The sequence below is a fragment of the Streptomyces sp. NPDC014734 genome, from assembly GCF_043083325.1.
In the GTDB taxonomy this organism is placed as follows: domain Bacteria; phylum Actinomycetota; class Actinomycetes; order Streptomycetales; family Streptomycetaceae; genus Streptomyces.
The window spans coordinates 1-46,376 of record NZ_JBIBYN010000040.1; the positions used below are offsets into that span (position 1 = coordinate 1).

At 70.7% G+C, this 46,376-nt stretch carries 40 protein-coding genes and 2 pseudogenes; 22 read left to right on the plus strand and 20 right to left on the minus strand.

From position 1 onward, the window contains the following. Positions 1-174: 174 nt before the first annotated feature. Entirely contained in the window at positions 175-1,704 is a 1,530-nt protein-coding gene (locus ACF1CT_RS36270; protein ID WP_391788296.1) for a ricin-type beta-trefoil lectin domain protein, read from the minus strand. A 139-nt stretch (positions 1,705-1,843) separates the two neighbouring features. Between ACF1CT_RS36270 and ACF1CT_RS36275 the strand changes: the two genes are divergently transcribed. The 5 genes from ACF1CT_RS36275 to ACF1CT_RS36295 all read left to right on the plus strand — a co-directional run bounded on the left by ACF1CT_RS36275 (position 1,844) and on the right by ACF1CT_RS36295 (position 9,027). Continuing rightward, positions 1,844-3,304: a class II fumarate hydratase gene (locus tag ACF1CT_RS36275; protein ID WP_391788297.1), complete on the plus strand. Its 1,461-nt coding sequence runs from the start codon at positions 1,844-1,846 to the stop codon at positions 3,302-3,304. Positions 3,305-3,710: 406 nt separating this feature from the next. Beyond that, entirely contained in the window at positions 3,711-4,151 is a 441-nt protein-coding gene (locus tag ACF1CT_RS36280) for a hypothetical protein (protein WP_391788298.1), read from the plus strand. A gap of 234 nt (positions 4,152-4,385) precedes the next feature. Then, positions 4,386-5,099 (plus strand): DUF402 domain-containing protein, encoded by a 714-nt coding sequence (locus ACF1CT_RS36285; protein ID WP_391788299.1) that lies wholly within the window; start codon positions 4,386-4,388, stop codon positions 5,097-5,099. 372 nt (positions 5,100-5,471) lie between these two features. Further along, positions 5,472-7,379, plus strand: a complete 1,908-nt coding sequence (locus tag ACF1CT_RS36290) for a SpoIIE family protein phosphatase (RefSeq protein WP_391788300.1) — start codon at positions 5,472-5,474, stop codon at positions 7,377-7,379. Between the two features lie 178 nt (positions 7,380-7,557). Further along, positions 7,558-9,027, plus strand: a complete 1,470-nt coding sequence (locus tag ACF1CT_RS36295; protein ID WP_391788301.1) for a catalase — start codon at positions 7,558-7,560, stop codon at positions 9,025-9,027. Between the two features lie 97 nt (positions 9,028-9,124). On the opposite strand, the gene ACF1CT_RS36300 is transcribed toward ACF1CT_RS36295, so the two are convergent. Beyond that, the gene (locus tag ACF1CT_RS36300) at positions 9,125-11,368 is read right to left on the minus strand and encodes a transglycosylase domain-containing protein (protein ID WP_391788302.1); all 2,244 of its coding nucleotides are present in this window, start codon (positions 11,366-11,368) and stop codon (positions 9,125-9,127) included. Positions 11,369-11,589: 221 nt separating this feature from the next. Between ACF1CT_RS36300 and ACF1CT_RS36305 the strand changes: the two genes are divergently transcribed. The 5 genes from ACF1CT_RS36305 (at position 11,590) to ACF1CT_RS36325 (ending at position 16,545) form a co-directional block, all read left to right on the plus strand. Further along, a complete protein-coding gene (locus ACF1CT_RS36305; protein ID WP_391788303.1) occupies positions 11,590-12,561 on the plus strand; it encodes an SPFH domain-containing protein in 972 nt (323 codons plus the stop codon). After that, the gene (locus ACF1CT_RS36310) at positions 12,558-12,809 is read left to right on the plus strand and encodes a hypothetical protein (protein ID WP_391788304.1); all 252 of its coding nucleotides are present in this window, start codon (positions 12,558-12,560) and stop codon (positions 12,807-12,809) included. Before ACF1CT_RS36305 ends, ACF1CT_RS36310 begins: the two co-directional genes overlap by 4 nt. 132 nt (positions 12,810-12,941) lie before the next feature. Further along, entirely contained in the window at positions 12,942-13,466 is a 525-nt protein-coding gene (locus ACF1CT_RS36315; protein WP_391788305.1) for a PadR family transcriptional regulator, read from the plus strand. Continuing rightward, the gene (locus tag ACF1CT_RS36320; protein ID WP_391788306.1) at positions 13,463-14,149 is read left to right on the plus strand and encodes an ABC transporter ATP-binding protein; all 687 of its coding nucleotides are present in this window, start codon (positions 13,463-13,465) and stop codon (positions 14,147-14,149) included. Before ACF1CT_RS36315 ends, ACF1CT_RS36320 begins: the two co-directional genes overlap by 4 nt. Beyond that, complete coding sequence (locus ACF1CT_RS36325; protein WP_391788307.1) at positions 14,146-16,545, plus strand: FtsX-like permease family protein; 2,400 nt, start codon at positions 14,146-14,148, stop codon at positions 16,543-16,545. Before ACF1CT_RS36320 ends, ACF1CT_RS36325 begins: the two co-directional genes overlap by 4 nt. A 126-nt stretch (positions 16,546-16,671) precedes the next feature. On the opposite strand, the gene ACF1CT_RS36330 is transcribed toward ACF1CT_RS36325, so the two are convergent. Next, positions 16,672-17,604 carry a hydrogen peroxide-inducible genes activator gene (locus ACF1CT_RS36330; RefSeq protein WP_391788308.1) on the minus strand — a complete coding sequence of 311 codons (933 nt, stop codon included), beginning with the start codon at positions 17,602-17,604 and terminating at the stop codon, positions 16,672-16,674. Positions 17,605-17,771: 167 nt separating this feature from the next. On the opposite strand from ACF1CT_RS36330, the gene ACF1CT_RS36335 reads away from it, so the two are divergent. Together ACF1CT_RS36335 and ACF1CT_RS36340 are read left to right on the plus strand one after the other, a co-directional pair. Beyond that, positions 17,772-18,326 carry a peroxiredoxin gene (locus ACF1CT_RS36335; RefSeq protein ID WP_391788309.1) on the plus strand — a complete coding sequence of 185 codons (555 nt, stop codon included), beginning with the start codon at positions 17,772-17,774 and terminating at the stop codon, positions 18,324-18,326. Positions 18,327-18,338: 12 nt separating this feature from the next. Next, positions 18,339-18,872 (plus strand): alkyl hydroperoxide reductase, encoded by a 534-nt coding sequence (locus ACF1CT_RS36340; RefSeq protein WP_391788310.1) that lies wholly within the window; start codon positions 18,339-18,341, stop codon positions 18,870-18,872. 131 nt (positions 18,873-19,003) lie between these two features. Here ACF1CT_RS36340 and ACF1CT_RS36345 read toward each other — a convergent pair whose 3' ends face one another. The 4 genes from ACF1CT_RS36345 to ACF1CT_RS36360 form a co-directional block, all read right to left on the minus strand. Beyond that, positions 19,004-20,431 (minus strand): AI-2E family transporter, encoded by a 1,428-nt coding sequence (locus ACF1CT_RS36345; RefSeq protein ID WP_391788311.1) that lies wholly within the window; start codon positions 20,429-20,431, stop codon positions 19,004-19,006. 198 nt (positions 20,432-20,629) lie between these two features. Continuing rightward, the gene (locus ACF1CT_RS36350; protein WP_391788312.1) at positions 20,630-21,334 is read right to left on the minus strand and encodes a lytic transglycosylase domain-containing protein; all 705 of its coding nucleotides are present in this window, start codon (positions 21,332-21,334) and stop codon (positions 20,630-20,632) included. A gap of 392 nt (positions 21,335-21,726) precedes the next feature. Then, positions 21,727-23,049 carry a PhoH family protein gene (locus ACF1CT_RS36355; RefSeq protein ID WP_391788313.1) on the minus strand — a complete coding sequence of 441 codons (1,323 nt, stop codon included), beginning with the start codon at positions 23,047-23,049 and terminating at the stop codon, positions 21,727-21,729. Between the two features lie 395 nt (positions 23,050-23,444). Beyond that, positions 23,445-24,206 carry an isoprenyl transferase gene (locus ACF1CT_RS36360; RefSeq protein WP_391788331.1) on the minus strand — a complete coding sequence of 254 codons (762 nt, stop codon included), beginning with the start codon at positions 24,204-24,206 and terminating at the stop codon, positions 23,445-23,447. 200 nt (positions 24,207-24,406) lie between these two features. On the opposite strand from ACF1CT_RS36360, the gene mgrA reads away from it, so the two are divergent. Further along, a complete protein-coding gene (gene mgrA / locus ACF1CT_RS36365) occupies positions 24,407-25,447 on the plus strand; it encodes an L-glyceraldehyde 3-phosphate reductase (RefSeq protein WP_391788314.1) in 1,041 nt (346 codons plus the stop codon). Between the two features lie 370 nt (positions 25,448-25,817). On the opposite strand, the gene ACF1CT_RS36370 is transcribed toward mgrA, so the two are convergent. From ACF1CT_RS36370 to ACF1CT_RS36410, 9 genes and pseudogenes are all read right to left on the minus strand, one after another. Beyond that, a complete protein-coding gene (locus ACF1CT_RS36370) occupies positions 25,818-26,693 on the minus strand; it encodes an urease accessory protein UreD (RefSeq protein WP_391788315.1) in 876 nt (291 codons plus the stop codon). Continuing rightward, positions 26,690-27,477, minus strand: a pseudogene (gene ureG, locus ACF1CT_RS36375) (urease accessory protein UreG). The gene ACF1CT_RS36370 and the pseudogene ureG overlap by 4 nt, the downstream one beginning before the upstream one ends. Before the next feature lie 104 nt (positions 27,478-27,581). Next, positions 27,582-28,082, minus strand: a pseudogene (locus tag ACF1CT_RS36380) (urease accessory protein UreF); the annotation flags it as partial. Between the two features lie 8 nt (positions 28,083-28,090). Then, the gene (gene ureC / locus ACF1CT_RS36385; protein ID WP_391788316.1) at positions 28,091-29,965 is read right to left on the minus strand and encodes an urease subunit alpha; all 1,875 of its coding nucleotides are present in this window, start codon (positions 29,963-29,965) and stop codon (positions 28,091-28,093) included. Positions 29,966-29,998: 33 nt separating this feature from the next. Beyond that, positions 29,999-30,598, minus strand: a complete 600-nt coding sequence (locus ACF1CT_RS36390) for an urease subunit beta (protein WP_391788317.1) — start codon at positions 30,596-30,598, stop codon at positions 29,999-30,001. Between the two features lie 11 nt (positions 30,599-30,609). Continuing rightward, positions 30,610-30,996 carry an urease subunit gamma gene (gene ureA / locus ACF1CT_RS36395; RefSeq protein WP_391788318.1) on the minus strand — a complete coding sequence of 129 codons (387 nt, stop codon included), beginning with the start codon at positions 30,994-30,996 and terminating at the stop codon, positions 30,610-30,612. Positions 30,997-31,704: 708 nt separating this feature from the next. After that, positions 31,705-32,163: a hypothetical protein gene (locus tag ACF1CT_RS36400; protein ID WP_391788319.1), complete on the minus strand. Its 459-nt coding sequence runs from the start codon at positions 32,161-32,163 to the stop codon at positions 31,705-31,707. Between the two features lie 157 nt (positions 32,164-32,320). Beyond that, positions 32,321-33,187, minus strand: a complete 867-nt coding sequence (locus ACF1CT_RS36405) for a class I SAM-dependent methyltransferase (RefSeq protein ID WP_391788320.1) — start codon at positions 33,185-33,187, stop codon at positions 32,321-32,323. A gap of 168 nt (positions 33,188-33,355) precedes the next feature. Further along, positions 33,356-33,877 (minus strand): prepilin peptidase, encoded by a 522-nt coding sequence (locus ACF1CT_RS36410; RefSeq protein ID WP_391788332.1) that lies wholly within the window; start codon positions 33,875-33,877, stop codon positions 33,356-33,358. A gap of 93 nt (positions 33,878-33,970) precedes the next feature. On the opposite strand from ACF1CT_RS36410, the gene ACF1CT_RS36415 reads away from it, so the two are divergent. Then, complete coding sequence (locus tag ACF1CT_RS36415; protein ID WP_391788333.1) at positions 33,971-34,456, plus strand: pentapeptide repeat-containing protein; 486 nt, start codon at positions 33,971-33,973, stop codon at positions 34,454-34,456. Next, entirely contained in the window at positions 34,453-34,854 is a 402-nt protein-coding gene (locus tag ACF1CT_RS36420) for a DUF192 domain-containing protein (protein WP_391788321.1), read from the plus strand. The genes ACF1CT_RS36415 and ACF1CT_RS36420 overlap by 4 nt, the downstream gene beginning before the upstream one ends. A 206-nt stretch (positions 34,855-35,060) precedes the next feature. Here ACF1CT_RS36420 and ACF1CT_RS36425 read toward each other — a convergent pair whose 3' ends face one another. Then, positions 35,061-35,645: a helix-turn-helix domain-containing protein gene (locus ACF1CT_RS36425; protein ID WP_391788322.1), complete on the minus strand. Its 585-nt coding sequence runs from the start codon at positions 35,643-35,645 to the stop codon at positions 35,061-35,063. Between the two features lie 203 nt (positions 35,646-35,848). Here ACF1CT_RS36425 and ACF1CT_RS36430 point away from each other — a divergent pair, with 203 nt between their 5' ends. The 5 genes from ACF1CT_RS36430 (at position 35,849) to ACF1CT_RS36450 (ending at position 41,931) form a co-directional block, all read left to right on the plus strand. Continuing rightward, positions 35,849-36,997: a Zn-dependent alcohol dehydrogenase gene (locus tag ACF1CT_RS36430; RefSeq protein WP_391788323.1), complete on the plus strand. Its 1,149-nt coding sequence runs from the start codon at positions 35,849-35,851 to the stop codon at positions 36,995-36,997. Further along, complete coding sequence (locus ACF1CT_RS36435; RefSeq protein WP_391788324.1) at positions 36,994-38,424, plus strand: APC family permease; 1,431 nt, start codon at positions 36,994-36,996, stop codon at positions 38,422-38,424. The genes ACF1CT_RS36430 and ACF1CT_RS36435 overlap by 4 nt, the downstream gene beginning before the upstream one ends. A gap of 218 nt (positions 38,425-38,642) precedes the next feature. Beyond that, positions 38,643-40,646: a hypothetical protein gene (locus ACF1CT_RS36440; RefSeq protein WP_391788325.1), complete on the plus strand. Its 2,004-nt coding sequence runs from the start codon at positions 38,643-38,645 to the stop codon at positions 40,644-40,646. Between the two features lie 235 nt (positions 40,647-40,881). After that, entirely contained in the window at positions 40,882-41,448 is a 567-nt protein-coding gene (locus ACF1CT_RS36445; protein ID WP_391788334.1) for a hypothetical protein, read from the plus strand. 33 nt (positions 41,449-41,481) lie between these two features. Beyond that, a complete protein-coding gene (locus ACF1CT_RS36450) occupies positions 41,482-41,931 on the plus strand; it encodes a DUF3592 domain-containing protein (RefSeq protein ID WP_391788326.1) in 450 nt (149 codons plus the stop codon). Between the two features lie 333 nt (positions 41,932-42,264). Here the strand turns inward: ACF1CT_RS36450 and ACF1CT_RS36455 are convergent, their stop codons facing one another. Then, positions 42,265-42,858: a hypothetical protein gene (locus ACF1CT_RS36455; protein WP_391788327.1), complete on the minus strand. Its 594-nt coding sequence runs from the start codon at positions 42,856-42,858 to the stop codon at positions 42,265-42,267. Between the two features lie 229 nt (positions 42,859-43,087). On the opposite strand from ACF1CT_RS36455, the gene ACF1CT_RS36460 reads away from it, so the two are divergent. After that, positions 43,088-43,591: a DinB family protein gene (locus ACF1CT_RS36460; RefSeq protein ID WP_391788328.1), complete on the plus strand. Its 504-nt coding sequence runs from the start codon at positions 43,088-43,090 to the stop codon at positions 43,589-43,591. Positions 43,592-43,758: 167 nt separating this feature from the next. Here the strand turns inward: ACF1CT_RS36460 and ACF1CT_RS36465 are convergent, their stop codons facing one another. After that, entirely contained in the window at positions 43,759-44,628 is an 870-nt protein-coding gene (locus tag ACF1CT_RS36465) for an LLM class F420-dependent oxidoreductase (RefSeq protein ID WP_391788335.1), read from the minus strand. A gap of 280 nt (positions 44,629-44,908) precedes the next feature. Beyond that, entirely contained in the window at positions 44,909-45,613 is a 705-nt protein-coding gene (locus ACF1CT_RS36470) for a TetR/AcrR family transcriptional regulator (protein WP_391788329.1), read from the minus strand. Between the two features lie 49 nt (positions 45,614-45,662). On the opposite strand from ACF1CT_RS36470, the gene ACF1CT_RS36475 reads away from it, so the two are divergent. Next, positions 45,663-46,214 carry a GNAT family N-acetyltransferase gene (locus ACF1CT_RS36475; protein WP_391788330.1) on the plus strand — a complete coding sequence of 184 codons (552 nt, stop codon included), beginning with the start codon at positions 45,663-45,665 and terminating at the stop codon, positions 46,212-46,214. The last annotated feature ends 162 nt before the right edge of the window (positions 46,215-46,376 follow it).

Here is a 46,376-nt window from a genome sequence, read left to right on the forward strand (position 1 = left end):
GGGGGGGGGGGGGGGGGGGGGGGGGGGGGGGGGGGGGGGGGGGGGGGGGGGGGGGGGGGGGGGGGGGGGGTGCCGCCCCCCCCCCCCCCCCCCCCCCGCCCCCGCGGCCGGTGCGGACGCCCCGCGGCGCCGCACCGGCCCCATGTCACCGCGCGAACCGGAAGGGGCGCGGCGTCACGCGAACCGCTGCCCCGCGCCGCCGTCGCAGTTCTGCAGTTTCAGCGCGTCCCGGGCCGCCGCGAGCGTCAGGCACAGTCCGGTCGAGGCGGCCGGGCGCAGGGTGCCCGACTGCCGGACGAACTTCTGGTTGGCCGCGCCGGAGCAGTTGTAGAGGATGAGCGTGGCGCCCGCCTTGTAGTCGGCGCCCGGCACGTCCAGGCACCGGTCGTGGCTCAGCTCCGTGCGCAGGGTCTGCGTGCCGGAGTCGTACCACCATCCCTGGTTGCGTCCGCCGTGGCACTCCCAGCCGCCGACCTTGGTGTCGTTGCGGGTCACCGAGGCCGGGGCGTCCACGCAGGTGCCGGTGGCCTCGTTCTTCAGGGGTTTGAACACGTCGTCCCACGCCACCGGCTGGAGGACCGGCTGCCCGGTGCTCGCCGGGTCGGCGCAGCTCGCCTCGCGCAGGCCCGAGTTGTAGATCTGCGTCAGGCAGGAGGCGAAGGCGCCGTGGCCGCGCTCGTTCGGGTGGAAGGACTGCCGCAGGGAGTTGGAGTCCGGCGGGAAGTGCGACAGGTCGATGTAGAGGCCGCGGGCCCAGGTGTTCTCGCTGCACACCTCGTGGCCGTGGAAGAGCCGGGAGTTGTCCAGGTAGACGGCTCCGGTGTCGGCCGCGACCTTGCGCATGCCGCGCTCGAAGGTGGGGACGGCCACGTTGCGGCCCCAGGCGGCGTCGGTGTCGTACCCGGCGCAGCCGCCGGGCAGTTTGCCGGGGAAGCTCGGGTTGTCGTAGAAGTCCGGTCCGATCGGGCTCGGGTAGCCCATGACCACGAGCTTGTAGTCGCCGTTGCCGTACCCGGCGTCCGACATGACGGTCCGCAGGTCGCGCACCGTCTTCTCGACCTTGGGCACGAGGCCGTCGACGCGCGCCTGCCAGCCACCCTCGTACTTCGGCTGGCAGGTGCCCTGGGAGAGCACCCAGCGCGTGACGCAGTCCGTCATGACCGGGCCGAACTGGAGGTCGTCGTTGGCGCCGGCGACCAGCACGATCATCTTGATGCGGGTGTTGCGGGCCTTGATGGCGAGGTTGTCGCTCTGCACGAGCTCATCGGCGTACTGCTTCGACCCGCCGATCACGATGTTGCCCGTGTACGCGCCGGAGCAGGAGACGTTGTACGTGACGTCCGCCTGGATGCCGGTGCGGTGGATGGCGGAGTCCGGCGAGCGGTGGCACCAGTTGTCGGGGCCGTTGGTGCCCGCCTCGTAGGTGCCGACGCCCTCGCCGGAGATCTCGCTGTCGCCGAGCGAGATCAGACCGGTCTTGCGGTCGGCGAGGGGTCGCTCGGCCGGGTCGCCGTACAGCCGGGTGGCCTCGGCGGCGCGGATGGTCTCCAGTTCGGGCGACAGGGGGGTGGATGCGGTAGTGCTGGTGGCGGAACGGTCCGCCGCTCCGGCCTGTCCTGCCGCGGCGGCCATGCCGCCGAATGCCGCCGCCATGGCCGCGGCGGTCGCGACCGTACGACGGAGTCTGTGCCTGGTGCGCCTCATGGGGCCTCCCGGGTCGCTGCACGGGGTACGGGGGTCGTCCCCCGGGAAAATGCAGCACCACCGGTATTTACTGGTCGGTAGGCAACTTGGGAATAGACAGAACCAGACAAGTGCTCAACTTTTTCAGGAGGTTGAATCCATGGACGACGCACAGGCCCCCGTACCGGACCCCGCGGCCACCGCCCCGACCGGCCCCGCCACGGCCCCCGGGCCCGGCTCCGGCTTCCGGGTCGAGCACGATTCGATGGGCGAGGTGAGGGTGCCCGCGGACGCCAGGTGGCGGGCCCAGACACAGCGCGCGGTGGAGAACTTCCCGGTCTCCGGACAGCGCCTGGAGCGGGCCCACATCGAGGCCCTGGCCCGGATCAAGGCGGCGGCGGCCACGGTCAACGCCGAGTTGGGGGTGCTCGACCCGGACATCGCCCGGGCCGTCCGGGAGGCCGCCGAGGAGGTCGCCGAGGGGCGCTGGGACGCCCACTTCCCGGTCGACGTCTTCCAGACCGGGTCCGGCACCTCGTCCAACATGAACACCAACGAGGTCGTGGCGACCCTCGCCACGGAACGCCTGGGCCGCGAGGTCCATCCGAACGACCACGTCAACGCCTCGCAGTCGTCCAACGACGTCTTCCCGTCCTCCATCCACATCGCCGCCACCGCGGCCGTCACCCAGGACCTCGTCCCGGCGCTGGAGCACCTCGCCGCCGCCCTGGAGCGCAAGGCCGCCGAGTTCGCGACGGTCGTGAAGTCGGGGCGCACCCATCTCATGGACGCCACACCCGTCACCCTGGGACAGGAGTTCGGGGGCTACGCGGCGCAGATCCGGTACGGCGTCGAACGGCTGCGCGCATCCCTTCCCCGCCTCGCCGAGCTGCCGCTGGGCGGCACGGCCGTCGGCACCGGCATCAACACGCCTCCCGGCTTCTCGGCCGCCGTCATCGCCGAGGTCGCCCGCGTCACCGGGCTGCCGCTCACCGAGGCCCGGGACCACTTCGAGGCGCAGGGCGCGCGGGACGGGCTCGTGGAGACGTCCGGCCAGCTCCGCACCATCGCCGTCTCGCTCACCAAGATCTCCAACGACCTGCGCTGGATGGCGTCCGGGCCGCGCACCGGCCTCGCCGAGATCGCCCTGCCCGATCTCCAGCCGGGCTCGTCGATCATGCCGGGGAAGGTGAATCCGGTCGTCCCGGAGGCCGTGCTGATGGTCGCCGCCCAGGTGATGGGGAACGACGCGACGGTCGCCGTCGCGGGCGCGGCGGGAAACTTCGAGCTCAACGTGATGCTTCCGGTCATCGCGAAGAACCTGCTGGAATCGGTCCGGCTGCTGGCCAACGTCTCCCGGCTGCTCGCGGACCGCACGGTCGACGGGATCACCGCGAACGAGGAGCGGGCCAGGGAGTACGCCGAGTCCTCGCCGTCCGTCGTCACCCCGCTGAACAAGTACATCGGGTACGAGGAGGCGGCGAAGGTCGCCAAGAAGTCGCTGGCCGAGCGCCGGACGATCCGCGAGGTGGTGCTGGAGTCGGGCTACGTCGAGCGCGGCGACCTCACGGTGGAGCAGTTGGACGAGGCCCTGGACGTGCTGCGCATGACCCGTCCGTGAGCCGTGCGCCCACGACGGTCCGGAAGGTGACGGCTCACGACGGACGGCGGGCGGCGGGCGGCGGACCGGGAGCTGCGGACGGCGGACCGGGGACGGACGGGACCCGGGGAGAACGCGGAGTGGTGGAGCAACCTCGCTCCTGAGCGGCGAGCCGGCCAGCCGGCCGCCCGTCCGAATTCCATCGGAACGGTGAAGGGCCTCCCGTCGTCCGACGTCCGCGACGAAGAACGACTCCGGCGGACACACCGGATTCTTCGATCACAACTCTCCCGCTTGCGCGATCGGGCGGCCGCTACCGCTGGCCGATACGAAAAGGTGCAGCTTGAACAGGCGTATTTCTCAACCCGGTTTCATTATCGCGATGTGTGTGCTGGCGACGGCATGCTCGGACGGAAAGGAGGCAAGGGTGAGAACACGGGACAGTGACACCGTGAAAGCGGGCGTCGAAAGGGCGTCCAGCCGGATTGCCGAGATCCTCGACGTCAAGGGGAAGGTAGTGAAGACAGGTGCGATGACATCGCACTGCTCGGACTACGGCACCGACGAGGAGGTCTACCGCGCACGTCACCCCTGGAGCATCCACAAGGCCCCCTTTACGGATATGCAGAAGGGCATGGACCGGTTGCGCGTCGAACTTCCGAAAGACGGCTGGCAGATCATCCGGGACGGCGTGGACGGCAGCAGGGCCGGGAGCCCGCAGATCGTGGCGGAGTCCAAGGGGGGCGAATTCGCGGTCGACATACGGTTGCACAGGGCGAGCAAAGTCGGAAACGCCCCGGATCTCCTGGAAGTCACCGTCGAATCGGCCTGCTACCGATCGGAGCAGGGGCTGCCCCGTCATCCGTGAGGGATCAGCGCGCGCCCACCGGGGCGGCTGCCCGCCGCACACCCGCCGGGGGCCGCGGGACAGCCCGCGCGGCCTCGTCGGCGGCGGCGGGCGCCCCGGCCCCTCGTTCCGCCTCTGCCGTCGGCGGTGATCGCGCTGGCGCCGCGTCGCGCCCTCCTCGGCATGGATCCGGAGTCGCACGACGCCGCTTGACGATCCACGCTCCATCACCGGCGAGGTCGTTAGGATCGGCCCATGGCAGGCACGGAGTACGTCGAGCGCGTCGGGCACTGGGCGCCGGGAGAGCACATCCTGTGGCGCTACCGCGGCAACGTCCCCGCGCCGCGGGACGCGGACGGCGGGCCGGACCGCGCCCCGGGTCCGGTCCATATCTGCCGCCCCGTCACCGTCGTCCGGGACACGGACGAACTGCTCGCCGTGTGGGTGGCACCCGGCACGGAGTGCGTGAAGCCGGTGCTGGCGGACGGCACCGACGTGCACGACGAGCCGCTCGCCACCCGCTACACCGCCCCGCGCACCACCGCCCGTTCGACCTGGCTCCACAACGGCGTACTGAAACTCGCCCGTCCGGGTGAACCGTGGTCGGTCTGGCTGTTCTGGGAGACCGGCTGGCACTTCCGCAGCTGGTACGTGAATCTGGAGGAGCCGCGCACCCGCTGGGCGGGCGGCGTCGACTCCGAGGACCACTTTCTCGACATCTCCGTCTACCCGGACCGCAGCTGGGTCTGGCGGGACGAGGACGAGTTCACCCAGGCGCAACGGGTCGGCCTGATGGCCCCGGGGACAGCTCGGCGGGTACGACAGGCCGGTCTGGCCGCCGTCGAGGTGATCCGGGACTGGGGCACGCCGTTCCGCGACGGCTGGGAGGACTGGCGGCCCGATCCGCACTGGCAGGTTCCGGCGCTCCCGGATGACTGGGACCGTACCCCCACCCCCATGACGTCATGAGACCCTTGTCGCACCCCAGGGGGGCAACCGTAGGATCGTCCCCGGAGTGCCCCGCCGATCCAACCGGTCGGTGTGGCACGGGACCTGACCACAAGTCATCGCACGAGCATCACGCACTGCATGAGCTGTACGAACCGCACATCAGTCGCATGAATCGTTTGAGCCACTACGAGGGGGTGGAGACGTGTTCGATGTCGCCCGCCCCGCCACCGGAAACGTTGTCACCGAACTGTTCCGCGGGCATCCGGTTTCGGCCCCTCGTTCGGGGGCATCCGGTGACAGCCGTTGTTTTCGCCGCTCTTGCCGGGGCAAAGTAGCGCCCCACGAGGTGACTGCCTCACACAACCGGCCCGGACGGACGGAACCCCACGCGTGACGGAGCATCCCACCTCCCACGAAGGCCGGCAGCCTCTCGCCGCCCGGTCGCAGGAACGTGCCCGGCCGCGGCAGCAGGACGCCGCGCCGGCCGTCTCCCATGCCGCCGCCGCGATCCCCGGTCCGGCCGCCGCTCCGGGCCCTGCGCTCCCCGGCCCCGCGGGGCTCGACCCACAGGTCGCGGTCCGGCGCGAGGGCGACCGGCTGCGGTTCGTCGGTGCGGCCACCCGGCGGATCGCCCGCGGCATCGATCTCGACGAGATCGTGCTGGGGCTGTGCCGGGCCAGCGTGCCGACGTTCTCCGACGCCATACTGGTCTACCTCCGCGACCCGCTGCCGGTCGGCGACGAGCGGCCGGTCTCCCCCTTCGTGCTCCGGCTGCGCCGCTCGGACCGGCTGCGGCTGCACGAGGAGGAGACCGACTCCCCGTCGGAGATCGATCGCCTGCGGCTGCCGGTCGTCGATCCGCACGGTGATCTGCCGCCCGCGGCCGAGCTGTGCGAGGTCCGCTCCGGCGGTGCGCTGTCCGAGGTGCTGCGCGGCGTGCGCCCGGTCTTCGGCGACTCCGCGGCGGCCCGTGCCGCCCTTCCCGAGCTGCTGGGCGCCAACCGGACGGTGCCGACCGGACACCGCGCGATCCTCGCCCCGCTGCGCGGCCGACGGCGCGTGATCGGCGCCGCCGTCTTCCTGCGCGGACCCGAACGGCCCGCCTTCGAGGCCAACGACCTGCTCGTCGCCGCCCAGCTGGCGACGCACACCGCGCTCGGCATCGACAAGGCCGTGCTGTACGGACGCGAGGCGTACATCGCCGACGAGCTCCAGCGCACCATGCTGCCCGACTCGCTGCCCCAGCCGACCGGTGTACGGCTCGCCTCCCGATACCTCCCGGCCGCCGAGACCGCCCGGGTCGGCGGCGACTGGTACGACGCGATCCCACTGCCCGGCAGCAGGGTCGCCCTGGTGGTCGGCGACGTCATGGGGCACTCCATGACGTCCGCGGCGATCATGGGCCAGCTGCGCACCACCGCCCAGACCCTGGCCGGGCTCGACCTGCCGCCGCAGGAGGTCCTGCACCACCTCGACGAACAGGCGCAGCGGCTCGGCAGCGACCGCATGGCGACCTGCCTGTACGCGGTGTACGACCCGGTCGCGCACCGCATCACCATCGCCAACGCCGGGCACCCGCCGCCCGTCCTGCTCCACCTGGGCGGGCGGGCCGAGGTGCTGCGGGTGCCGCCCGGCGCCCCGATCGGGGTCGGCGGGGTGGACTTCGAGGCGGTCGAGCTGGACGCCCCGGCCGGGGCCACTCTGCTCCTCTACACCGACGGTCTGGTGGAGTCCCGGCTGCGGGACGTGTGGACCGGGATCGAGATGCTGCGCGAGCGCCTCGCCGCCACCGCACGGCTGACCGGACCGGACCATTCGCCGCCGCTGGAGGCGCTGTGCGACGACGTCCTGGACATGCTCGGCCCGGGTGACCGGGACGACGACATCGCCCTGCTCGCCGCCCGGTTCGACGGGATCGCTCCGAGCGACGTCGCCTACTGGCACCTGGAGCCGGAGGAGACCGCCCCGGGGCGGGCCCGCAGGCTGGCCCGGCGGGCGCTGAGCCGCTGGGGGCTGGAGGATCTGTCCGACTCGGTGGAACTGCTGGTCAGCGAGGTGGTGACCAACGCGGTCCGTTACGCGGAGCGACCGGTGACACTGCGGCTGCTGCGCACCGACTTCCTGCGCTGCGAGGTCGGCGACGACGCCCCGCAGCTGCCGCGGCAGCGCCGGGCACGGGACATGGACGAGGGCGGGCGCGGCCTGTTCCTGGTGAACCGGCTGGCCAGGCGGTGGGGGGCGACGCGGCTCTCGACCGGCAAAGTCGTCTGGTTCGAGATTCCGACCCGGGGCCAGTAGGCGGACGGCCGGGCCGACGGCGGTCCGGCCCGCACGGGAAGAGCCCGGAAGGGAAAGCCCGGAAGGGAAGAGCCCTGCACGGACGGTAGCGAAATGTTGCCGACCTCCTGTCGGCGGAGTTGACTTCAGTCGTGAACGAGGCGACCTGAGCGAAACCCCCACCGACGGGAGGACCCTCGTGCCTGAGGAATCGAAGACCAGGAACACCCCCTACACCACGAACAACGCCGGAATCCCGGTGGAGAGCGACGAGCACTCGCTCACTGTCGGGTCCGACGGTCCGATCCTGCTCCAGGACCACTACCTCATCGAGAAGATGGCCCAGTTCAACCGGGAACGGGTCCCCGAGCGGGTGGTCCACGCCAAGGGCTCCGGCGCTTACGGCTTCTTCGAGGTGACCAACGACATCAGTCAGTTCACCAAGGCCGACCTCTTCCAGCCGGGCAAGCGGACCGCCATGCTCGCCCGCTTCTCCACGGTCGCCGGTGAGCAGGGCTCCCCGGACACCTGGCGCGACCCGCGTGGATTCGCTCTGAAGTTCTACACGGAGCATGGCAACTACGACATGGTCGGCAACAACACGCCGGTCTTCTTCGTGCGCGACCCGATGAAGTTCCAGGACTTCATCCGCTCGCAGAAGCGGCGCCCGGACAACGCGGTGCGCGACCACGACATGCAGTGGGACTTCTGGACCCTGTCCCCCGAGTCCGCGCACATGGTGACGTGGCTGATGGGCGACCGGGGCATCCCGAAGACCTACCGCAACATGAACGGCTACAGCTCGCACACCTACATGTGGGTCAACGCGGGCGGCGAGCGGTTCTGGGTGAAGTACCGCTTCAAGACCGACCAGGGCATCGACTTCTACCCGCAGGACGAGGCCGACCGGATGGCCGGCGTCGACGGCGACGTCCACCGCCGCGACCTGTACGAGTCGATCGAGCGCGGCGAGCATCCGAGCTGGACGCTGTACGTCCAGGTCATGCCGTTCGACGACGCGCCCGGCTACCGGTTCAACCCGTTCGACCTCACCAAGGTGTGGCCGCACGGCGACTATCCGGAGATCGAGGTCGGCCGGATGACGCTGAACGAGAACCCGGAGGATTTCTTCGTCCACATCGAGCAGGCGTCCTTCGAGCCGTCGAACCTGGTGCCGGGCATCGGTCCGTCGCCCGACAAGATGCTGCTCGGCCGGCTCTTCTCATACCCGGACACGCACCGGTACCGGATCGGTCCGAACTACGCGCAGCTACCGCCGAACCGCCCGCGGTTCGGCCGGAACTCCTACGCGAAGGACGGCCCCATGCGGTACGAGCCCTCGCGCACGGGCGCGGTCTACGCGCCGAACTCGTACGGCGGTCCGGCCGCGGACACCTCGCGCTACGGCGACCCGGCGGGCTGGGCCACGGCGGGCGAGATGGTGCACGAGGCGTACAAGCTGCACCGCGAGGACGACGACTGGGGCCAGGCGGGCACGCTGGTGCGCAAGGTGCTGGACGACGCGGCGCGCGAGCGCATGGTGTCGAACATTTCCGGCCATTTGCTGGACGGTGTGAGCGCCCCGGTGCTGGAGCGGGCCCTGCAGTACTGGCGCAACGTGGACAAGGACCTCGGCGACCGGGTCGCCAAGAAGGTCAACGGCGGCTGACACCCGCCCGACGGCACGAGGGCGCCACGGAAACGGGCGGGGGCGGTACCGAGAAGGTACCGCCCCCGCCCGTGCCGCTCATCGCCGGTTCTGGCGCTCAGCGCGCCGGCTGGTTGTTGTTGGCGATGTTGTTGCCGTCGCCGGGTCGGCCGGCGCCCGCGCCCTCGCCCGGCACGTCCGGCGACTCGCTCACCGGGGGCACGTCCGGCGACTCGCTCACCGGGGGCACGTCCGGGGACTCGCTCACCGGCGCCTCGGGGGTCCGGATCGGGCTCTCCTTCGGCGGGTTCGGGTCCTGGGTCGGGTCCTGGGTCGGGCTCTCCGTCGTCGAGGGGCTGTTCGACGGCGTCTGCTGCACGGTGGACTCGCCGCGCTCGACGTCCTCCAGGTCGAACTTGGCGTCGGAACCGCCGTTCAGCGCGGCCAGGGTGTAGTCCGCCCAGATCTGCGCCGGGAAGCCGCCACCGTTGGCCCGGCCCGAGTTGGCGGTACCGGTCAGGCTGACCTGGCCGCCGCCGTTGGGGGACTCGCCGAAGAGGGCGACGACCGTGGTGAGCTCGGGGGTGTAGCCCGCGAACAGCGCGGCCTTGTTGTTCTCCGACGTACCCGTCTTGCCCGCGGCGTCGTAGGCCGTGGTGTCGGCCTCGTGGCCGGAGCCGCTGTCCACGACGCCCCGCAGCACCGAGGTCACGGTGTCGGCGGACTTGCGGCTGATCGCCTGGCCGCCGACGCCCTCGACGGGCTCGTAGGTGCGGCTCTGGTGCTTGGCGGCCTTCACGATGAACGGCGTGACCTTCTTGCCGTGGTTGTCGAGCGTGGCGTAGGCGCCCGCCATGTCCCAGGTGGAGGCGTTCATCGTGCCGAGCGTGATGGCGGGGCGCTCGGGGAAGTTCTTGTCCGGCACGCCCAGCGCCAGCGCGGTCTTCTTCACCGTCGCCGGGCCGACGTCGACGACCATCTGCGCGAAGACCGAGTTGATCGACTTGTTCATGGCGGTCTGGACGGTGACGTCGCCGTAGTTGACGTCGTCCTCGTTCTGCGGGTTGAACGGGGTGTCGCTGCCCACGACGGGCCGCTTGCTGGTGCCGTCGTAGCGGGTGTTGACGCCGATCCGGTCGCCGTCCTGGGTCTTCGCCCCGTTCTCCAGCGCGGCGGCGAACACCAGCGGCTTGAAGGTGGAGGCGGGCTGGTAGTCCTGGCGGGTGGCGTTGGAGATGTAGTGCTTGACGTAGTCCACGCCGCCGTACAGCGCGACGACCGCGCCGGTCTTCGCGTCGACGGAGGTGGCGCCCGCCTGGACGGTCGCGTCGACCTTGTTGCCCTTGCGGTCGAGCTTGGACTCCAGACGGCCATCGACCGCCTTCTCCAGCTCCTTCTGGCGCTTCTTGTCGATGTTGAGGGTGAACGTCCAGCCGCCGGCCTGCCGGACCTCCGCCGTGAGGCCCTGCTTGTCGAGTTCCTTGTTGGCGGCCTCGACGAGATACCCCGTCTGGCCCTCCATGCCGGGGGCGGGCTTGGGCTTCATCGGGACGGGGAACTTCTGGTTGTCGCGCTCGGCCTTGTCGAGCCAGTGCATCTCGACCATGTTGTCGAGCGTGTAGTTCCAGCGGTCCTTGACGAGCTTCTTGCCGGTCTCCGAGGCGGTGGCCCAGTCGTACTGGCTGGGCGCCTGGAGCAGCGAGGCCAGGTAGGCGCCCTGGGAGACGTTGAGGTCCTTGGCGTCCACCCCGTAGTAGGCCTGCGCCGCGGCCTGGATGCCGCTCGCGCCGCGACCGTAGAAGGCGGTGTTGATGTACCCGGCGAGGATGTCGCTCTTGCTCTGCTTCTGGTCGACCTTGAGGGAGATCACCAGTTCCTGGAGCTTGCGGCTGATCGTCGGTTCCTGCGTCAGGTAGTAGTTCTTCACGTACTGCTGGGTGATGGTCGAGCCACCCTGCTTGCCCTTGCCGGTGAGCGTGTTGATGATGCCGCGCGTGGTGCCCTTGAGGTCGACGCCCTTGTCCTTGTAGAACGTCTTGTTCTCCGCCGCGACGAAGGTGTGCTGCACCACCTCGGGAACCTCGGCGAGGTTCACGTTCTGGCGGTTGACCCCGTCACCGACCCGGGTCAGCAGCGAGCCGTCGCTGTACTGGTAGACGTTGCTCTGCCGCTCGGCCAGGGCATTGGCCTTCGGGATGTCCACGTAGAGGTAGAGCCCTACGCAGGCGCCCATGACCAGCAGGCAGAGACCGAAGAAGGTCCCCAGCATCTTCCGCCAGGTGAAGAGCCTGCGTATGCCGCCCCTCCCCGGCGCCCGCCGCGCTCCGCGCCGCTGGGCTCTTCGCGCCTCCGCTCGACCCATCGCTGTTCCGCTCCTGTTTCTCCGCCCGACCGGCTCGGTCGGTTCGACTCAGCTAACACCGTCCTTGAGGACGGAATGCAAGCGATGCGGCTTTTTCCGGACGTGACAATCAGCACCCGCTCTCAAGGGAACCGACTCCCGACGGGCTCCCAAGGTTGCGAAATCCGTTAATGTGTAATCACATTGCTAGCAGAGATTGCTTCTTCGAAACGGGGGATCCCATGACCGACCAGGACATCGCGGGCAAGACGGCGGTACCGGCCACCGACCTCGCGCCCGACGCGCCGCAGATGCCCGAACCGCAGGTGAGAGAGGTGACGGCGCACAGCATTCCCGGCGGACTCGGCCTGCTGCTGACCGTGCTCGGGGTGTTCGCCGGCATCGCGCTCGCGATCATCGGCGGCGTCGTCGGCTCGAACGGGAACAACGGGGTGGGCGTCCCGGTGTGCATCCTCGGGGTCCTGCTCGCCATCGCCTCGTTCTTCTGCATGACGGGTGTGAAGATGGTCGCACCGGGCGAGGCCCGGGTGATCCAGCTCTTCGGCCGGTACGTCGGCACGATCCGCACCGACGGACTGCGCTGGATCAACCCGCTCACCAGCAGCCGGAAGATCTCCACCCGGGTGCGCAACCACGAGACCGCGGTCCTGAAGGTCAACGACGCCTACGGCAACCCCATCGAACTCGCCGCGATCGTCGTGTGGAAGGTCGAGGACACCGCGCAGGCACTGTTCGAGGTGGACGACTTCCTGGAGTTCGTCGCCACCCAGACCGAGGCGGCCGTCCGGCACATCGCCATCGAGTACCCGTACGACGCACACGACGAGGCGGGCCTCTCGCTGCGCGGCAACGCCGAGGAGATCACCGAGAAGCTGGCCGTGGAGCTCACCGCCCGGGTGCAGGCCGCCGGTGTGCGCATCATCGAGTCGCGCTTCAGCCACCTCGCGTACGCCCCCGAGATCGCCTCCGCGATGCTCCAGCGCCAGCAGGCCGGGGCGGTCGTCGCGGCCCGGCAGCAGATCGTCGAGGGCGCGGTCGGCATGGTCGAGATGGCGCTGACCCGGATCGCCGAGCAGGACATCGTCGAGCTGGACCCGGAACGGAAGGCCGCCATGGTCAGCAATCTGATGGTGGTGCTGTGCGGTGATCGCGCGGCGCAGCCGGTCCTCAACACGGGCACGCTCTACCAGTGACCGACGAGTCCCCGGCGCGCAGGACCCCGCCGCGGCGCAAGCAGATGCTGCTGCGGCTGGACCCCGCGGTGCACGACGCACTGGCCCGCTGGGCGTCCGACGAACTGCGCAGCGCGAACGCCCAGATCGAGTTCCTGCTGCGCAGGGCGCTGGCGGAGGCGGGCCGCCTGCCCGGCACGGCCCGCCCGATCCCGCGCCGGGGGCGCCCGCCCAAGGCCGCGGACCAGGAGCCCCCGGCACCCGAGTGACCCGGAGCACCCACCCGGCCCGATGGCGGGCCCGGGAGCGGATTCCCCCGCTCCCGGGCCCGCCATCCGCCGTTCCCGCACCCCGCCCCCACGTATACACCGGAGGTATACACACCATGTACAGTGCTCCGCATGTCTATCGGCCACACCCTGCTCGGACTCCTGGAGTCCGGCCCCCGTCACGGGTACGACCTCAAGCGCGCGTTCGACGAGAAGTTCGGACATGACCGCCCGCTCCACTACGGCCAGGTCTACTCGACCATGTCCCGGCTCCTGAGGAACGGCCTCGTCGAGGTCGACGGCGTCGAGAGCGGCAGCGGCCCCGAGCGCAAGCGCTACGCCATCACCGAGGCCGGCATCACCGATGTCGCCGCCTGGCTCGCCGAGCCGGAGAAGCCCGAGCCGTACCTCCAGTCGACGCTCTACACCAAGGTCGTCCTGGCTCTGCTCACCGGCCGCAGCGCGGAGGCCCTGCTGGACACCCAGCGGACCGAGCACCTGCGCCTGATGCGGATCCTCACCGACCGCAAGCGCAAGGGCGACCTCGCCGACCAGCTCATTTGCGACCACGCGCTCTTCCACCTGGAAGCCGATCTGCGCTGGCTGGAACTGACCGCCGCCCGGCTGGACCGGCTCGCCGAGGAGGTCGGCGCATGACCCTCGACGGCTCCCTGCTCAACGCCGACGGCCTGCACAAGACCTACGGCTCCACCCCGGCGCTCGACGGCGCCTCCTTCTCCATCCACCCGGGCGAGGTCGTCGCCGTGATGGGCCCGTCCGGCTCCGGGAAGTCGACCCTGCTGCACTGCCTCGCCGGAATCGTCACCCCCGACCGGGGCACGGTCACCTACGCGGGCCGCGAGCTCTCCGCCATGTCCGACGCCGAGCGCAGCGCCCTGCGCCGCACCGAATTCGGCTTCGTCTTCCAGTTCGGCCAGCTCGTCCCCGAGCTGACCTGCGTGGAGAACGTCGCCCTGCCGCTCCGCCTGAACGGCGTCCGGCGCAAGCAGGCCGAGCACACGGCACGGCACTGGCTGGAGCGCCTGGAGGTCGACGGCGTCGCGGGACAGCGCCCCGGAGAGGTCTCCGGCGGACAGGGTCAGCGCGTCGCGGTGGCCCGCGCGCTCGCCGCCTCGCCCAAGGTGATCTTCGCCGACGAACCGACCGGCGCCCTGGACTCCCTGAACGGCGAGCGGGTCATGCACCTGCTCACCGAGGCGGCCCGGTCCAGCAACGTCGCCGTGGTGCTGGTGACCCATGAGGCCCGGGTCGCCGCGTACTCCGACCGCGACGTCACCGTGCGCGACGGCCGGGCCCTCGACCTGGAGCACACCGCATGACCCTGCTCGACCGCGCGAAGGCCCCGGCCGAAGCCCCGCCCCGGCCCGCCCGCGGCCTCTCCTCCTTCCTGCGGGACCTCGCCCTGGGCATCCGGTTCGCCGCCGCGGGCGGGCGCGAGGGCTGGATCCGCACCCTGCTGACCGCCGTCGGCGTCGGCCTCGGCGTGGCACTGCTGCTCACGGCCGCCTCCGCGCCGCACCTGTCCGAGGAGCGTTCGGCGCGCAGTCAGGCGCGTTCCGAGAACAAGTCCGACGACCCGGACGCACTGGTGAAGAAGTCGGACACCACGGTGATCCGGGTCAACGCGACGACGGAGTACCGCGGCCGGACCGTCGAGGGCCATCTGATGCGCCCGGACGGGGCCCGCCCCGTCCGCCCGCCGGGCGTGGAGCGCTTCCCCGGCGCGGGCGAGATGGTGGTCTCGCCCGCCCTGAAGAAGCTGCTGAACTCCTCGGAGGGCAGCCTGCTCAGGGACCGGCTGCCGTACCGGATCACCGGCACGATCGCCGAACCCGGCCTGATCTCCCCGGGCGAGCTGCTCTTCTACGTGGGCAGCTCCACCCTTACCGTCGACAGCGGCTACCGGATCGCCGGTTACGGCGACCCGTCACCGCCCGAGCCCATGCCGCCGATGCTCGTCGTCCTGGTCATCCTGATCTGTGTCGTCCTGCTGATGCCGGTCGCGACCTTCATCGCGACCTCGGTGCGGTTCGGCGGCGACCGGCGCGACCGCAGGCTCGCCGCGCTGCGTCTGGTCGGCGCGGACATCCGGACGACCCGCCGGATCGCGGCCGGTGAGGCGTTCTTCGGGGCGGTCCTCGGCCTGCTGGCCGGTGTGGCGTTCTTCCTGACGGGGCGGCACTTCATGGGCACCGTCGAGGTGTGGGACCTCAGCGCCTTCCCGGCGGATCTGGTCCCCGACCCCCGGCTCGCGGCGCTGGTCGTGGTCGCGGTGCCGTCGGCGGCGGTGTTCGTCACGCTGCTCGCCATGCGTTCGGTGGTGATCGAACCGCTCGGCGTCGTACGCGGCGGACGCGAGCGCGGGCGGCGGCTCTGGTGGCGGCTGCTGATCCCGGTCGCGGGTCTGGCGGTGCTCCTGCTGACCGGCAAGGTGGAGCCGTACGGCGATGTGAACCCGTATCCGGTCGCGGGCGGCGCCGTGCTGGTGCTGTTCGGGCTCGCGCTGCTGCTGCCCTGGCTGATCGAGGCGTGCGTGAAGCGTCTGCACGGCGGCCCGGTGCCCTGGCAGCTCGCCACCCGGCGGCTCCAGCTCAGCAGCGGCGCGGCCTCCCGCGCGGTCAGCGGCATCACGGTCGCGGTGGCGGGCGCGGTGGCCCTGCAGATGCTGTTCGTCGCGGTGGGGGACGAGTTCAACCGGCTCACCGGCCAGGACGAGCGGCGCGCCCAGTTCTACACGTCCTCCGAGGTCGTCAGCGGTGACGCGGCCACCCGGACCATCGAGAAGTTCCGGGCCACCGAGGGCGTCACGGGCGTCATCGGCCTTGTCGAGTCGTTCGCGGTGAAACCGGGCGCGTACGAGGAGGACGATCTCCAGCCCACCACCGGACTGACCATCGGCGACTGCGCGACCCTGCGCGAGATCGCCCGGATCGAGTCCTGCCGGGACGGCGACGTCTTCGTCGTCCACCCCGAGGGCGACAAGGAGCAGGCGGACTGGATCGACAAGACGGCCCGCAAGGGCAAGACGGTCGAACTCAACTACCTGACGGGGCATCAGCCCGGCGAGAAGTCGATGCCGTGGACCCTGCCCGCCGACACCCCGACCGTCACCGCCCGCCGCGACCCGATGAACGAGGAGCACATGGGCATCATGGCGACGGTCGGCGCGATCGACCCGCGCACCCTGCCGCACGCCACGACCAACGCGCAGATCCGGGTGGACCAGAGCGTGCCGGACGTCTCGGAGTACGTGCGGAACACGGCGGCCGAACTGGACCCGGGGATGCGGATCGCCGCCCTCACCTCGGTGGCCAAGGACCGGCAGTACCTCACCGTGCAGCGGGGTCTCCAGGCCGGGGCGACCGCGACGCTGCTGCTGATCGCCGCCGCGATGCTGGTCTCGCAGCTGGAACAGCTGCGGGAGCGCAAGCGCCTGCTGTCGGTACTGGTGGCCTTCGGCACCCGGCGCTCGACGCTCGGCTGGTCGGTGCTCTGGCAGACCGCCGTCCCGGTGCTCATCGGCCTGGCGGTCGCGGTCGTCGGCGGCCTCGGCCTGGGGGCCGCGATGATCCGCATGGTCGGCAAGAAGGTGACCGACTGGTGGCTGTTCCTGCCGATGGTGGGGGCGGGTGCCGCGCTGATCGTGCTCGTCACCCTGCTGTCGCTGCCGCCGCTGTGGCGCATGATGCGGCCGGACGGCCTGCGCACGGAGTGACGGACGCCCCGACCGTCGGGGGTGAGGTGCCCGGAACGTTCCGGGCACCTCACCCCCTCTCCGGTTCCGGCCCGCTCCTCCCGCCCTGCCTCCGCCCCGCTCCTCCCGTTGCCCCGCTCTCCCCTCCTACGCGCCCGCCGTCACCCGGACCGGCAGCGCCCGCATGGCCTCGCGCAACGCGGCCGCGAACTCCTCGAACTCCTCGTGCCGCGCCGCCCCCGTCCGCATCCCCAGTGCCACCCGCCGCGACGGTGCCGGTTCCTCGAAGTACCCGGTGACCAGCGCGTCGTTGCGGCCGGTCTCGACCGTCACCGCGGTACGCGGCAGCAGCGTCACCCCGAGCCCGCCGGCGACGAGCTGCACCAGCGTGGAAAGCCCGGCCGCGGTCGTGGTCACGGGTGCCCCCCGTGTCCGTCCCGCCTCCCGGCAGATGTCGAGCGCCTGATCGCGCAGGCAGTGCCCCTCGTCGAGCAGCAGCAACGGCAGCTCGCGCAGCGCCTCGCGCGGCAGGTCGGTGCGCCCGCCCAGCCAGTGGTCCCGCTCCATCACCAGCACGAAGTCCTCGTCGAAGAGCGGAAGTTCGGTGACGCCCGGGATGCCGAGCGGCACCGCGAGCAGCAGCAGGTCCAGCCGCCCCGCGGCCAGCCCCTCCAGCAGCGAGGAGGTCTGCTCCTCGTGCACCTGGAGATCGAGTTCGGGGTAGCGGTCGTGGACCAGCCGCAGCACCGTCGGCAGCAGGTACGGGGCGACGGTAGGAATCACGCCGAGCCTGAGGACACCGGTGAACGGCGCCCGCACCGCCTCCGCCTCCTCCATCAGCTCGCCCACGGCCTCCAGCACCGCGCGGGCCCGGACCGCGAGCCGCTCCCCCGCCGGCGAGAGCAGCACCTTGCGCGTCGTACGCTCGATGAGCTGCACGCCCAGCGCCTCCTCCAGCGCCGAGACGGCTCCGGAGAGTGCCGGCTGACTCATGCCGATGGCCGCCGCGGCGTCCCTGAAGTGCAGGTGCTCGGCGACGGCGGCGAAGGCGCGCAGCTGCGACAGGCTGGGCTGTTTCATCCGGTTGGCCTGATTACCCTGGTTGCCCTGTTTCACTGATAGGCACCTCCGATCATCACGACCGATTGTAGCTATTTCCGCGATCAATGCTCTCTGTGCCAAGGTGGGGAACGTCCAACCCTCAGGAAGTCCCCCACAAGGGATTTCCGACGCTGCAAGGAGTACGCGTGCTCACTGTCGGTGACAAGTTCCCCGAGTTCGACCTGACTGCTTGTGTCTCGCTGGAGAAGGGCAAGGAGTTCGAGCAGATCAACCACAAGACCTACGAGGGCAAGTGGAAGGTCGTTTTCGCGTGGCCGAAGGACTTCACCTTCGTGTGCCCCACCGAGATCGCCGCCTTCGGGAAGCTGAACGACGAGTTCGCCGACCGTGACGCCCAGGTCCTCGGCTTCTCCGGTGACTCCGAGTTCGTGCACCACGCCTGGCGCAAGGACCACCCGGACCTGACCGACCTGCCCTTCCCGATGATGGCCGACTCGAAGCACGAGCTCATGCGTGACCTCGGCATCGAGGGCGAGGACGGCTTCGCCCAGCGCGCCGTCTTCATCGTCGACCAGAACAACGAGATCCAGTTCACGATGGTGACCGCCGGTTCCGTGGGCCGTAACCCCAAGGAGGTCCTCCGGGTCCTCGACGCCCTGCAGACCGACGAGCTGTGCCCGTGCAACTGGTCCAAGGGCGAGGACACCCTCGACCCGGTCGCGCTCCTCTCGGGCGAGTGAGCTGACGGCGACATGGCACTCGACGAACTGAAGGCCGCCGTCCCGGGCTTCGCGAAGGACCTGAAGCTGAACCTCGGTTCGGTCATCGGGAACAGCAACCTCCCGCAGCAGCAGCTGTGGGGCACCGTCCTCGCCTGCGCGATCGCCTCGCGCTCGCCGAAGGTGCTGCGCGAGCTGGAGCCGGAGGCGAAGGCCAACCTCTCCGCGGAGGCGTACGCCGCCGCGAAGTCGGCCGCCGCCATCATGGCGATGAACAACGTCTTCTACCGGACCCGGCACCTTCTCTCGGACCCCGAGTACGGGACGCTCCGGGCGGGGCTGCGGATGAACGTCATCGGCAACCCGGGTGTGGAGAAGATCGACTTCGAGCTGTGGTCGCTCGCCGTCTCCGCGATCAACGGCTGCGGCCAGTGCCTGGACTCGCACGAGCAGGTGCTGCGCAAGGCCGGCGTGGACCGTGAGACCATCCAGGAAGCCGTCAAGGTCGCTTCGGTGATCCAGGCGGTCGGCGTGACCCTCGACGCCGAGGCCGTGCTCGCCGAGTAGGACGCACCACCCCTGATACGGGAAGGGCCCCGGGGACGACCGACCGTCCCCGGGGCTCTTCCTCTTCTTTCTCCCGGCCCACCGACGCGCCGCCGGTCTCCGCAGGTGCGCCCCGGTCTCCGCCGGTCGCGCTACCGCTTCCCGTTCCCGTTCCCGTCGTTCGTACCGCGGTTGCCTTCGTCGTGTTCCGGCTCCCGGTCCTCGGGCGGCGAGCCCGGCGCGGGTGTGGGGGCGACGTCGAGGGCGGTCGCCCCGCGCGGGGACGGGGCGTGCCGCAGGGCCTCCTCCTGCCCGTACGCGCGCAGGTAACCGACCACCGTGTTGGTGACCGCGACCAGCGGCACCGCGACGACCGCTCCCCCGATGCCGGCGATCATGCCGCCCGCGGCAACGGACAGGACGACGGCGAGCGGGTGCACCCGCACCGCGCGCCCCAGGATGAACGGCTGGAGCACATGGCCCTCGATCTGCTGCACCAGGAGCACCACGGCCAGCACCATCAGCGCGGTGAACACGCCCTCGGTGACCAGCGCCACGACGACCGCGAGCGCTCCGGAGATCACCGCGCCGACCAGGGGGATGAAGGCGAAGAGGAAGATGAACACGGCCAGCGGCACCGCCATCGGGACATCGAGGAACCAGATCCCGAGCCCGATGAAGATCGCGTCGATCAGCGCCACTATGACCGTGCCCCGCACATAGGCGGTAAGGGTCCGCCAGGCGCGCGGACCTGCGCCGGCGACGCCCGGCCGGGCCTGGGCGGGCACCAGTTTGAGGACCCAGTGCCAGATGCGCTTCCCGTCGTACAGCAGGAAGAGCGTCGAGAACATCGCCAGAAGCATTCCGGTGAGGAACTCCACCATCACGGTGACGCCCTGCAACCCGGCGGAGGTGATCTCGTCGGTGTTGGTGCCGATGGTGTCGCTGAGGTTCTTCGCGACATCGTTGATCTGCTGTTCGGTGACGTGGAAGGGGCTGTTGAGCAGCCAGCGCTTGAGTTCCTCGATACCCGCCCGCACCTTGTCGGAGAGGGTGTCGATGTTGTCCATCACCTGCCAGACGACGAACCAGCCGACCAGCCCGATGATGACGAAGCCCAGGATCGCGGTGACCGCGGTGGCGAGTCCGCGCGGCAGCCCGTACCGCTTCAGCCGGGCGACGGTCGGCTGGAGCATCGCGGTGACGAGCAGCGCGGCGACGAACGCCAGCACCACGAGTTGGACGGTGCTGATCACCTTCATCAGCACCCAGAGCGTCCCCGCGAGGACGAGCAGTCGCCAGCCCGCCTCGGCAGCGACCCGCATGCTCCACGGAATCGCGGCGACCGGATCGGGCCGGGCGGCGACGGACGGGGCGTACGCCGGGGGCGGCGGCACGTGGTCGACAGCGCCGCGCCGGTCCGCGTCATCGGGTACGGGGGCGGTGGATGCGCTCGGCACCGACGGGTCGACGGGCACGGCGGCTTCTTCCTCGGCTTCGGTCTTGCGCTTTCCCAGCCGCTCGCCCAGATCGGTAAGTTCGGTGCCCAGGCGGTCGAGCCACCCCGGAAGTCTCGACATGATCGTTTCTCTTCCCCCGCTCCTTCTCCCCACCGGTGACCGGCCGAGTCGTCCGGACCGACCGTACACGCGCGAAGCCCCCCACCGCAGAACGGTGAGGGGCTTCGGGAGGTCAATACGGCGGCCTCGCACGGCTCTCCGGGCCGGGAGGGGCCTAGGCCGTGTCCGACGATTCCACGCGGAATCGTCGGATACGTCCTAATACCAGTGGTTGGCCTGCCAGAAGGCCCAGGCACCGCACGGGCTGCCGTACTTGGCGCCGTTCATGTAGCTGAGGCCCCACTTGATCTGGGTGGCCGGGTTGGTCTGCCAGTCGGCACCGGCGCTCGACATCTTCGAGCCGGGCAGTGCCTGCACGAGGCCGTAGGCACCGGAGGAAGGGTTGCTCGCCCGGTAGTTCCACGTCGACTCGACGTTCACGATGTTGCTGAAGCACTGGAACTGGTCGGCGGGCACGATCTGCCGCGCGATCGCCTTGACCTCTGCCACGGTGTACGAGCTCTGCTGGGCGAAGGAGGCAGTGCTGCGGATCTCGGATCGGCTGGCGCGCTCGGCGTCCTCCTTCTCCTTGCGCTCCTTCTCCAGCTTCGCCTCGGCCGCCTGCTTCTTCGACTTGGCGTCCTTGGCGGCCTGGATGCGGGCCGATTCCTCTACCGACTTCTTCGCCGCCGCGTCTGCCGCGGACGCCTGGGCGTCGGCCTGCTGGGTCAGCGAGGCGGTCTGCACCTGGGCCTGCTGACCGGCGGGGATGTCTGCGAGCAGCGTCGTGTCCGCTGCGGTCGCCTCGAAGTTGTTGTCGTCGACAGCGGGAGTGCTGCCCGAGGCAACGCCTACGACGGCGCCGACGGTGGTGACCGCGGTGGCAGACGCCACTGCGAACCCCCGGACCGAGATCCGGCTCACACGGTTTCCTTCCAGCATCGCCCGCTTAGGTGACCTCGCGGGCGCAATCGTGCCCCTGGCACTGACCTCCCCACTGCTTGGGTCACGGGAGGTACGGGCCCGGTGGGCGACTCCCCCGGAAGGGAGCGCCGCGTGGTACTCGCGGGCGGCATACGGCAGTCGGTTGTTGAGTTGTGTGGTGCATGGCACCTCTGGAGGTGCGGGTGTGCCGTATGCGGGGCCTGACGGAAGCAAGACTCTGCCGGAACGGCACACCGGGAAGCAATTCTCTGTCGCGTGTGAAAGCTCACACCTCGTTTGGTCCAGGTGATTCACGGAAAAGACGCCGCAGCACGAAGCCGCCCGGCTAAGCTGCTGCGCTCGCCGGGCGGCACCAACGGTCGTATCCCGTGTCAGATCTGGCTTTCCTCCAGCATTTCGGTCACCAGCGCGGCGATCGGGGAGCGCTCGGAGCGGGTCAGCGTGATGTGGGCGAAGAGCGGATGTCCCTTGAGCTTCTCGACCACGGCCACCACCCCGTCGTACCGGCCGACCCTGAGGTTGTCCCGCTGGGCCACGTCATGGGTGAGCACCACCCGGGAGTTGGCCCCGATCCGGGAGAGCACGGTGAGCAGGACGTTCCGCTCCAGCGACTGCGCCTCGTCGACGATCACGAAGGCGTCGTGCAGCGAGCGGCCGCGGATGTGGGTGAGCGGCAGGATCTCCAGCATGTTGCGCCCGAGCACCTCCTCGATCACCTCGCGTCCGGCGACCGCGGAGAGCGTGTCGAAGACGGCCTGCGCCCAGGGGCTCATCTTCTCGGCCTCGGTGCCGGGAAGGTAGCCCAGCTCCTGCCCGCCGACCGCGTACAGCGGGCGGAAGACCATCACCTTCTGGTGCTGCCTGCGCTCCAGGACGGCTTCGAGCCCGGCGCACAGTGCCAGCGCGGACTTGCCCGTGCCGGCCCGGCCGCCCAGCGAGACGATGCCCACGTCCTGGTCGAGGAGGAGGTCGAGGGCGATGCGCTGCTCCGCGCTGCGGCCGTGGATGCCGAAGACCTCCCGGTCGCCGCGGACCAGGCGCACACCGCCCTCGGCGGTGACCCTGCCGAGGGCCTTGCCCCGCTCGGACTGGAGCACCAGCCCGGTGTGCACCGGCAGTTCGGCCGCCTCGGGGACGTGGAGCGTCTCCTCCCCGTAGAGCAGGTCCACCTGGTCCGCGGCGAGGGAGAGTTCCGACATGCCCGTCCAGCCGGAGTCGGTGACGGCGAGTTCGGCACGGTACTCCTCGGCGAGGAGGCCGACCGACGACGCCTTGATGCGCAGCGGCAGGTCCTTGGAGACGACCGTGACGTCGTATCCCTCGGCCTGGAGGTTGCGCGCGACGGCGAGGATCCGTGAGTCGTTGTCACCCAACCGGTAGCCGGCGGGCAGTACGCCGGGATCGGAGTGGTTGAGTTCGACGCGCAGTGTCCCGCCCAGGTCTCCCAGCGGAATCGGGGCGTCCAGCCGGCCGTACCGAGTGCGGAAGTCGTCCAGCAGGCGCAGGGCCTGCCGGGCGAAGTAACCCAGCTCCGGGTGGTGCCGTTTGGCCTCCAGTTCCGTGACCACGACGATCGGGAGCACGACTTCGTGCTCGTCGAATCGGGCCATGGCGTTCGGATCGGCCAGCAGGACGCTGGTGTCGAGAACATAGGTGCGCCTGTCGGACATGCGGCGCTTTGTGCTGGTCACCACGGAAGGACGTACCCCCTCGGACGAGGTTGGGGTGCGACGGCGTCGCGGAGCATCCCAATGGGAGAGGACGGACCGGGCTGCGGCCCCGATGCGCGGGCCGAGCACCGGCCCTCCGCGTCGGACGCACTGTGTGTACGGTCCTTCGTGTGCAAAGGGCCTCCCGGGCGAGCGGGCTCGTGCCCGCTCACTTGGACTCGACGTCCGCCTGGTTGGTGACCGGACGCCGACCTGTCTGGGGTATTCCCTCGAACGCGCGAAGCCATGCCGGACCTCGGGCATGGGTGAGCCTGAAGTGGCGCTCCGGACCGGGTGGGTTCGGCACCTCGCGGCTCCGGATCCGCCCCCGGGACGAATGGGCGGGAAACACCCGCACGGGGCCGCCGGGGCGGACTTCGTCAGCCGCCGTAGCGGCGGTGGCGGGCCGCGTAGTCGCGCAGGGCGCGCAGGAAGTCGACGCGGCGGAAGGCCGGCCAGAAGACCTCGCAGAAGTAGTACTCGGAGTGCGCGCTCTGCCAGAGCATGAAACCGGAGAGCCGCTGCTCGCCGCTGGTGCGGATGACCAGGTCCGGGTCGGGCTGGCCCCGGGTGTAGAGGTGCTCGGAGATCAGGTCGGTGGAGACGATCTCCGCCAGGTCCTCGAAGGACGTCCCCTTGGCCGAGTGCTCCAGCAGCAGGGAGCGGACCGCGTCCGCGATCTCCTGGCGCCCGCCGTAGCCGACGGCGACGTTGACCAGTATCCCGTCGACACCGACGGTGGCCTGTTCGGCCTCCTTGAGAACGGTCTGGGTGTGGGCGGGAAGGAGGTCGAGCGTGCCGACGTGGTGGACGCGCCAGCGGCCGTCCGCCGCGAGATCGCGCACCGTGTTCTCGATGATGCCGAGGAGCGGGATCAGCTCGGACTCGGGCCGGTCGAAGTTGTCCGTGGAGAGCAGCCACAGCGTGACCACCTCGACGTCGGTCTCGCTGCACCAGCCGAGCAGTTCCTGGATCTTGTCCGCCCCTGCCTGGTGTCCCTGCGCGGCCGTGCCGCCGGACGCCTTCGCCCAGCGCCGGTTGCCGTCGAGGATGACACCGATGTGCTTGGGCACCTGGGCGTGGTCGAGGCGGGCCTCCACCCGGCGCGCGTAGAGCCGGTACACCAGGTCGCGCAAGTTCACTGAGTTCACCTCTCGGTTCCGTGCGGGCCCGCCCGCCCCACCGCCCGGGGTCCTGGGTCGTCCCTCTGGGGATCGCCGCACCGCTCCGCGGAGCCCACCGCTCCGCCGTGCCCTCGCAGTCCCCGGAAACGCCACATTACTGCGCAGGCGGCAGACCGGCCCAACCCGGTCTGTCACAAGTCCGTGATAAGGAGAGAAACGTGACTGATTCTCCTCTCCCGCACCGGGCCGACGACTCGCGGTACGACTCCATGGAGTACCGCCGTACGGGTCGCAGCGGACTCAAGCTGCCCGCCGTCTCCCTCGGCCTCTGGCACAACTTCGGCGACGACCGCACGCTGGACTCGCAGCGCGCCATCCTGCGCCGCGCCTTCGACCTCGGGGTGACCCACTTCGACCTTGCCAACAACTACGGACCTCCGCCGGGCTCCGCCGAGCTCAACTTCGGCAAGATCTTCCGGCAGGACTTCGTCCCGTACCGGGACGAGCTGATCATCTCCACCAAGGCCGGGTACGACATGCACCCCGGTCCTTACGGCGAGTGGGGCTCGCGCAAGTACCTGTTGTCGTCGCTCGACGCCTCGCTGAGGCGGATGGGCCTCGACTACGTCGACATCTTCTACTCCCACCGCTTCGACCCGGACACCCCGCTGGAGGAGACGATGGGGGCGCTGGCCTCCGCCGTTCAGCAGGGCAAGGCGCTGTACGCGGGCGTGTCCTCGTACAACGCGGAGCAGACCGCCGAGGCGGCCCGGCTGCTCAGGGAGATGGGTGTGCCCGCCCTGATCCACCAGCCGTCCTACTCGATGATCAACCGCTGGATCGAGGACGACGGGCTCCTCGACACCCTGGAGGCGGCCGGCATGGGCTGCATCTCCTTCGTGCCGCTGGCCCAGGGCCTGCTCACGAACAAGTACCTGACCGGCATCCCGGAGGGTTCGCGCGCGACCCAGGGCAAGTCGCTGGACCCCGGTCTGCTCTCCGATGAGGTGCTGCGCCGGCTGAACGGGCTGAACGGCATCGCCGCGCGGCGCGGTCAGTCACTCGCCCAGCTCGCGCTGAACTGGGTGCTGCGGGACGACAGGATGACGTCGGCGCTGATCGGCGCGTCGAGCGTGCGGCAGTTGGAGGAGAACGTCGCGGCGCTCGCCGGACCGCCGCTGTCCGCCGAGGAACTGCGGGAGATCGACACCTTCGCCGTGGACACCGCGGGCGCCAACATCTGGGCCGGGCGGGGCTGACGGACGGCCCGCGCCGGACGGTCCCGTCACCGGGACTCCCCCGCGGCGGGGCCGGAGGACGGAACGAACCGTGGGAGGGGTGGGAAAGAGGCGCGCCATCGGCGCAGAAAAACGGGCCGGTCCGTGGGGGGGGATACGGACCGGCCCGAGGGGGGGTTTCCACCATAACCCTTCGTAAGTGGTGCTGCGTGCCACGCCACTCCACAATTACTCTCCGAATTCACCGGACTCCGGTCCGGGCACGGTGCCGGATCGACGCCCGCGGGCCGCCGCGGAGCCCCGCGGCCTGTGGTGGATCACGAAGGGAACCGCACTGCGCCGGAGCCCCGGGCCGCGGCGCCGCGAACCGTTCACCGGCGGGCTGCCGCCGTCAGGGGACGGCCCGCCGGGCGGATGCCTCCGTCGACACCGCGTCCGTGGGGTCGCCGGCTGCGGGCCTGCCGGGAACCGTGTCGCGCAGGGGCCGGTGCCCCGCCTGCCGCAGTGGTGCCCGCCCGGGGCGTCGGGAACGGTGGCGCATGGCTTCCTCGCACCAGGCGGCGAAGGTGGGGGCGCACAACCGGTCACGGAACCTGCCGATTCCGATCCAGCGCAGTACGGCCCCGGACCGGTCCAGGCGAAAGTAGGTCTCGCCCGGTCCGGTGGTGCCGGCTTCCGGTTCGCCGAGCGGCTCGGGTGACCAGCCCAGAGCGGTGACGGTGTCCATGGAGCGGAGGTTTCCGAGGACGCCGGGCATGCTGCGGGCCCCTCTACTCAGGTCGAGGTGCTCCACCTGCACCGGCCCGGTGTCGTCCGTCGCGTTCAGGGACGTGGTCAGGTCCCCGCCCGTCTGTCCGGCGCGGCCCAGGACGATCTTCTCCTGCATCAGGGCCCTGCCGGTGCCGTGCAGCCGGATCCGGGTGTCCCGGTGGGTGACGATCCCGTCCGAGACCACGAAGGGCTTGCCCGCCCAGGTCAGGACTGCTCCGTCGCCCACTGTGGCGTCGATCGTCCACGAGGACGGCGCGTCGCCCTCGTACGCGACCGTGCCGGTCGTCTCCACGACGTCGAGCCAGGCACCCGGAGCGACGTCCACCTCGATACGGACATCGTCGCCGGACAGCAGCAGCGCCCGGGTGGCGAGCAGGCCCACCCGGGCGCCGTGGGCGTCCAGGTCCATGGTCCGTGCCGTCAGGTGCCCGGTCGTGCGGTGGACGCGGCTGCGGCTCCCCGTGGGAATGACGCTCAGGCGGGTCGGACCGGTCACGCGCTCTGCCCCGCACCCGCCGGATTCCGGCCGTGCGCGTGGGGTTCCACGCCGTCCCGCCCGGCGTGGAAGTGCGGGGCCATGGGGCCCGGATCGACCGGGGTGTGCTCGCCGCTGCGGTAGTGCGCGAGGGTGTCGCGGACCCAGTCGGTCAGCGTCCGGACGGACACCTCGTCGTGCCGGGACAGCGCGACCACCGGGGAACCCCGACGGGCTTCGCGCCCTTCGCGCGCCATGCGTGCGACGTCCACGCCCACGTGCTCGCCCAGGTCGGTCTTGTTGATCACGAGCAGGTCGGCGCGGGCGATTCCGGGACCGCCCTTGCGGACGACGTCGCCGCCGCCGGCCACGTCCAGGACGAACAGCTGGGCGTCCACCAGGGCCGGGGAGAAAGTCGCGGTGAGGTTGTCGCCGCCGGACTCGATGACGACCAGGTCCAGCGGGCCGAAGTCGGCCTCCATGTCCTCGACCGCCAGCAGGTTGGCCGTCACGTCGTCACGGATCGCCGTGTGGGGGCACGCTCCCGTCTCCACCGGGCGGATTCGTTCGGGGTCCAGCACCCCTGCGCTCCTGAGGAAGCGCGCGTCCTCGTCGGTGTAGATGTCGTTCGTGATGACGCCCAGGCGCAGTTCGCCGGAGAGCTCCCGGCACAGCGTCGCGATGAGCGAGCTCTTGCCGGTGCCGACGGGGCCGGCTACGCCCAGGCGCATGGCACGGGTGGGGGCGGTGGCGTTCTCAGGCACTGAAGAGCCTCTCTGTGGTGGTGTCGTGGGTCTCGGCCCAGCGCTCGATGAGGGGAGCGCCGTGGGCGGGGATCTGTTCGGGGAGGTGGAGACCGGCCACCTGGGCGGCCGTCTCGTCGATGTCGGGGAGGAGTTCGTTCACCCACGCGGTGATGAGCAGCGGGTCCTGCGGTTCGAGTTTGAGCAGGGCCGCTGCCGCGGTCTGGGCGTCGTCGTACCCGACCAGGCGGGCCAGGTCGGCCGGGTCCATCCCGGCGCGGTGGGCGAGCAGACCGAGCACGACGGGGCGCGACCAGGTGCGTGCCCGAGCGTCGACGGGGCCGGGCCTGAGCGTCTGCAGGACACGGAGATACCCGCGTCCCAGGCGTCGGCCGTTGGCCCTCAACGCCTGGCTGGGGGTCCGGGCGGCCCAGGCCGCCTCGACGTCGGCCAGGTCGCCGCCGCTCGCCGCGACCGCACGGGCGACGACGGCGGTGCCGGCCTCCACGCGGGTGACGGTGCGAAGCCGGGACCGCAGGTAGGCGGGTACCTGGGCCGATGTCGTACCGGCCCGCAACGCCGGCTCCAGACCGGCGGACTGGGTGTGTCCACCGGACGGGAGCCGGGCGTCGCCCAGCAGTGCGAGCAGGAGCGAGGAGGTGCTCATCGGGCGCCTCAGAACAGCAGGTATCGCTGGGTGAGCGGCAGGCTCTTCGGCGGTTTCGGCTGATCGAGGTACCAGAAACCGTTCCGACTCCTGTGCTTGGTGAGGCTGTGCCCCGCCGACGGGTCGACTCCCGGGATCTTCACCGCGACCTTGAACGTGGTCGGATCGATGTCGATGTCGAATCGCTCGCCGTTGAAGATCATGTCCGCCTTCCCGACGTCCTTGACGGGCTTGGCGGCCTTCAGTTCACGCCGCAGGCCGAGGGTCTCCTTCAACGAGTCCTTGAACACGCCCCTGCCGCTCACCGCGCTGTACGGGTCGGTGCCGGAGGGCGGGTCGAGCGCCTTCCCGGAGACGAACGAGCAGGACAGCCGGCAGGCGATCGCGTAGGCCATCGCGGGTCGCAGGAAGGTCGGCTGCGGGGTCGAGACCGAACCGTTGGGGTCGCCCAGGTTGCCGATCACCATGGCACCGGCCTTGATGACCATCTCGGGCCGCACGGCGAAGAACCGCGGGTCCCACAGCACGAGGTCCGCGAGTTTGCCTTCCCGCACGGAACCGACGTAGTCGTCGATGCCGTGGGCGACGGCGGGGTTGATGGTGTATTTGGCCACGTAGCGCAGCGCACGGGCGTTGTCGCCCGGCCCCTGCCCGGCGCCGTGGAAGAAGTTCGCGTCCTTGAAGGTCTGGTGGCTCCACTCCTTCATGACGTGGGCGACCTGCCAGGTGCGGGTCACGACCTCGCCGATGCGGCCCATGGCCTGGGCGTCGGAGGAGGTGATGGACATCGCGCCCATGTCGTGCAGCACGTCCTCGGCGAACATGGTCGTGGAGCGGATGCGGGAGTCGGCGAACGCCTGGTCGTTCTCGTTCCTGAGATCGAGGTGGTGGGCGGAGGCCAGCATGTCGATGTGCTCGGCCACCGTGTTCACGGTGTACGGGAGCGTCGGGTTCGTCGAGGCGGGCAGGACGTTCTCCTCGGCGGCCACCTTCAGGATGTCGGGGGCGTGCCCACCGCCGGCGCCCTCGGCGTGGAAGACGTGGATCCCGCGCCCGCCGATGGCATCGAGGGTGGTCTCGACGAAGCCCGCCTCGTTGAGGGAGTCGGCGTGCAGGGTGACTTGCAGACCCCACTCCTCCCCGGCCCTCAGTGCGGCGTCCAGCGCTGCCGGAGTGGCTCCCCAGTCCTCGTGGATCTTGTAACCGCCGGCGCCCGCGAGTGCCTGCTCGTCAAGGCCCTCCTCGCTGACGGTGTTGCCCTTGCCCAGCAGCATCACGTTGATCGGCAGGTCGTCGAAGCTGCGGTGCAGGTTCACCAGGTGCTGCGGGCCGGGCGTCACGGTGGTCGCCCTGGATCCTTCGGAGGGCCCCACGCCGCCGCCGACCAGCGTGGTGGTCCCGGTGGACAGCGCCTCCATGACGGCCGAGGGGGAGATGTAGTGCACGTGGGTGTCGACGGCACCCGCGGTGAGGATCTTGCCCTCGCCGGAGATCACGTCCGTGGAAGGGCCGATCTCCAGGCCCGGGGTGACCCCGTCCATGACGTCGCTGTTGCCGGCCTTGCCGACCGCGACGACCTCGCCCCCCTTGATCCCGACGTCGGCGCGCACAATGGAATTGCCGTTCCCCCGCTCCAGTGCGGGGGCGACATCCAGAATGATCACGTTGGTGATCACGGTGTCGGGGGCGCCCTGCAGACTGGTGTCCGTCCCCTGCAGCATCGACTCGCGGATGGTCTTGCCGCCGCCGAAGACCGCCTCGTCACCGCCGAACGTCAGGTCTTCGGTGACCTCGATCCAGAGATTGGTGTCGCCCAGGCGGACCTGGTCGCCCACGGTCGGGCCGTAGGACTTCGCGTACTGCTCGCGGGTGATGTTCGCCATTGGATACCTCCAGCTGGGTGTACGAGGGCCCGGTCAGTCGAGAGCGACGTCGTCAGCCGGCTTGTCCTTGCGCAGGCCCGGAACACGCCGCCTCCCGCCGATCGGCACGACCTCGATCGCCTCGCTGGGCGCGTTCTCGGGGCTGAACCGCATGGAGTCGCCGGGAGCGATGTCCAGCCGGTGTCCCCAGGGGGCCTGCCCCGTCGTCTTCGACCGGTCGTGCGCCAGCTCGCGGGCCGCGCGGATCTGCGCGGAGCGCCCGAGTTGAGGGTCGGTCAGAACGGTCTCGGCGAGGGTGGCGGTGTCCGGGTCGGTGAAGAACAACAGGTCCTCGTTGACGTCGGCCAGATGGAAGTGCGAACCGATCTGGATGTCGCGGTCACCGACGTTGACCACGTAGACGGTGGTGCTGTCGCTCTGCGAGTTCAGCACGTGCACCGCGTGCGGGTCCCTGACCCACACTCCTCCCACCTCGTACCGGGAGAAGTCGTGGGGGCGGCTCGGGTCCAGGGCTGAGGGCGGTACGTGCCCCGGCTTCTGCCAGGGGTGGTCCGAGTAACAGGGGCACGTGCGCGGGCAGGGGACCGGTGTGGTCACCGGAGGCCTCGGGGCCAGCGGCTGGAAGTAGGGCATGGGATTCGACCTCAGCGAATGGTAGCGGGCAGCGGGACGGCCTTCGGCTCGCGGATCGGGTCGTAGAGGGTGACGAGCTTGCGCCCGTCGGGGAAGGTCGCCTCGACCTGGAGGATGTCGAGCATCTCGGGCACGCCCGCCATGACGTCGTCGGTCGTCAGGACGCTCTCGCCCCGGCCCTGGGTGTCGCCCTTCCGCTGTTCCAGGGGAACGTCGACATCGCTCATCATCTGGTCGACGCCGTAGGTGCCCGCCCGTGCCTCCTCGATGACCCAACAGCTGATGTACGCCACCGCCTCGGGGTAGTTCAGCTTGATGCCACGCTCCTTGCGATAACTGGCCAGCATCCCGGCCACGCTCAGCAGCAACTTCTCCTGCTCCGAGGGAATCAGGTGCATCCGTGTTCCTCCGTGGTGGTGAGGGTGCCCCGGCCCCGGGAGGGGCGACGGCACCATGTGTTCCCGGCCCACGCCCGACCGTCCGTCCGGACACGTCCACCGGGCCCGGCAGACACGTCATGTCGGCACATCCCCTGCGGACCGGCGGTGTCCCTTCGGCGGGCGGCCTGCGGTGCCGAACACCGCCGGGCCGGGCAGTCGCCAGTGGTCGAGCAGGTGCACCCGTGCAGGTGGACCGCGACCACGGGATTTCCCTGATCCGGGGACGAACATGAGTCGGCGGCGCGATGCGGCTCCGCCGGTTCGCCGGCCGAACCGCTCCGCGCCGCAGCCGATCATCGTGCCGAGGGCCGACAGGCTGCCGCATCACCACACGGTCACCCCCCCGAAAGGATGCCGACGCGAGTGTGTGACCGAAACGGTCGCCCGTCGCGAACGGGGAACGTGCCGACGCATGGCGGGTCGCTGAGCCGATCGTCGTACGGGACCCGGGGCTTCACCGACGGAGGCCACCGAAAACGCGGTGCCGGACAGCCGGCGCACCGGCGTGCGTCGCGGGTCGGGGAGCTTCCGGTGCCGCCGGCCGACGGGGACGGTGGCGTGGCACCGACGGCGTTCGGGGCGGGCGGGGTCCGGCGGGGTGACGCGGAGGCGGCGTGGGACGTGGGGCGCAGGACGTGGGGACGGGAGTGGGACCGGTGACGGTCCTCAGGCCGTGGCCGGGGCGCCGCGGTGGCCGCGGGTGAAGCGAATCGTCAGGGTGTCGCCGCCGCCGACGACGAAGCGCCCGCCCTCGCACCGGATGACGACCTCGCGCACCTCGCCCCGTTCGTCCCCGCGCTCCTCGGTACCGGTGACGGTCCAGCCTCCGTCGGGCGTCCGCGGCAGGCCGGACACGGCGGCGAACTCCCACTGCCCCGTGGGCACACACCAGTCGGGCAGCCGCGGCCAGGCACCGGGGCCGATCCGCACAGTCCAGTCGGATCCGCAGGTCAGCAGCACCGACTGGCCGTCGGCCAGCAGGAACTCGACGGCCTCCGGTTCCGCCAGGCGTCCCTCCGGCCGGTAGAGCACGCCGAGCACGCCGACGATCCGTGCCCCACGGAGCCAGTCGCCCCTGCCCTGTCGCGGGACACGCGGCGTTCTCTCGTCGTTGCCCGCCCCCATGTCCGTCCCCCTTTGTGCGCCTCCGTGCGCCGCCGCGCGCCTCCCGTCCAGGGTCGCACCCTTCGGACGGAAGCGTCGGGCGAGTCCACGGAGCGGGCCTCAACGGGGTTTCCGGACCTCAGCGAGGCTTGCGGGCATCGGCGGAGGCTTGCGGGCCTCAACGGGGTTTCCGGGCCTCGATCAGGAACCGGGTGGTGTGGGCGACGAACGGGCCCTCGGTCTCGATGCGGTGGTGCAGTTCGGCAAGGCGCGGGCGGTACTCCTGCACGGTGAAGCCGGGCACCATCCAGATCACCTTCCTCAGGAAGTAGACGACGGCCCCGATGTCGCGGAACTCGGTACGCAGTCTCTCCAGCCTCAGGTCGACGACGTCGAGGCCGGCCGCCTCGGCCTCGGCCCGCGCCCGCTCGGGGTCGCGCGCGCCGCGCACCTCGGGCGGCTGCGGGCCGAGGAAGTACTCGACGAGCTCGAAGACGCTGGCCGGGCCGACCTGTTGCGAGAAGTACGTGCCTCCGGGGGTCAGCACCCGGGCGATCTCCGCCCACCAGGTGGTCACCGGATGACGACTGACCACCAGGTCGAAGGCGTTGTCCCCGAACGGCAGCGGCGGCTCGTCCGGGTCGGCGACGACGGCCGCGCCGAGCGGGTGCAGCAGGGCGGTGGCGCGGGCGACGTTGGGCGGCCAGGACTCGGTGGCGACGGTGAGCGGGGGGAGCTTCGGCACGGAGGCGAGCACCTCGCCGCCGCCGGTCTGGATGTCGAGGGCCGCCCCGGCCCGGCCCATCCGGTCCGCCATGGCGCGGGCGTAGCCCCAGGAGGGGCGCTGTTCGGTCGCGCGGCCGTCGAGCCAGGAGAAGTCCCAGCCGTCGACGGACACGGCGGCGGCCTCCGCGACGAGCACGTCGAAGCGCGCGCGTTCCGCCGCTCGCGTTGCCGCCGCTCGCGCTTCCGCCTCCGCCCCGGCTGCGTCCGCGTCTGCGGCCCGGGCCGCGGTCGGCGAGGGTTCTGCTGGTGTTGCGGGCATACGGGAATGGTGTCATCCGGGTGGCGACGGACGCGACCTCGTTTCGACGGACGCCGCCTTGTCCCGACGGACACTGCCTCGTCCCGACGGACACTGCCTTGACTGGACGGACACCGCCTTGTCTTCGACGGATACGGTCTTGTCTTCGACGGATACGGTCTTCCGGTATCAGGCGGCGAGTCCGCCGAGCAGGAGGCCCAGCAGCGCACCCGTGATCATGAACGGGCCGAACGGGATGCCGGTCTTGCGTCCCGCCCGTCTCAGGACCATCAGCCCGAACCCGTACACCGCGCCGAGCAGGAAGCCCGCGAAACCGCCGGCGAAGAGGACGGTCCAGCCGTACCAGCCGAGCGCCACCCCCAGTGACAGGGCGAGCTTGACGTCTCCGAAGCCCATCCCGTTCGGGTTGATCAGGAAGAGCAGGAAGTAGAAGCCGCCCAGGGCCGCCCCGCCGAGCAGGCCGGACGTCCAGTCCCCTGTGTGCTCCGGGAGCAGCGCCGCGATGCCGAGCAGCGCGGTGACCGCCCCGGCGGCGGGCAGGGTCAGTCGGTCGGGCAGTCGGTGGACACGGCGGTCGACGGTCGCGAGGAGCACCCCGACGGGGACCAGCAGCAGCCACACAACGAGTTCGGGCCGGGGCCCGGTGGCAGCGGCGAGGACGGCGCAGGCAAGCGCGGTGACGAGGGGCATCAGGGCGCCGGGGGCGTAGCGTGCCTGGGACCGCGCGGCGTCCGGACCGGGGAGCGCGGGGCCGATCGGCTCGGCGCCGGGGCGCGGGGCGTCCTGTTCCTCCGCCGAACCCGGTTCGGCGGCGCCGCCCGGTCCGGCGGTGACTGCCGGTTCGGCGGTGACTGCCGGTTCGGTCGAGCGCGGTTCGGCGGTGGCGGCAGGTTCGGTCGAGCGCGGTTCGGCTTCGGCGCTCGGTTCGGTCGAGCGCGGTTCGGCGGTGACGGGCACCGGCATCGACATCGGTACCGGGGACCCGCAACCGGCGCACCGGGTGGAACCGAGCCAGCCACGGGCGACCCCGGTCAGGGCATGGCCCGCGGGGCAGGTGTCGCGCCAGGCTTCCTCGGGTTCGACGGAGAACCGGTAGGCGGCGCGCGGGAGGAGCAGCCCGGACGCTGCGCCCCAGAGCGCGGCGAGCACTGTCAGCATGGCGTACACAATGCCGACCCTAAGAGCTGTCCCGCACGCGGGACATGGGCCCTGGGACCCACCGTGCACCGTTCCGGACCCAGCGACCGTCACCGGACGCTACCGTCATGACCATGGCTCAATGGCGCAATGGCAAGGGCACGTTGACGGTCACCGACGCACAGGGAGGGCGGGAGCCGGAGATACCGCTGCGGATCGCGGCCTCGTACCGGGCCAGGAGCCGGGGACTGCTCAAGCAGGACGGAATCGACGGCGCGCTGCTGATCACGCCGTGCGGAAGCGTGCACACCTTCGGGATGCGGTTCACAATCGATGTGGCGTACCTGGACCGGAAGTTCCGCGTGATCGCGGTCCGCACGATGAAGCCGGGCCTGCTCGGGCTGCCCCGGCTGAGGGCCCGTCATGTGGTGGAGTCGGAGGCCGGGGCGATGGAGAAGTGGGGGCTGCGGCCGGGGGCGCGGGTGCGGATCGTCCAGGAGGAGACGGACCGGGGCCAAGGGGCCTCGTAAGTCCCTGGCGGGCGCGCGACGACAGCTACGGCACCTCGTGGCGCTTGTTTCCTCGCCCCCCGCGGTTTCCCCGTCTCCGCTGTTCCCGCGTCCCGCTGTTCCCCCGCCCCCGCCGTTTCCCCGTCCCCGCTGTTTCCCCGTCCCCCGCCGTTTCCCCGTCCCGGCTGTTCCCGCGTCCGCCGCGCGGCGCCGGTCGGAGGTGTGGCCTACGGTCGCAGCTTCGTGCGGAAGCGCGGGAGTGCCGGGGCGATCGACCAGAGCACCTCGGCCTCGTCCTCGCCGGGGTTGTCCCAGGCGTGCGCGGCGCGGGCCGAGAACGTCGTCGAGTCACCGGCCTCCAGGAACCTGGGCTCGCCGTCCACGGTCAGCCGCAGCGTGCCGCGCACCAGGTAGGCGAAGACGGTCTCGGCCTCCAGGCTGTACGCGCCGCCCGAGCCTCCGCCGGGGCTCAGGATCGTCCGCATGACCTGGACGTGCCGCTCCTCGGCGGGCGTGAGAAGAAACTCCTCGATGCCGTGCCCGCCCATCTCCAGCTTGGCGCCCCGGCCGCCCTTGACGACGTCCTGGTCCGGATAGTCGAAGAGCGTGGCGATGCCGGTGCCCAGCGCCTCGCAGATGCGGATCAGGGTCGGGACGGAGACCGAGGTCTTGCCGCGTTCGGCAAGGCTGACGAACCCCTTGGTGACACCGGCGGACTCGGCGATCTGCGCGAGCGTCAGCCCCTGTGCCAGGCGCAGTTCGCGCAGCCGCGGGCCGATCGTGGACATGTGGCTGTCAGGGGCTTCGGACATGGCGGACACGCTACCTGTCGCAGGCGTCACCGTCGGTGGCCGGGGAGAACTGCAGGTCGAAAGGGTCTTTACGGGGCGAGTTTAGTGCTGTAAAACTCTGACGAAAGTTTAATGGCACTAAACACGGCGTCCTGGTGGCCCTCCCCCGTGCCGCCCTTTCCTTCCCTCCCCCGCTCGTCCCGCACCACCCGAGGAGTAAGCCGATGAGCTCCCCGTCCTCCCAAGAGAGCACCGCGCGCACCATTCGCGGCGTCGTCTTCCGCTCCCCGGGGCAGGAGGTGACCGTCACCGACGTCACCCTGGCCCCGCCCGGCCCCGGAGAGGTCGAGGTCGCCGTCACCGCGGCCGGCGTCTGCCACTCCGACCTGCACGTCATCCGCGGCGAGTGGGACCACCCCGTCCCGGTCGTGCTGGGTCACGAGGGCTCGGGTGTGGTCACCTCGGTCGGCGAGGGCGTCACCGGTCTCGCACCGGGCGACCACGTCGTGCTCTCCTGGGTCCCGTCCTGCGGCACCTGCCGCTTCTGCCTCTCCGGGCGTCCGGCCGCGTGCAGCCTGGTCGCCGAGGTCGTCGCGCCCGGCGGCGTACTGTACGACGGCACCTCCCGCCTCTCGGTGGACGGCGAACCGGCCCACCACTACCTCGGCGTCTCCTCGTTCGCCGAGCGGGTCGTCGTCCCCGCCTCCGGCGCGATCAAGGTGCGCGAGGACGCTCCCCTCGATGTGATCGCCCTGGTCGGCTGCGCCATCGCCACCGGTGTCGGCGCGGTCCGCAACACCGCCGGCGTCGAGGAGGGCGCCACCGTCGCCGTCATCGGCTGCGGCGGTGTGGGGCTGTCCTGCGTCCAGGGCGCCCGGCTGGCGAAGGCCGGCCGCATCGTCGCCGTCGACGTCGTCCCGGAGAAGCTGGAGCTGGCCCGTCGGCTCGGCGCCACGGACGCGGTCGACGCCCGCGACGGCGATGTCGTCGAGGCGCTGCGGGCCCTGGTCCCGGAGGGCCTGGACTACGTGTTCGACGCCATCGGGAAGATCGAGACCACCGAGCAGTCCATCGCGGCGCTCGGCCAGGGCGGCGCCGCCGTCATCGTCGGCCTGCCGCCGACCGGGCGCACCGCGCGCTTCGACCCGCTCGCGCTCGCCGAGGCCGACCAGCGCATCCTCGGTTCCAACTACGGATCGGTCGACGCCGCCCGCGACATCCCGGCCCTGGTGGACCTCGTGGTGTCGGGTGAGCTCGATGTGGAATCGATGATCTCGGCACGCCGCCCGCTGGACGAGGCGGGCGCCGCCCTGGCCGACCTCGCCGCCGGTCACGCCCTGCGCCAGCTGCTGATGATGGAGGACCGGACATGAGCACCGCCGGGAAGCAGGCAGCGCCGCAGCAGTCGGCCGACGGACTGGCCCACCGCTCCGTCTCCACGTTCGAGGTCGGCGCGCAGAGCGTCGCGAACGTCGCGCCCAGCGCCGTCATCGCCTTCGCCCCCGCCAGCATGGCGGCGTCCGCGGGCAACGGCGCCTGGTTCTCGTTCTTCCTGGCCATGGCCGCCGTCCTCGCCATCGCGTACTGCATCTGCGTGTTCGCCCGGCGGCGGGCCGGGGTCGGTTCGCTGTACGCGTTCTCCCGGCTCTCGCTCGGGGCTCCCGGCTCCTTCGTGACCGGTTGGGCGCTGCTGATCGGGGCGGTGTGCATCGGTTCCGGTTCGCTCGCGGGCGCCGGGTACTACACGGCGCGCGCCCTCGACCAGATCGGCATCGGCGTCTTCACGGGGATCACCGGCCAGATCCTGCTCGACGTGCTGCTTGCCGCCGTCGCGATGCGGCTGACGATCGCCAGCGTGCGGACGGCGGCGCGGGTCGCCTCGGTGCTGGAGGTCGTGTCGATCGTCCTGATCGTGGTCGTGCTGCTCCCCGCGTTCTTCAAGAGCGGGAACATCATCGACACCGACCAGCTGAGCCTGAGCGGTTCCACCCTCGACGGCATCGTCTTCGCCGTGGTGCTGGGCGTGCTCGGTTTCGTCGGCTTCGAGGGCGCCGCCTCGCTCGGCGCCGAGGCCACCGACCCGTACAAGGCGATTCCCCGCTCGGTGATGGGCAGCGCGATCCTGGCCGGCGTGCTCTACATGTTCGCCACGTACGCGCAGGTCGCCGGGTTCGGCGGGGCGGACGCCCTCGGGAAGAGCTCCGACCCGATGGACGAACTGGCGGAGATGTCCGGGCTCGGCTTCCTGAAGTTCTTCCTGCACGCGGGCTTCGCCGCGTCGTTCGTGGCCGTGGTGATGGCCTGCATCACCGTCGCCGCCCGGCTGCTGTTCGGCATGGCGAAGGAGGGTGTGATGCCGGCCCGGCTCGGTGTCGCCCACCCCCGCCACCGCACCCCGTCCGCCGCGATCTGGACCATCACCCCGTTCGTCGTCGTCCCCGCGGTGCTCGTGGTCGGCGCCGGTACCGCGCCGCTGAACGCGACGTCGTACATCGACACCATCGGCGTCTTCGGCTACATGCTCAGCTACACCCTGGTGTGTCTGGCCGCGCCGCTGTTCGTACGCCGGATCGGGGCCCGCGGCCTGCTCCTCACCTGGGGCCTCGGCCTGATCGGTGCCGCCGCGATGATCTACGTCTTCTACCGCAACCTGTGGCCCGTCCCGGAGTGGCCGCTGAACGTGCTGCCGTACGTGTTCGTCGGCGCGCTGGTCGTCGGCGTCGTCGGCTTCGCCGTCCTGCGGGTGCGCAGACCGGAGGTCGCCGAGCGCGCGGGAACGTTCGCCGACGACCTGGACTGACACCTCCGGCACCTCCGGCACGTCCGGCAGTCCCCTCCCGACCCCGATGCCCCGCGTCCCCGCACCCCCGGCGGGCGGCGCGGGGCATCGGCCGTTGGGCCCGACATTGGGGCCAAGGGCCCAGGTCACCCGGCCCGTGCGTCCGTACGCTCACGTCCACACCCGTCTGCGCAACTGCGGTTACGGGCACAGCATGTGGACGTCGGAGAGGAAGTACCGTGACGAGCGGCGGGGGCTGGCACAGCGGAAGCACGGGCCACATACCACCGGGGAGCGGAGGTGGTTCCCCCGGCGCGGGCGGTGGCGTCTTCTTCGCGCTGACGCGCAGCTGGGCCGCCGGTGCCCTTGTGTACATCGCCTCCGGGTATCTGGTGTCGCGCGGGCTCGTCGAGCTCCTCGCCACCGAGGACCGGCTCGCGTCGTTCGGCTGGCGCCTCGGCCTGCTGCACGTTCCCAACGTCATCACGACGGTGCTCACGGTCCTGGCCTCGGTCCGGGTCCTGCCGTACGAACGCCGCGAGTCGCGGCTGCTGACCCTGCTCGCCGGACTGGGCATCCCGGTGGCGGCGGTCGTCTACGGGCTGGCCGTCGCCTGGCATCTCGTGGGCGTCGAGGGCACCTTGATGCCGATCGTCACACTGGCGACCGGCGCCGCCGCGGGGCTGGCCGTCCACCGCCTGCTGGAGGACCGTGAGGACGAGCAGTCGCCCACGACGTACTCGTACACCTGGCGGGACCGCGGAGCCACCGCGATGGAATACCTCGGGGTGGTCGTCCTCGTCGTCACGCTGATCGGCGCGATGTCCATGGCGGGCGTCGGAGGTCAGATCGGTGAGCGCATCCGCTGCGTGATCAGCTCGATGGGCGGCGGCGGTGGCAACTGTTCCACGGGCGGTGGGAACACCGACACCACCGCGAAGCCGAAGACCGACGCCGACTACGAGCCGAAGATGTGCCAGGTCTCCAGCATCTCGGACACCGTCGGCGGCAAGGTCAAGATCGGCTGGTTCGAGTGGGGCAACGAGTACGGCTTCCAGCAGAAGGTCAGCCAGGCCAACACCGATGTGAACGGCGACGGCAAGATCGACGGGAACGACAAGCTGGTCTACATGACGTTCACGGACGCCGCCTCGGCCGGCGCCACCGCCAGCACCCCCGGCGTCAAGCTCGGCAAGCTCGGCAAGGCGGACGTCGACGTCGGCGGCGGCATCAAGATCACCAACGGTGACACCTGGGTCTTCAAGAGCGAGGAGGAGGCTCAGAAGATGCGGGACGACATCGAGGAAATGAAGATGTGGGAGACCTCCACCAAGTACAGCGGTGGCTACGGCGGCGGCTGGTACTCCGGCATGAAGTGGGCCGACAAGAAGAAGGACGTCGAGAGCAAGATCGGCGACAAGAAGATCTCCTACTCGACGATCGGCCTCAACGGGTACGCGGACGGCGGCCTCTCCATCAGCGCGGGCGACGAGACGAAGCTCGGCGCCAAGCTCGGCGGCAAGGCCAAGTTCTCCCCCGAGGTGACCATCACCAAGGACGACGTCAACGGCAACGAGTCGTACACGTACACCTCCAAGCTCGAACTGGAGGGCAAGGTCAGCGGCTCGGCAGGCCCGCTGGGCGGCCAGGCGTCCGCGAAGGACAACCGGACCGGGGCACTCACCGTCACCCGCGACCAGAAGACCGGCAAGATCGTCCGCATCGACATGACCCAGACCCACGAGGGCGGCTCGACCGCCAACAAGGGCGACATCAGCGGCGACAACGGCAAGAAGGGCGACGACAAGCGCGGCGGCAAGATCAGCGGCGGCGACTCCTCCGGCGAGAGCGGCATCCAGGTCACGACGAACTCGATCGTCTTCGGCAAGGACACCGATCAGGCCACCGAGGACAAGCGGGCCATCGCCGAGCAGTGGCTGAGCGGATCCGGCGACAACACCGCCCCGTTCGAGTACATGTTCGGTGACCACTCGCTGGAGCAGAAGCCCTCCGGCAGCGACCCGTTCGAGCAGCTCATGTTCGAGGACGGACTGTCGAGCTCCATGAAGTACCTCGGTGAGACGGATGCCCAGGAGTTCGGCTTCGAGGTGTCGCTCGGCATGAGCCTCGGGTTCTCGATCTCGGACGAACACAAGAAGGAGACCCTGACGGACGCGGAATTCCTCGGGGCCCCGAACGGCGACAAGCGCTCCTACCTCCCGTACAGCTACTGCGCGAAGTAGCGCGGACAGGGGTGGGGACGGGGACGGGGTAGCCAAAGGTGCGGCCGTGCCTGTAGCTGTAGCAGTGGCTACGGCACGGGTACGGCCGCACGGCGACAGTGGCCATGAACAGGCTCACGGCTCACGGCTCACGGCTCACGGCTCACGGCAAGCAGAGCACGGGCAGCAAAGCACGGGCAGCAAAGCACGGCAAAGAAGCGATAGGCAGCGATAGGCGATGACGACGACGATGAAGATGTCCCGGGCATTCGGCGCGGTTGCCGCCGCCGCCATCGGTCTCACCCTGCTCACCGGCTGTGGCGAGGACGCCGCCTCGGTCCCCGAGGGCTGGAGCACACTCGACACCAAGAGCCTCTCCGTCGGATACCCCGAGAAGAAGGGGTACAAGGAGCAGCCGGCCGCCGACCGTGCGAAGGCGAACGCCGCGGTGGCCCTCAAGGAGGAGGGCGGCGTGCGCACCGGCATGGTCTCGGTGCAGCTCGACTTCGCCACGGGCGTGGACGACGCCGAGGAGGCGGCGGCCGCGGCCGGTGCCGGCATCGGACTCGGCACGGTCCGCAAGGAGACCTCCGACGTGCGGCTCGCGGGCGCGGAGGATGCCCGGGACGCCCGCAGGATCGACTACGAGTTCACGTCCAGCGGCAAGGACTCCACCCCGGCGCAGGGCACCGAGATGACGGGCGTCGTGGTCGCCGGCGTCGATTCGAAGCACGTCCCGTTCGCCGTCCGGATCAACGCGGTGAAGGGTTCGCTGAGCCGACAGGACCTCGACGCGTTCGTCGAGTCGATCACGGTCAAGTAGCGGTCGAGTACGGGGCACGAAAGGCTCTCCTTCATGCAGGTTCTCCCCGGGGGCACGGCCACGTTCCTGCTTCTGTTCGGCCTCCTGCTCGGCGCGTTCGCCGTCCGGTCCGCACTGCGGCTGAACGGCGTGCTGCGCCTGATCCGGCACGGCGAGCACGCCGAGGGCCGGTGCGCGGACCGCCGCACGGTCGACCGGGGGCCGGGCGCGGAGCGGAGTTACGTCACCGAGTACGTCTTCGCGTTCCGCACCCGCGACGGCCGGGAGGTCGAGTTCACCGACCACGCTCCCGGGCCGTTCGGCTTCGCGGTCGGAACGCCGGTCCGGGTCAGCTACGACCCGTCGGACCCGGCGAAGCACGCCACGGTGGCCGGGCCGGGGGCGTGGGGGCCGGTGGTGATGCCCGCGGTGTTCGCCGTCGTGCTCGGGGTGTTCGCGGCGGGGCTGCTGCTGGGGTTCGCGGGGATGCGCGGATGGATCTGAGGACGCGCCGGAGACGATGCGCGGGGCCTGAGGGCGCGTTCGCGAAGGACGCGCGGGTGGGCCTGCGGGGCGTACCCGCGAACATGGGCCCCGGGACACCGCGACGGAGCACGGGGCCACGGCCCGGGCCGGGAACGCCGACGGCCCCTACCGGCCCGCCTTGTCGGTCGGTCCCGTCGATCCCATCGATCCCATCGATCCGATTCGGCCAGTCCCGTCGGTCAGATTCGGTCGGTTCCGTCGGTCCCGTCGGTCCGGTCCTGTCCGTCGCGCCCGGGCCCGTCGCCCCCGAGCTCGCCTCTCTTTTTCCCCCGGAGAGACCGGACCGCTCGGCTAACGGCTCGGCACCTCGCTCCCGAACAGCATCCACGGCGACTGGTCGAACGACGCCACGCCGGACAACTGCGGTTGCATCGCCGCTATTTCGTGCCGCACCGCAAGCGTGTCCGGCCAACTGTCGAAGAAAGTCGTCCCGTTGACGACGACTCCGCTCCAGTCGGTCGCCGCGGAGGCACCCTCGCGGTCGACGACGAACCCGATACAGAGAACTGAGGCCCGCCCGATCGCCTCCCGGATGGCCCGCGCCGCCACCTCCTGTTCGTCCTGAACCAGTTGCCCGAACGAGAATTCGAGGGCGACGACGCCGTCGCCCATCCGTCTGATGCGCGCCGGAACGTCGGTACCACCGTCCGTCCAGAGCAGGAAGTCGACGCTGTCGATCCGTTGCAGCCCGGCCAGGAGCACCATCTGCTCCCTGGTCACCCAGGACAGGGTGCCCCACGGGTCGGGCCCCGGTCCGAGCAGGGTCACCCGTCTGGTGACCGGATGGCCGAGCCGCAGTCCCGCCGCGTCGAGATCACCGAAGAGCGATTCGGCGTCCGGGCGGCTCCAGCCGAGGTGGTACGAGTAGAAGAAGCCATCACTCATCGACACATCACCCCATGAAACAGAATCAGGTGGAGCGTGCAGGTCATGGTGCGCGTGGGCGCGTCGGACGGACGCCCATGACGGGCGCCGGGCCGGATGTGCTCACGATGGGTCACGTCCGAGCGTAATCAGCCAGGCCCGACCGGGCGTGGGCCCACGGACCCAGCGGCGGACCCCATTGGAACAACCCGATGGACAGACGACTCCCGATCACCCATCGTGTACGCCGATGACACGCACCGATTCGCCTCCCGCATGGGACGAGCGCACCCAACTGGCCACCTTCCTCGACTACGTACGCGACACCGCCCGCGCGAAGTGCGAGGGCGTCTCGCCGCAGGACGCCCGCCGGGCCCCGCTCCCCGGCTCCCCGTTGATGACGATCGCCGGGCTGATCAACCACCTCAGCTGGGTCGAGTACTCCTGGTTCGAGGTGGTGTTCCTCGGCGGCGAGGACGAGGGCCCCTGGACGGACGAGGACCCCGACCGCGAGATGAGCATGGCCGTGGACATGCCGCTCGCCGACGTACTGGCGCTGTACGAGTCCCGGACCACCCGCTACCGCGAACTCGTCGCCTCCCACGACCTGGACACCCCCGCCAAGGGCGCGTGGAGGGACGGCAGGCACCCCGATCTGCGCTGGATCGTCCTGCACCTGATCGAGGAGACCGCCCGGCACAACGGCCACCTCGACGTGATCCGGGAGATCGTCGACGGCACCACCGGGACCTGAGAACCGGTTCGGGGCGGGGCGGGACGCGACGGCATCCGCGGGCGCACCGGACACCGTCGCGCCCTGCCCCGCCCCGCCCCGGTCCCGTACTCGTCCTCCCGTACCCGTCCCGCCCCGAACACGCCGCACCCCGTACACCGAACACGCCCCGCCCCATACACGTTCCGCTATCCGATCGTCGCCGCCCGGGGCACGATGTGCTCGGCGATCTGCTGGGTGAAACTGACCGGGTGGCGGTCCGGCAGCACCTGGATCTCGCCGACGCCCAGGCGCGCGTACGTCTCCGCGTCGGCAAGGAACCTGTTCGGGCTGTCCAGCACCGGGCCGTTGTACATCACGGTCTTCTCGATGGCGTCGTAGTCACGGCCCTCCATCTCGCAGTGCGCGCGCAGCACATCGAGTTTGTGGGTGACCTCCTCCCGCCCGGTGGCGAACAGATTGCAGGCGTCCGCGTACCGGGCGACAAGGCGGAGGGTCTTCCGCTCGCCCCCGCCACCGATCATGATCGACGGGCGTTCGCCGATCGGTTCGGGCACGCAGAGCGTCTCGGCGAGTTGGTAGTGGCGGCCCCGGAACGGCCCGTTGTCGTCGCTCCACATCTGCAGGCAGATGAAGAGCGTCTCCTCCAGCCGCTCGAACCGCTCGGCGACCGGTACCACCGGCACGCCGAGCCCGTACTGTTCGCGTTCGTACCAGGAGGCGCCGATACCGAGCCGGGCCCGGCCGCCCGACAGCACGTCGAGCGTGGTGACGATCTTCGCCAGCAGCCCGGGATGCCGGTACATCACGCCCGTGACCATGAGCCCGAGCGTCATGCGCTCGGTCACGGCCGCCACGTAGCCGAGCGTGGTGTACCCCTCCAGCATCGGTTCGTCGGCCGTGCTGCGCGGTGTCTCCATCTGGAAGTAGTGGTCCATGACCGTGAACGACGCGACCCCGGACCGGTCGGCGATCCGCGCGGACTCCGCGAGCGTGGGCGCGATCAGCGCCGGGTCGGCGGGCTGCGAGTAGTTCCAGTAGTGCAGACCGATCTTCACGTCCACCCTCCGGTCGTCCGGAACGCCTTCGGCAACCGCCGGTACCCTCGTGCGGCCGTCCGTCACGTTACGCAGGGCCGTGCGGGCGGGCACGGCGGGTACGTCCGACCGGGTCCCGCACCGCCCAGGAGGCGGAGGGTCCCCGTCGTCAGAACGGGGCCTCGGCCACCCCGTCCGCCTCCGGCCGGGGCGGCGTGGTCAGCACGGTGGAAGCGGCATCCGAACCGGCCTCCGACGTGGCAGTCGAACCAGAATCCGGACCGGAATCCGGACCGGAATCCTAACCGGCCTCCGGCGCAGCGGCCGACGTGGTCGCCGTCTCGACCGGAGCGGCGGCCCGCACGGCCGACACGGCCGGCACTGGCATCGCGGACGACACGGCCGACACGGCCGGCATTGGCATCGCGGCCGACGCGGCCAGATGGTCGTCGAGGAGATCGATCTGCCGTTGCGGCGGGAACGCCTCCGGGTCGAGCAGCGCCTGAACCACCAGGCCGAGCACGAAGGCCTGGGCACCGGCCGCGACGCGCGCGGGGTCTCCGGCGGGCAGTTCACCGAGCCTCTGGGCGGCCGCGACCAGATCGCTCAGCTTGTCGCGGCTCCGCGCGTACTTGCGGGCGTAGTCCTCGCACAGCGCCGGGTCGGCGAGCGCGGTGTCCCAGGACGACACCCAGATCCGGTTGCCGTCGGTGGCCTCGTCGGTCAGCGGCAGGACGTCCAGCAGCGCGGCCCTGAGCGCGGCCAGCCCCTCCCCCGCCACCCGTCGGGGACGGGCCGCGGATCGCCGGTCGAGCAGTTCGAGGGCATGGGCGACAAGGTCGCGCTTGGCGGGGAAGTAGTGGGTCAGCAGGCCGGTGGTGGCACCGAGCTCGGCGGCGACGGCACGCATGGTCAGCCCGCCGAAGCCGCGCACGGCCAGCACCCGCCAGACCGCCTCGGAGACGTCGCGCCGACGGGCTTCGTGATCTCCCTTGGTACGTGCCATGCTGCCACCGTAGTATCCATAACACTTGTTGTGTGAATGTGAGGTCACCGTGCTCTCCCTCCCCCTCCGGGACACCGCCTGTCTGCGCCCGCTCGAAATCTGGCACGCTGAGGAGTTCGCCGCCCACATGGACCGGGCCCGCGAGCACATCCGCCCCTGGGTCGGGCCCGGCTTCGTCACCGACGACGTGGACGGCGCGCGGGGCACGCTGCGCCGGTATGCCGAACGCCAGGCCGCGGACGGCGCCCGCCTGTACGGCATCTGGCTCGACGGCACGCTGGTCGGCGGCGTGATGTTCGTCGACTTCGACACCGGTTTCGGTTCGTGCGAGATCGGCTGCTGGCTGGAGCCGTCGGCCGAGGGGCGCGGCCTGATCACCGAGGCATGCGGGGCGCTGGTGGAATGGGCGTTCACCGTCCGCGGACTGCACCGCGCCGAATGGCACTGCCGGGCCGACAACAGGCGCAGCTCCGCGGTGGCCGAGCGACTCGGCATGACGCTCGAAGGTGTCCGCCGCGAGTACTGGCCCTACAGGGGCACCCGTTACGACAAGCAGGTCTGGGCGGTCCTGGCCCCGGAGTGGCACGCCCGCCGCCCATGACGGACGGCATTCCGGCCAGGAGGACGCGGCGCCGTCCCCGCTGGGACAGCGAGGGCCCGGTCCCGCGAGGGCGGGTTCTATTGATCCCCGCAACACCCTGTTGTTCAGGGAGTTGCGGGGATCGTGGATTTTGGAGACCTGAAGGCGAGGTTCTTCGAGGCG

Excerpts from the sequence above, each read along its gene's own strand:
- ACF1CT_RS36270 (WP_391788296.1), bottom strand. The coding sequence starts at position 1,704 with ATGAGGCGCACCAGGCACAGACTCCGTCGTACGGTCGCGACCGCCGCG.
- ACF1CT_RS36275 (WP_391788297.1), top strand. The coding sequence starts at position 1,844 with ATGGACGACGCACAGGCCCCCGTACCGGACCCCGCGGCCACCGCCCCG.
- ACF1CT_RS36285 (WP_391788299.1), top strand. The coding sequence starts at position 4,386 with ATGGCAGGCACGGAGTACGTCGAGCGCGTCGGGCACTGGGCGCCGGGA.
- ACF1CT_RS36300 (WP_391788302.1), bottom strand. The coding sequence starts at position 11,368 with ATGGGTCGAGCGGAGGCGCGAAGAGCCCAGCGGCGCGGAGCGCGGCGG.
- ACF1CT_RS36305 (WP_391788303.1), top strand. The coding sequence starts at position 11,590 with ATGACCGACCAGGACATCGCGGGCAAGACGGCGGTACCGGCCACCGAC.
- ACF1CT_RS36315 (WP_391788305.1), top strand. The coding sequence starts at position 12,942 with ATGTCTATCGGCCACACCCTGCTCGGACTCCTGGAGTCCGGCCCCCGT.
- ACF1CT_RS36320 (WP_391788306.1), top strand. The coding sequence starts at position 13,463 with ATGACCCTCGACGGCTCCCTGCTCAACGCCGACGGCCTGCACAAGACC.
- ACF1CT_RS36325 (WP_391788307.1), top strand. The coding sequence starts at position 14,146 with ATGACCCTGCTCGACCGCGCGAAGGCCCCGGCCGAAGCCCCGCCCCGG.
- ACF1CT_RS36330 (WP_391788308.1), bottom strand. The coding sequence starts at position 17,604 with ATGAAACAGCCCAGCCTGTCGCAGCTGCGCGCCTTCGCCGCCGTCGCC.
- ACF1CT_RS36340 (WP_391788310.1), top strand. The coding sequence starts at position 18,339 with ATGGCACTCGACGAACTGAAGGCCGCCGTCCCGGGCTTCGCGAAGGAC.
- ACF1CT_RS36345 (WP_391788311.1), bottom strand. The coding sequence starts at position 20,431 with ATGTCGAGACTTCCGGGGTGGCTCGACCGCCTGGGCACCGAACTTACC.
- ureC (WP_391788316.1), bottom strand. The coding sequence starts at position 29,965 with ATGGCGAACATCACCCGCGAGCAGTACGCGAAGTCCTACGGCCCGACC.
- ACF1CT_RS36390 (WP_391788317.1), bottom strand. The coding sequence starts at position 30,598 with ATGCCCTACTTCCAGCCGCTGGCCCCGAGGCCTCCGGTGACCACACCG.
- ureA (WP_391788318.1), bottom strand. The coding sequence starts at position 30,996 with ATGCACCTGATTCCCTCGGAGCAGGAGAAGTTGCTGCTGAGCGTGGCC.
- ACF1CT_RS36400 (WP_391788319.1), bottom strand. The coding sequence starts at position 32,163 with ATGGGGGCGGGCAACGACGAGAGAACGCCGCGTGTCCCGCGACAGGGC.
- ACF1CT_RS36405 (WP_391788320.1), bottom strand. The coding sequence starts at position 33,187 with ATGCCCGCAACACCAGCAGAACCCTCGCCGACCGCGGCCCGGGCCGCA.
- ACF1CT_RS36410 (WP_391788332.1), bottom strand. The coding sequence starts at position 33,877 with ATGCCCCTCGTCACCGCGCTTGCCTGCGCCGTCCTCGCCGCTGCCACC.
- ACF1CT_RS36420 (WP_391788321.1), top strand. The coding sequence starts at position 34,453 with ATGACCATGGCTCAATGGCGCAATGGCAAGGGCACGTTGACGGTCACC.
- ACF1CT_RS36425 (WP_391788322.1), bottom strand. The coding sequence starts at position 35,645 with ATGTCCGAAGCCCCTGACAGCCACATGTCCACGATCGGCCCGCGGCTG.
- ACF1CT_RS36430 (WP_391788323.1), top strand. The coding sequence starts at position 35,849 with ATGAGCTCCCCGTCCTCCCAAGAGAGCACCGCGCGCACCATTCGCGGC.
- ACF1CT_RS36435 (WP_391788324.1), top strand. The coding sequence starts at position 36,994 with ATGAGCACCGCCGGGAAGCAGGCAGCGCCGCAGCAGTCGGCCGACGGA.
- ACF1CT_RS36445 (WP_391788334.1), top strand. The coding sequence starts at position 40,882 with ATGTCCCGGGCATTCGGCGCGGTTGCCGCCGCCGCCATCGGTCTCACC.
- ACF1CT_RS36450 (WP_391788326.1), top strand. The coding sequence starts at position 41,482 with ATGCAGGTTCTCCCCGGGGGCACGGCCACGTTCCTGCTTCTGTTCGGC.
- ACF1CT_RS36455 (WP_391788327.1), bottom strand. The coding sequence starts at position 42,858 with ATGAGTGATGGCTTCTTCTACTCGTACCACCTCGGCTGGAGCCGCCCG.
- ACF1CT_RS36460 (WP_391788328.1), top strand. The coding sequence starts at position 43,088 with ATGACACGCACCGATTCGCCTCCCGCATGGGACGAGCGCACCCAACTG.
- ACF1CT_RS36470 (WP_391788329.1), bottom strand. The coding sequence starts at position 45,613 with ATGGCACGTACCAAGGGAGATCACGAAGCCCGTCGGCGCGACGTCTCC.